Raw genomic sequence first — 57,671 nt, 5'->3', positions numbered from 1 at the left:
CGCGCGAGGGCCGCCAGGCGTTCGTCGATCTCATAGGCATAGACCCGGCCGCCGGGTCCGACGAGATGCGCCAGGATCGCGCAGTAATAGCCGCTGCCCGCACCGATCTGGACGACGGTCTCACGTTCCCTGACAGCACAGCCGCTGAGCCAATAAGCATGCGCACTGGGCATGCCGATATTGAGGCCGCGCTCCGGATCGAGTGCAAGAAGCGCGTTCTGATAGAGGAAGGCAGGATCATCATCGGGCGTCACCACATAAGGATGGCCGCCGAGCGTGATCGACCACGGCCCGGGCCCGGCGAAAGGCTCGCGCCTGACGGTCCGAAAGGCCTGCTCGAGCCGGGAATCCGCAGCCTTCGCCGCAGCGCAGATCAGTTGCGCATAGAATACGCGATATTTTGCCGAACGATCTTCCATGTCGCCTCCGGGGAGAAGGCGACGATAGCACGAGGATTGCGATCGTCGAATGACCGCCGATCCAGCGACTTCCCGCTAATTTGCCGGCTTTCCCATGGCGCGCGCGGCAAGGGCGGCGAGCTTCGGATGACGGCGCAGACCCTGCGCGGCATGGTCGCGCAAGGCATAAGGTGCCCCGCGCCAGGATAGCGCAACGCTGATGTCGGTCAGCGGCACCTTCTCGGCACCGAAGCGGCGCTTGTAGTCGTGATTGCCGATGCTGAGATCGAATCGGCGCACGTCCTGCGCATGCAGCGCGGCCATGGTGCGCTCTGTGACGAGCAGGCCGGGCGAGCAGCTCGACCATGGATCGCCGGCGTGGCTGATGCGCAGGAGGGAAATAGGTCGCGCCATCCCTGACTCCGAGCGTGGTGGCGACGACGCCCTCGTCGCAGACCAGTGCCGAGATGACGGCATAGCCTTCCGCAACGCCCTGGCGAGCGACCTCGCGGTAGAACTTCGCATGGGTCTCGTCGTTGAGGACGAAGCGCGAGCCGAGCTTGCGCATGCGCGCCTGCTGCTGAGCGTCCATCACGTCCAGCAGCTCATGCGCACGCGCGACATCCGTGGCGATCTCGAACCGCGCGCCCGCGTGCCGGCTGAAGACGCGCCAGCAGCGCGGCATCTGCATGCGCTTGATCGAGGCCTGGTAGGCCTCATAATCGTCGCCGGTCAGCACGAGATTGCCGTTGAGCGAGCTCGAGCCGATCCGGCCGAGCGACACCAGCGGGTTCGGCCTGCCACCGACATGGACCGGCATCTTCTTCAGGCGCAGCAGGTCGAAGCCGTCGGGCAGCGCGCGCAAGGCCTCGACCAGCGCCTGGCCAACCGCATCCATCGCCGCCGCATCCAGCGCGGCATCGGACGCAACGATCGGCGCGTTGTTGTCGGTGACGCCGAAATCGGCAAATTCGACGACGCGGATGCCACGCCTGATATGGCTGACCATCGGCACCACCGCGATGTCCCTGCCCGTCGCCGCATCGGAGATCAATGCGATCAGCGGCAGGGCGCTGCCGAACGCCGCGTACCAGGCGCCGAGCCAGTAACCATGCTGAAACGCGGTGCGGTGGCCTGCGCTCAGGCGCGATGCGGCCTGCCGCCAGTCACGCACGAAATCGACCGCGATTCCCGACGCGCTTGACGCCTGACCGTTGACTTGCTCGACGCCGAGAAACGTCATCCGTGGGACATGCGATTACTGAATGTTTCCAGATGGATTGTGTTTTGCCGCAGACTACAAGCGACGTCGCTGCTTATCGTTAAGCCTGTCCCACCACGGGCTGCGACAAGCTGTCAGAGTTCGGGTTTCACCTGGTCGACGCATTGGAACCTCGCCAGGAAATGCAGGCCGGCGACCGCAAGCGCGAACATGAACCAGATCGGATTCTGCCGCTCGAGCAGGAAGGTCTCGGTGGTTCCGTAATAGAGGCCGAACAGCCACATGGTCAGGAACAGCTTTGCCAGGGCGCCACTGCGGTTGTAGGCCTGGGCCGACTGGAAATTGCCGAGCGGCGCGAGCACGAAGACGAGGATCACGAGCAGCAGTCCCGGCAGACCGATGGTGACCGCGAGGTCGAGATAGCTGTTGTGGCTGTGCGCCGCGCTCGTCGCCCATTCGGCGCCCTGGGCGGTCTGCCGTTCGGTGACGTCGTCCCAGAAAGCCGCATAGCCGTGGCCGATGACCGGCTTTTCGGCGACGGCCGCGAGCGCGAACTCCCAGATGTCGGAACGGCCGGTGAAGGTCGGATCCAGCGGAAGCTGCCGCGTCATGGCGCCGAGCGCGGGGCTCAGGACGCTGCCGACCGTCAAAAAGTTCATCACGATCAGCGGCACGAAGCAGATGATCCGCTTCAGCCACAGGCTCCGCGTCACATAGACCAGCGATGCGAGGCCATAGATCGCAAGGCACAGCACCGAGGAGGTCTTGCCGCCGGTGAAGATCAGGAAAATGCCGGCGAGCGCTGCGACCGCCGGCCCCATCACGAACGAGCCGACGGCGGTGAGATAAATGCCGACATAGACCAGGATGGTCATCACCGGCGAAGCAACGTTCTTGTGGCCGAAGCTGCCGCGCCAGTCGCCGGCAAGCTGCGGCTCGGTGAGGTCGAGCGCGGTATGAATCGAATATTGCGGCGCGAGGACAACGCCGAGATAGCACAGCACGAGCAGCACGAGCGCGGCGCCGCCGAGGCACAGATTGAAGCTGCGCTGGGTCGGCGGCAGCAACGGCAGGAGCACCGCGAGCGAGGTCACGCTGACGGCGAGCACGAAGCGCTGGATCGACAGGCCGCGGCTCTCGGAGAAGACGACGTTGACGAGCAGCCAGCCGACCAGACAGAGATGCAGCGGCGTGACCAGGCTCTTCAGCGAAGGCCCGTCCGTGGCGGCGACGAACAGCACCGCCACCGCCGCCAGGAGACCCCACGTGATATAGGCGAGCGCCATGCGTCCGCCGACCACGGTGGTGGCAGCCTCGCTGCGCAAATCGGGAAACGGATCGAGCGTCACCAGCACGAGGAGCAGCGCGGCGACCGCGACGAGACATCGCGCCGCCTGCACGGCGTTGAGCCCGGCAAGCCCATCGCGAAAGGCGTGACCGAGCGATCGAGCTTCGACGTCGGTCATGTCAGCGGCGCTGCGATCCATGGCTCAAGGCAGGTCGATGAAGCCGGGAAAATTCAGGTTCTCGCCGATGCCTGTTAAGCATTCGTCAACCACTAGGCCTGAGGTCTGCGGCACCGTCTGCTGCCGCACGATGCTCTGCGCGATCTCGTAATATTGCAGCGCGCGTTGCTCCAGTGTCAGATTGTCGAGCACGAAGCCGCGCGGATCGAACCTGTCCGTCTCGCACCCCGCCCAGAAATCGCCCCAGCCCGCCTCGAACCCTGCGACGTCGGTGAATCTCAGGCCGCAACGCGAGTCCCAATACGGCACCGAGGACACCGGTCCGAACTGGACGCGGTGCGGATAATAATCGGGATCCCGCCATGGGCCGCCGGGATCCCAGGCGAATACCGGCACGCCGCAGGAGAGTGCCTGCTGATAGGCGATGCCCTGGCTCTCGTTCTGGCACAGGAAGATCATCGCGCGCGAACGCGCCAGCGCGGCCTGATAGTCCTCTTCCTTGTAGCTGCCGTAACGCAGCTCGGTGAAGGAGCGGCCTTCCCTGGCGAGGCGGGCGCGAACCGGCTCAATCAGCTCCGGCGCATAGCGCTCGCGGTCCCAATGGACCTTGTCGTAGATGAGCACGTCGACGGTCTTGTCCGCGGCGGGCGACGGTGCCCAGAGATCGGTATCGATGCCGACCGGCCAGGCCTCCGTGTCCGGCCAATACGGCCGATACATGTCGACGTACCACGGGCCGGGCACCACCACCTTCTTCACCGGCAGGCGCTTGAACAGATCGGGGTCGTCGAGCGGATGATTGTGCGCGGCGACGCCGAGCAGGATCGGATTCTTCCACGTGAACTTGTCGAGCAGGAAGGTGCGGCCGATGATGCAGGCAAGCTCGCTCGGATGCTGCGCGATGTAGCCGTAGTCGTTGACGCGGTAGCGGATGCCGAGACGGTCGAGCCCCGCGCAGAGATTGAGGAACACGCGAAGCTGGCCGCTCATGCGCGGCTCGCCGAGCAGCATGCGGCGCGCCATGCGCCGCAGATGCCGGTCGCCGGGAAACCAGCGATCGTCCTTGTCCTCGTAGAACAGATTGAGGACCATGGCCTCGGGGTCGTCGTCGAATGTCTTTGCGGGCACTGGATCCATCCGCGAGCCGTCAGATGCGCATTCTCGCATGGGACCGGCTGCCGCACTCTTCCAAATTTGCCACAGGCTTAATGCCATCGGCTTAACGCTAATTGACGAAACCGCGGGCGCACAGATCCTTGCGACAACGATTTGGCCGTAATGCGAGTATCGTTCGCGGGCGCGCCGATGTTGCAATCGCAATGCTGGTTCGGCAGATGCGCCCTGGTTAACAGATCCTTAAAGGCGAGCCGTGGCTCCGATCACCGCCGAAGACGTTCTCGATCTGCCGGCCTCCTCGCGCATCGCCCCGGCGATGCGTCTGCCGCTGCCGGCGAGCCCGACCGCTCCGGTGTCCGTCGTCATTCCCGCCAAGAACGTTGCGGCCTACATCGACGAAACCCTGGCCAGCGCGCTGGCGCAGAGCGAGATCGGCGAGGTGATCGTCGTGGACGACGGCTCGTCTGACGAGACGGTCGCGATCGTTCGCGCCAAGCGCGACCCGCGGCTGCGCCTGATGATCAACGATTCCGCCGGCGTATCGGCCGCGCGCAATCTCGGCGCGCGATATGCGAGCGGCGAGTGGCTGCTCTTCCTCGATGCCGACGACCGCCTGCGCCCCGGCGCGGCGGCGGCCCTGCTGACGGCGGCGCGCGGAGCGCCGCGCGCCGTTCTCGTTTACGGCGACTACAACACCATCGACAGCGAGGGACGGCAGATCGGCCGGCGCGAACTGCTGAAGGGCCGCCGCAAGCCTTCCGGCGACGTGCTGGCGCGGATTGCGGCCGGCAACTTCATCGTCAATGGCGGCATCGCGCTCGCGCGCGCGGAGGCTTTCCGCGCCATCGGCGGCTTCGACACCTCCCTCAGATATTGCGAGGACTGGCATTGCTGGTGCCGCCTCGCCGCGATCGGCGAATTCGAGTTCGCGCCCAAGCTTCTGCTCGACTATCGCGTGCACACCGCCAACACCATGAACGCGGCGGTACGGACGCCGCAGGATTTCTTCCCGGCGATCGCGCGCGTGTTCGACGACGGCCTGATCCTGGCGCGACTGCCCGAGGGCACTGCGGCCGGCTTGCGCCGGGCCGCCGAGATCCATCTTGTCACTTATGCGGCGATGCAGGCGGTCCGCTTCGGCCGCTACCGCCAGGCTTTCGGCTATCTCGGGATGATCGGCCGGCGCTCGCTCAGGGCGCTGCCGCGCGCAATGGCGAGGACCGCCCTCGCGCGCTTCGGCATCTAACCCGGCACACCACGTCAGGATACGATCTTCGAGGCCTCATAGGGTTTCGGCTCGATGCCGAATGCCGCGAGCAGGGAGCCGAACGCGACCAGCGTCGGATGCATCGCGACGACGACCTTCGACGTCGCGAGCAGACGCGCGGAACGAAGCAGCGACAGCGGCAAGCGCGCCAGCATCTGCGCAAATACCCGAACTCGTGCTCTCGCGCTCCGCGCAGCCTTGGACTGCACACGATAGTTGATCACGCCGATGCGCAGGCTGCGCCTGGCGATCCAGCCGAAGCGGGTGCGGCTCTGCGGCACCGTTTCGATGATGACCGCTTCCGCGCTCCAGTGGAATGTCATGCCGGCATCGCGGCAGCGCACGAAGAAATCGCAGTCGCCGCCGCCGAGGAAATTGAAGCGCAGATCGAAGGCCGGACGTTCGAACCGCTCGAACGCCGCGCGCGTGATCAGGCAATTGCCGCAGCCATAGATCAGCGGCACCGCGCCGGTGTAATCGTAGGCGGGACAGAAGGCGGGGTGGCCAGCGAGCCACGGTTTGCTGTCGTCGTCGAACACCGGCAGCACCGGCCCGCCGACCACGTCGGCGCCGGTCGCCTCCACGGTGCGGACCATCAGCTCGAGCCAATCGGGCGAAGCGACCTCGTCGTCGTCGATCATCAGGAAGCGGGTCGCCGCGGGAAACAGCGCTTGCGCCGTCTCGAACGCGGCGTTGATCGCCTGGCAATTGCCCTGCCGCTTCTCGACGAGGCAGATGCCTTGCAGCCTGCCGCTGGCGAGATACTCCGCGGCGACCGGCGCGCTCTCGCGCCGCGCGGCATCGTTCTCGACCATGACGACGGCAAAGGAGCGCGGCGTGCGCTGGTTCACGAGCGAGTCCAGCGTCAGCCGCAAATGCTGCGGACGGCGGAAGCATGGAATGCAGACGACGATGCCGACCGACAGGTCGATGACGCGCGAGCTCGCCGCGATCTCCCGGTTGGGATCGCGCACGGCGTCCTGGATACGCGTGGCGGACAGGTCTGTCGGGATCAAGGTCATGAGCTTCTAGATGTCCGAGATAGATTGAAAAAGCCCTGCTTCGATCGCACGGGATCGGCGCCGTCCCGCGGCGGCACATCGCCGCGGCACGGATGCGTCCCAAAACGACCGGTCGGCGCACCGCGCAAGCCGGCTCCGAGCCGCCGACCTTCCCGCAACACTGCACTTAACCGCTTTCGCCTGTTTCTCTCGCGCAATCACGCGCGCGTGCTACTGCAATTCGCGGTCCATCGCCGCGAAGACGGCCCGACATGAACGATGCCGTAGTTAACGGCCATGCGCATTAACCCGAACGTAAGCACCGCGACGGGTGAAGCGGCGCGGCATCGGATTTGCTCTTCGGGCTCGCGAGTTTTTTCCTGTAAATTTGAATAGAACAAGCGCGGTCAGAAAAAAATGAACAAGCCAGCCACGATCGGTTTCACGGCAGTCACGCCCCTGCCCATCGCCGCTGTACAGGCGCCGGCGCTGCACGACCTCGTGCCCGGCGAAGCCCGCGACAGCCTGCTCGCCGTGCAGGACGCGCTGCGCCGCGAGCTGCCGCAGGGCCCGCTCGCGATCTATGAAGCGGGCGGCGGCTCGTGCAGCGTGGTGCCCCCGGAGTTGCTGAGCCGCAGCAAGATCACCGTGGTCGATATCGACGAGGACCAGGTCCGCAACAACACCTACGCGGATGAAGCCATTCTCGGCGACGTGCAGACCTACAGCTTCGGCAAAGAGACCTTCGACCTCGTGATCTGCTACAACGTGATCGAGCATCTGCCCCATGTCGATGCTGCGCTCCTGAACTTCCGCGACGCGCTCAAGCGCGGCGGCATGATCCTGATCGGCGCCCCTAATCCGCGCTCGCTCTCCGGCGTCGTGACCAAATATTCCCCACACTGGTTTCACGTCTGGTTCTACCGGAATATCCGCGGCATCAAGGATGCCGGCCTGCCCGGCGAGCCGCCGTTTCCGACCTTCTTCCATCCGCTGGTGACGCTGCCGCGGCTCGAGGCCTTTGCCGCCGCCAATGGGCTCGAGATGATCTATCGCCGTGAGGTCGAGAGCCCGCGCTATCCCGAGATGCGCCGGCGCAAGCCGCTGTTCGCAACCCTGGTCGATGCCGGCGCTGCCGTGCTGAATGCCGTGCTCCCGCGCGGGACCGATGTCCGCCGCGGCGACTATCACGTCATCCTGCGGAAGAGGTGACAATCATGCGCGCGCAGCCCCTGGCGGGAGAAGCGAAGCTTCGCGGCCGCGTCAGGCGCGGTAACGAACCGTTAATCTCCGACGGACCGCGTTACGGTCACGCGTCGAAGAGCGGCATGCGCTTAAACGCTTTGTTTGCCATTTCGGTGAATAGTCCCTCAATGAGTATGGTTAATTTTCCCTGTTGCGTTGATTGGGCACCTATATCCCGGGTGCGTGGCGTAAAGCGAAGAGTAACCCCTCAGCCCGCGGCCGTTGGAATGAAAGCTGGGGATCATGCTTGACTATAACCAGCCGATAGATCGCGCCAGGCCGGAGGCGCCGCAGCAGAAGCCGCAGGCCGGCTTCAGCGTGCTGGAGCTTTCCCATCTGCTCTGGCGCCGCAAGGTCACGATTGCCGCGGCCGCCCTGCTCGGCGCAACGCTTGCCGTCGGCTTCGGCAAGAGCATGACACCCCGTTACACCGCCACTGCCCAGCTCTATGTCGATCCGCGCGAGCTTCAGCTGGTCGATCGCGAGCTCACGCCGCGGGCGCAGGATGTCTCCGGCATGTCCATGGTGGTGGAGAGCCAGGCGCGCCTGATCACGTCCAACAGCGTGCTGCTCCAGGTGATCCAGCAGGCCGGCCTCGACAAGGATCCGGAATTCGGCGGCAGTGACGGCAAGAGCCTGATGTCGTCGCTGCTCGGCCTGATCGGCCTTCAGCCCCGCGCGCCCTCAGCCGCGGACAGCAGGGAAGTGCAGCTCGGCGCGCTCGAGGCGCTGAACAAGCACATCACCATCCGCAAGACCGAGAAGAGCTTCATCGTCGATATCGAAGTCTGGTCGATCGATCCGGCCAAGGCGGCGATGCTCGCCAACACGCTGACCAACGCCTATCTCACCGAATCCCGCAACTCGCAGGCTTCGGCCGCGCGGCGCGCCACGAACGATCTCTCCAGCCGCCTGAAGGAGCTGCGCGAGCGGCTGCGCAACGCCGAGACCGTGCTCGCCACCTACAAAGCCCAGAACAATTTCGTCGGCACTCAGGACACGCTGATCAGCGACCAGCAGCTTTCCGCCAGCAACCAGCGCCTCGCCGCCGCCCGCGCCGCGACGATGGACGCGCAGGCGCGGCTCGACCAGATCGAGGCGAGCCGGCGCACGGCGGCGGATGCCGGCGCGATCCCCGAGGCGCTGCAATCGCCGACCATCGCGAACCTGCGCGCGCAATATGCCGACGCCCGCAAGAAATATGCGGAGCAGGCTGGCGAGCTCGGCCCGCGCCATCCGGCGCTGCGCCAGACCGAGAAGCAGGTCGAGGATCTCAAGCGTACGATCAACGAGGAGATCGACCGCTTCGCCCAGTCCGCCAAGAACGATCTAACCCGCGCCCGCGACTTCGAGGCCTCGCTCAACAGGGCGCTGGAAGCGCAGAAGCGGCAGAGCGTCCAGCTCAGCCAGGCCGCCGTGCGCCTGCGCGAGCTCGAGCGCGAGGCTGATGCCAGCCGCGACGTCTATCAGTCCTTCCTCAAGCGTTCGCGCGAGACGGAGGAGCAGGAGAGCCTGAACACGTCGGCCGCCCGCGTCATCGGCGAGGCCACGGTGCCGCAGCGGCGCTCGTTCCCGCCGGGAATGACGCTGTTCGCGATGATCGGCTTCATCTTCGGCGCGCTCGCCGCATCAGGCTGGTTCGTCGCCGCCGAATGTCTGCTCGCCGGCGCGGTTGCACCTGCGCCTGCACCCGCCCGTCCCCAGCGCACGCCGGCGCCGGACACCGCACGCGCACCGCAAGCTTCACGAACGCCGGAACCTGCTCCGCCGCAGCCGGTCGCACGCGCTCCCGACGTCGCGCAGGCCTTGCCCGAACTTGCCGCGCCGCCGCTGCAACCTGCGCTGGCCGAAAAGCCTGTGATCGAAAAGCCACTGATCGCACGGCTCCAGGAGGCCGACGTCATTCACACGCTCGGCGCCATCCTCGCCACCGGCGGCAGCGTCGATCTCACCCGGCTGGGCTGGCCGACGCTGCGCCCCGGCTTTCCGCTGACGAGCCTGCTCAACGCCTGGCGCGACATGCGCGCTGCCGCTGGCCGCCGCGCCGGCGGCAAGGCGATGCCGGTCATCGCGCTGGTCGGCGCCGGCGAGACCACCGGGCGCAGCGTGACCGCATTGAATTTCGCCCTCGCGGCCGCGCGCGACGGCGTGCGCGTGCTGATGATCGATGCCGATCATCTAGCGCATTCGCTCTCGAACAAGGTCAACCGCAACGGCAAGAGCGAGCCGAGCCGGCTCGGCTGGCTCTCCAATGGCAGCAAGGCGGCGCGCGAGATCAAGACGGTCAACGGCATCTCGGTTCTGCCCGCCGCCGAGGGCAATGCCGGCAAGGCGGCTGAGGCCATCCGCAAGGCGATCGCGCGGGCGCGCTCCGCCGGCGGCTATGATCTCGTGATCCTCGACGGCCCCGGGACGCCACTCGCCGCCGGCAGCCGCAAGCTGCTCGACGACACCGATGCGCTGGTGGCGGTGCTGCCGACCAGCCTCGACATCAACGACGGCCTGGAAGAGATCCTGAGCACCCTTGGCCGCGCCGAGCGCAAGCTCGTCGGCGTCGTGCTCGACGAGCTCACCCCTGCGACCCAGGCGCGCCAGCGAGGCAGACAATATGCTTGAGCGCCGCGTCAACCACGACGGAAGGGCAGCCACAGCCGACGTGCCGCGGATCACCGTCGGCGGCCTGCGCATGGCCGCGCTCGACCTGGAAGCGACCGCCGATTTCATGATCGAGGCCACCGATCCGGACAAGCGCATCGGCCGCCCGCTGTTCCTGACCTCGGCCAATGGCGAAGTGCTGGCGCGCTGCTCGACCGAGCCGCAGACCGAGCGCCTGTTCCGCGCCGCCGACATGATCAATGCCGACGGACAGCCGCTGGTGGCGGCCTCGAAGCTGCAATCCTGGTTTCCACTGCCCGAGCGCGTCGCGACCACGGACCTATTCCATGTCGTCGCCCGCAAGGCGGAAGCTGTGGGCCGCACCTTCTACATGTTCGGCGCCAGCGAGGCCGAGAACCTTGCCGCCGTCGAGAACGTCCAGAAGATGTATCCGGACCTCAAGATCGTCGGTCGCAGCCACGGCTATCTGCGCGGTGAAGCGCTGCGCGCGAAGGTCGATGAGATCAACGCGCTCGCGCCGGATTACCTGTGGGTCGCGCTGGGGGTGCCCAACGAGCAGGCATTCGTCGAGGAATTCACGCCGCATCTCACCAATGTTGGCGTTATCAAGACATCCGGCGGCCTGTTCAACTTCCTGTCGGGCAGCCGGGCGCGTGCGCCGCTCTGGATGCAGAAGATCGGGCTCGAATGGGCCTGGCGGACCTGGCTCGAGCCGCGCCGCCTGTTCTGGCGCTATTTGACCACCAACCCCCGCGCACTCTATCTTCTCTTCAGCCGCAACCGGCCGTTCAATCGCTGAGAGAAGAGTAGAGTACGACATGACCGACCGACCGACCGTCCTTGTCACAGGAGGCGCGGGCTATATTGGCTCCCACGCCTGCCGCGCTCTGGCCGCCGCCGGCTATCAGCCCGTCGTTTATGACAATCTCTCGACAGGTCATCGCAGCTTCGTCGCCGGGCCGCTGGTGACGGGGGATCTGCTCGACGGCGCGGCGCTGGCACGCGCTTTTGCCGATCACAAGGTCACGGCCGTGATGCATTTCGCCGCCGCCAGCCTCGTCGGTGAGTCCATGACCGATCCGCAGAAATACTACATCAACAACGTCCAGGGCACGCTGTCGCTGCTCCAGGCGATGCGTAACGCGGGCTGTCATCGCATTGTGTTCTCCTCGACCGGCGCCGTCTACGGCAATGCCGATTCCAAGGAGCTGCCGGAAGACTTTCCCTGCGCGCCGATCAATCCCTACGGCGCATCGAAGTGGATGATCGAGCGCATGCTCGCCGACTATCGCGCGGCCTACGGCTTCGGTGCGTTCTGCCTGCGCTATTTCAATGCCAGCGGCGCCGATCCGGCCGGCGGCATCGGCGAGCTGCGCGACAACGAGACCCACCTCATTCCGCGCGCCATGATGGCGCTCCAGGGCCATGTCGAGTTCGCCGTGTTCGGCGACGACTACGACACGCCCGACGGTACCGCGATCCGCGACTACATCCATGTCACCGATCTTGCCGCAGCGCATGTCGCCGCGCTGAAGCTGCTGGAACAGGGGCATGCCGGCGGCAGCTTCAATCTCGGCACCGGCGCCGGCTTCTCGGTGCGCGAGATCCTCGACGCCATCAAGCGGGAGACCGGACGCGAGGTGCCGCACACCGTCAAGCCGCGCCGTGCCGGCGATCCCACTTACCTGGTCGCCGACCCCTCCGCCGCGCGAAAAGTGCTGAATTTCGTGCCGCGTCACTCCGACCTGCCGACGGTGATCCGCACCGCCTGGGCCTGGCACCAGAAGGCGCATCCGCTCAAGGTCCGTTAAGCAACCGTAACAGCCGTAGCTTGCCTGGCGCACCTCCAGGGGGCTAGGATGCCTGTTCATTGCCGCCGTTGGCGTATTGCCGGCGGCCGCCATTCAGGCGTGGCCGACGATGATGTCGGCATGCATGGCTCACCTCATGTGCGCGAGCCGATTTTTCCGAAGGCCAAGGTCGCGATCAAATCCGTACGTCGGCCTGTCATCGGATGCAGATTCTGGGAGTATCGACCGCATGCATCAGGCTGCACGCCTGGAGTTCGGGCGCGTGATGAATGAGTTCGTCCGCTGGCATGTCGTGCCCGGGGACGAGCGCTCGCCCGCGCCCGCCTGGTGGTGGGGCCCTGCCATGGCCGTGGTCGACGACGAGGAGCCGATGAACGGAACATGGTGCGCCGCGCTCGGCTTGAACGAGGGCGCGAGCTTCGCCGACGGCGGGCGTACGATTCTCGCGCTGTTCGTCGAGCAGACGTCGTTGACGGGACCGCAGGATTTTCCAAGCAAGGCGGAAGCCGGCGAGCACGACACCCGCGAGCTGCACCCGCAGCCGTTAGATGACAGCGCGTTTCAGCCCTGAGGCCGCGGCTTCGCCGGAGACCGGCTCGGGCTGGAGCGGCGGCGCGACCGGCAGCACCATCGGCCGCAGCAGCTCGGCCATCTGCCGCGCCGGCAATGGCTTGGAGATCAGATAACCCTGCATCTCGTCGCAGCCATGGGTGCGCAGGAATGCCTCCTGCTCGGCGTTCTCGACGCCTTCGGCGACGACGGTCATGCCGAGCGCCTTGCCCATGCTGATGATCGCCTGCGCGATCGCCTGGTCTTCCGAATCCTGCGGCAGGTCGCGCACGAAGGAGCGATCGATCTTGATGGTGTCGATCGGGAAGTGCTTCATCAGCGACATCGAGGAATAGCCGGTGCCGAAATCGTCGATGGCTAGGCGAATGCCGCGGCTCTGGATGGCATCGAGCACCTTCAGCGCGCGTCCGACATTGCGCATCATCATGCTCTCGGTGACCTCGAGCTGGAGCAGCACCGGCGACATGCCCGAGGCCGCCAGCGCCTCGTCGACGTCCTGCAACAGATGCTCGTCGGCGAACTGCCGCGGCGACAGGTTGACCGCCATTGACAGCGGCAACAGGCCGCGGCGCTGCCAAGCCATCGCCTGCGCGCAAGCCTCGCTCAGCACCCAGCGGCCGATCGGCACGATCAGGCCGGTCTCCTCCGCAAGCGGAATGAACTGGGCCGGCGAGACGCTGCCGAGATCGGGATGGGTCCAGCGCAGCAGCGCTTCGACACCCGTGATCTGGCCGGTCTCCATGTCGACCTTGGGCTGATAGTTCAGCGAGAACTGCTCGCGCTCCAGCGCGCGGCGCAGCGCGCTCTCCAGCGACAGCCGCTCGATCGACTGCGTCTTCACTTCCTTGGAGAAGAAGCGATAGCCGTTCTTGCCGTCTTCCTTAGCGAGGTACATCGCCATGTCGGCATTCTTGGTCAGCGTCTGCGCATCCGAGCCGTTGGCCGGATACATCGCGATGCCGATCGACGCCGTGGTGTGGCATTCGTGGCCGGCGAGCTCCATGGGCTCGGCCAGCGCGGTCAGCAGCCCGGTCGCGATGCGCTGAACGTCGTCGATTTCGCCGCACTGGTCGAGGATCACCACGAACTCGTCGCCGCCGAGGCGCGCGACGACGTCGCTGGCCCGCAACGCGCCGCGCAGCCGGTTCGCGACTTCCAGCAGCAGCAGGTCGCCGGCCTCGTGACCCAGCGAATCGTTGATGACCTTGAAACGGTCGAGATCGATGAACAGCACCGCGAAGCGCTGATCGTGGCGCTGCGCCTCGTCGATCGCCGCCCGCAACAGCCCGTTGAAAGTCTCGCGGTTCGGCAAGTCGGTCAGGCTGTCATGCGAGGCGAGATACTCGATGCGCTCGTCCGCCTGGTTCTTCTCGTCGGCGCGGTCGAAATTCTCCATCGCAAAGGAGACATTGTCGGCGAGGCGCTGCAGCAGCTCCACGAATTCGGACGTGAAGGTCGCCGGTTCGGTCGACATGTAGATCATGACGCCGACGGCCTGATCGTGTGCGATCAGCGGGAACGCCGCACCCGACCGCGCGCCATCGCCGCGGACGATGGCATGGAAGGCGCGGACGCGATCGTCGTTGAGATAGTCGTTGCTGATGCAAGGCTGGCGCGTGCGGAACGCCGTGCCGCTCATGCCGCGCCCTTCGGGACGCTCGGGATCGATGGAGAGGCGCACGTTGCGCGTGGTGTTAGCGGACGGTCCGGCCGCGGCCACGATCTCGAGCTGATCGCTGTCGGGCCTCGCCAGCGCGATCGTGGTCGAGGTGAACTTGGCGCCGTTCGATGCGGCGACGCAGACAAGGTCGAACAGCTCGGCGCGCGACTTCGCCCGCATGATCGCCTCGTTGGTTGCGCTCAGCGCCGCGAACATGCGCGTCAGGCGCTCCTTCTGCGCCTCGGTGCGCGCCTTTTCCTCGGCGCGCTCGAAATTGTCGAGCGCGAACGACACGTTCTCGGCAAGCCGCCCCAGCAGCTGGACCAGATCCGGCGTGAACGCGCCTTCGTCCGGCGAGAGGAACAGCAACACGCCGACCGCCTCATGTCCATTGCTCAGCAGCGGAAAGCAGGCGCCCGATCTGGTGCCCTGGATGCGGGCGATCTGGTGCCAGTGCCTGGTGCGGACGTCTGTGAGGAGCTCGTTGGCAACGCAAGGCGCGCGCGTGCGGAAGCAGGTGCCGGTCAGTCCGCGGCCCTCTGGGTCGTCGGCCGACGTCGAGAACCGCCATTGCTTGACCTGATAGCAGCTCTCGCCTTTGGTCATGGCGATGTCGAGATAATGTCCGGTCGCGTCCACCGTGGCGATGGTCGCGGAGGAGAAGGTGCCGCCGAGCACCGCCGCTTCGCAGACGACTTCGAACAATTCGGCGCGGGTCTTGACCCGCATGATGGCTTCGTTCGTTCCGCTCAGCGCCTCGAGCATGCCTCGCAGACGATTGCGCTGCATCTCGGCCCTGGCCTTCTCGTCGGCGCGGTCGAAATTCTCCAGCGCGAAGGAGACGTTGGCCTGGAGCTTGCGCAGCAGCTCGACCAGTTCTTCCGTGAAGGTGTCGCGCTCCGGAGAGTTGAACAGGAATATGCCTTCGACCGTGTCGCCGTTGAACAGCGGCAATGCCGCGGAGGACGCGATGCCGCTGCGGCGGGCGATGGCCTGCCACGGCGCTATGCGGTCGTCCGCGAGCACGTCGTTGCTGACGGCAGGCTGGCGCGTGCGGAACGCGGTCCCGGTCAGCCCACGCCCCTCCGGCACCTGGTCGGAGGTGGAAAACCTGAAGTTACGAACCTGATCGGCATTCGGGCCATAGCTGGCGACGACGCGCAGCAGCTCGGCGCGATGGTCGACCAGCGCGATGCTGACCGAGGTGAACTTGACTCCCTTGGCGGTTGCCTCGCAGACAAGCTCGAACAGCTCCGCGCGCGAGCGCGCGCGCAGGATCGCCTCGTTGGTGGCACTGAGCGCCGCATACATGCGCGCCAGGCGCTCCTCTTCCGCGGCGATCCTGGCCTTCTCGGCCTCGCGGCCGAAATTCTCGATCGCGAAGGAGACGTTCTCGGCCATTCGCAGCAGCAGCAGCGGGGCGACGACGCAGGCTGCGACGCCGGTGTTGACATTGGCCTGCTCCCAAGGCGAGCCCCTGGTGCGACTGGCGAGATCGTCCTCGACGATGGCTTTCTGCGTGCGGAACACCTCGCCGGAGAGACCCTTGCCGTAGAGATTGTCCGGATCGATCGAATAGCGCGCCTGGGTGACCAGATGCAGGTTCTCTCCGGTGGAGGCGACCGGGACCATCCAGTGCGAATCGGGCTCGCGCAGCAACACGATGGTTGCCAGCGACTTGCCGCTGTGCACGGCGGCATCGCAGACGAGCTGATAGAGCTCGATGTCGGTCTTGGCGCGCAGGATGGCTTCATTGGTCGCGCTGATCGCGCCGAACATGCGGTTGAGTCGCCGCATCGCCCTCTCGCCGGACTGCCGCGCAGCCTCACGCGCGAAATTGTCCAGCGCATAGGAAATGTTCGCCGACATGCGCTCGAACAGCGAGACCATCTGCTCGTTGAGCGAGTTGGCCTCGCTGCGGGTCACATAGAGCACGCCGACGCTCTTGCCGTTACAGAGCAGCGGCAGCGCGGCAGCCGCGCCAATATGGGCGCTGGCCGCGCCCGCGCGCCAGGCCAGCGACCGCGAATCGTTGAGATAGTCGTTGCTGATGCACAGCTTCTGATCGCGAAATGCCTCGCCGCCGACGCCCAATCCTTCGGGCGTGCCGGCTTCCGTGGTGATCAGGAGCGAGCGCAGCCGTGCAATATCGTCGCCGCAACCGGCGGCGAAACGCAGCCGCTGACCACCCGCATCCACCAGGAAAACTGCGACGGCCAGAAAGTCCCCGCTCGAAAATCCCGCGTCGCAGACCTTCTGGTACAGCTCGTCCGGCGATTTCGCGTAGAGGATCGCTTCATTGATGGCGCTCAACGCCGCAAAGGTGCGCGCGAGTGTCGTAGGCACGTTCTTAGCTCCCGGGCATTTCTGCCTATTTCTCCCGGCGCCTTTATGAATGGCGATCGCCTAAGTGGTCGTTATTGCCTGCGGCAAACCATCGATCAAAGTGAACGAGCTGCGAACGCGTGGCGCTAAACTCACGAAAATACCGCCGCACGGGACGACCCTTCGACCGAAGGCGCGTTCTCTTGACGAATTTGCAGCCCTGTATTGGTTTACGGGAGATTGATATTGCTCCCGCGCTTTGAGACGATGGCGTCCAACAACCAGGCCCGTTAAGGGCACGAAAGCCGGGGGAACGCCATGCCGATCGTCAGGGCCGATCGCCTCACGCGCATCAGCGCCGCGCTGCTCCGGGCCGCCGGCGCGTCCGAGGAAGAGGCCGACGCGGTCGCCACCGGCTGCGTCAACGCCAATCTCGCCGGCCACGATTCCCACGGCGTGATTGCGGTTCCCACCTATATCGACCGCATCAAGGCTGGCCACATCGTTCCCGGCGCGCGATGGACCATCGTCCAGGAATCGCCGACCACGACCGTCATCGATGGAAATTGGGGCTTCGGCTTCCACGTCAACGCCAAGGCGATGGCGCTGACGATCGAGAAGGCGAAGTCGGCGAATGTCGCCGCCTGCACCGTGTTCCGGCAGAGCCATGTCGGCCGCCTCGCCGCCTATCCGCTGATGGCGATGCGCGAGGGCATGATTGGGATCGCGACGGCCGACTCCGGCCGCTCGCCGAAGCACGTCGCGCCATTCGGCGGCAAGGAGGCGCGGCTCGGCACCAATCCAATCTCGATCGCGGTGCCGTCCGATCTTGCGGCGCCGTTCTATCTGGACATGGCGACCTCCGCGGTTGCGGCCGGTAAGATCCAGCTCGCGGTCGCGCGCGGCGAGGAGATCCCCACGGGATGGATCATCGATGCGGAGGGGCGGCACACCACCGACCCCACGCAATATCGCAAGGGCGGCGCGCTGCTGCCGCTCGGCGGCACCGAGGGCTACAAAGGCAGCGGCCTTGCCGCGATGGTCGAGGTGCTCTGCGGCCTGCTCACCGGTCTCGGTTTTGGCGTCGAGCCGACGGGGCGGCACAATGACGGATGCTTCATGGCGGTGTTCAACGTCGCTGCGTTCCGCCCCTTAGCGAGGTTCAAGCGCGAGGTCGCTGAATTCGCGCAATACCTGAAATCGACGCCGCCCTCCGAGGGCAGCCAGGGCGTCTACTATCCGGGCGAGATCGAGGACATCCGCGAGCAGCAGCGCCTGCGCGAGGGCATCGAGGTCGAGGACGCCACCTGGGATAAAATGCGCGCCCTGGCGCGCGAGTACCGGCTCGACACGGTGCTCGATCTGGCCTGAGCGAATTTGGAGAACAGCAGCATGAATCGGCAGATGGTCCTGGTCGGCTTCCTTCAGGCGCAAAACTGCACGAATTTGCCGAGCTCCTGGCGCCACCCCGACTCCCGCGATGATTCCATGTCGGCGGACTATTACCAGGAGATCGCCAGGATCCTCGAAGCCGGCAAGTTCCACATGGCGTTCTTCGACGATCGCCTCGCGATGCCGGACCGCTACGGCAACGACCACGCCCACACCGTCGAATACGGCATCCGCTGCGTGAAGATGGATCCGCTGATCGTGCTGACCACGATGGGCATGGTCACCGACAGGCTGGGCCTCGGCGCGACCTGCTCGACCACTTACTACGCGCCATTCGACGTCGCGCGCCGCTTTGCAACGCTGGATCTGATGTCCGGCGGGCGCGCCGGCTGGAACGTCGTTACCTCGCTCAATGACGGCGAAGCCCTCAACATGGGGCGCGATTCCCACCCCGAACATGATTCCCGCTACGACAAGGCCGACGAGTTCATGGAGGTCGTGCTCGGCCATTGGGACACCTGGGAAGACGGCGCGATCATCATGGACAAGAAGACCGGCCGCTTTGCTGATCCGAGCAAGGTGAAGCGGCTCGATCACAACGGGCCGGCCTTCAAATCGCGCGGCCCGTTCACTGTGCCGCGCTCGCAGCAGGGCCACCCCGTCATCATCCAGGCCGGCGCGTCCGGCCGCGGCCAGCGCTTTGCGGGGCGATGGGGCGAGGTGATCTTCACCGCCGCGCGCAACCTCGCCGCCGCGAAGGACGGCTATGCCGCCGTACGCAACGAGGCTGCGAAAGCCGGGCGCGATCCCGACCAGATGTTCCTCTGCAATCTGACGACGCCGGTCTGCGCCGCGACCAAGGCCGAGGCCGAGGACAAGATGGCGCTGATCGACAAGCTGCCGCTCCAGATCGACGCGCTGTCGCTACTTGCCGAAGCGCTCAATTACGATTTCGCCTCCAAGGATCTCGACGAGCCGCTGACGACGGAGGACTTGAAGAGCATGCAGGGCATTCTCGGCATCCGCGACGGCGTGCTGAAGAATTCAGGCAAGAGCAATCCGAGCGCGCGCGACTTCGTCACCTTCTCCGGTCGCGGCCAGGTGCAGGACGCCATCGTCGGCGGCCCGAAGGAGATCGCGGATAGACTGGAGGAGATGTTCGTCGAGCGCGGCTGCGACGGTTTTGTCATCGCCGCGACCTATGTGCCCGGCTCCTACGCCGATTTCGTGCAGCATATCGTGCCGGAATTGCAGCGGCGCGGCCTGTTCCAGAAGGAGTATCGCGGCAAGACGCTGCGGGAGAATCTCGGCTTGAGGCGGCCTTCCGCCGGCGCCTGGAAGGTGCAGCCGCGCGATGCCGCGGAATAACGGCGAGGACCGGATATGCGCTGGCTGAAATTCACCGCCTCCGGCAGAACCTCCTGGGGCCTTGTCGAAGGCGACCAGGTGATCGCGGTCGACGGCGATCCCTTTGGCGAATGGCAGCGCAGCTCGCGCGTGCATCCGCTGTCGCAGGTCAAAATCGAGCTGCCGCTGATTCCGCGCACCTTCTACTGCGTCGGGCTGAACTATCTGAAGCACCTGAAGGAAGCCGCCGATAAACGCGGCGAGGTGCCGGCCGTGCCTGACCGGCCCGAGATCGGCTATCGCGCGCAGAACGCGCTGATTGCGCATGACGAGGACGTCGTCATCCCGTCCTTCGCGAGCGAGAAGGTCCACTACGAGGGCGAGCTTGTCGTCGTCATCGGCAAGAAGGTGAAGCATCTCACCGAACAGAACGCGATGGATTGCGTGTTCGGCTACACCATCGGCAACGACGTCAGCGAGCGCTCCTGGCAGAAGGCCGACCGCAGCCTGTGGCGCGCGAAGAACGCCGACACGTTCAAGCCAATGGGCCCATGGATCGAGACCGAGGCCGATCTCGCGAAGATGGAAACGGTCGTTCGGGTCAATGGCCAGGAGACCAACCGCTTCGCGACCCGCGACATGATCTTCGGCGTGGTGCCGTTCCTGGTCGAGCTGACGAAGTATTTTACGCTGTGGCCCGGCGATGTGATCTGGATGGGCACGGATGGCGCGTCGCCCGATATCAAGCACGGCGATGTCGTCGAGATCGAGATCACCGGCATCGGCGTATTGCGCAATCGGTTTGTGCGGGAGGGACGGTAGATCAGCCTGTGGCCGCCGAGCGGCCCTTCACATGGTCGATGAAGGCCCGCAATTTCGGCATGATCTGCCGATGACCGGGATAATAGAGGAACACACCCGGTGTCATCGGCGAAAATCGCTCCAGCACATGGACGAGCTTTCCTGCCGTCACGGCGGCGGTGGCGAGCGGCGCAGGCACCTGCGCAAGACCCACGCCTTCGATGGCGGCTCCGAGCATCGTGGGAAAGTCGTTGGCGATGAAAGGTCCCGAAACGACGATCTCGATGGAACGGCCGTTGTCGTCGAGCGACCATGATGCAAGCGCGCCGTTTGATCGCCGCAATCGCAAACATGCATGCTCGCGCAGATCGTCCGGGCGCTCGGGCCGGCCGCGGCGGGCGAGGTAAGCCGGGCTGCCGACGATGATGAGAGGCAACGGCTTGGTCAGGCGCACCGCGACCATATCGGGAGCGATGAACTGGCCCAGCCTGATGCCGGCATCGAAACCTTCGGCTGCGAGGTCGACCAGCTCCTCGCTTGCGGCAAGCTCCACCTCGATCTCGGGAAACGCCTGGCAGAACGAGGCGACCAGCGGCTCCAGCAGGATCGGCACGACCGAGCGCGGCACAGTCAGACGCAGGAGCCCGGCCGGTCGCTGCCCGAGCTCACGCGCGGCCCCGCTTGCCGCAATGAGCTCCTCGAAGGCAGGCCTTGCACGCGCGAGGAACCTTTCGCCGGCCTCGGTCAGACCGACGCTGCGCGTGGTGCGGATGAAGAGCGCGGCGCCGATGCGCGCCTCCAGAGCACGCACCGCCTGACTGATGGCCGACGGCGTGACCCCGAGCTCGGCGGCCGCCCGGCGGAAGCTGCGGTGCTGGGCGACGCTCAGGAACGCCTCGACGCCGTCGAGCGCGCCCTGCCTGACTGTGAAGTTCTGCTTCATAGCCCATCAACATTATCGCGAATAGTGCCGCGCGGAAAGCGGACTTACATCCGAATTGCTGACGAGCCGTATCGCCGTGAGCGCCGGCACCAGCGACATCACGGCGACCGCCGTGACTGGAGACATGAAGCCGATGAAGACAATCCACAACCTCGTGTTGGCGCTCGCCCTCACACTGACAGGTGCAACTCTCATGGTCGATTCAGCCCAAGCCCAAACACAAGCACCAGCCACCTCGCCGACAACCGGGGTCATGGTCATCCTGACCGTCAAGGCGGGCATCACCCGCGAACAGGTGATGGCTGTCATGCCCGATGAAGTCAGGCAGACCGTTCAGCTCTACCTCAACGGGATGGTTCGAGAATGGTATTCGCGGTCCGACGGACGCGGCGCCGTCTTCCTGCTGAACGTCAAGGACGCCGCCGAGGGGCACGCGATCATGGACGGCCTGCCGCTCGCCAAGCAGGAGCTTGTGGACCACGAATACATCGCGGTCGGCCCGCTGATGCCGCTCCGTCTGCTCATGACGAAGCCCTGAGCGGCCTACCAAATAATCGCAAGGGAATCTGAACGTGCCACCTGACTTCAACCTGCCGTTCGTGCTCAGCGTCGCCGGCGCCTTCCTGACAAGCGGGGTGGTGGCCACCATCTACGTCTGGCCGGCACTCCGCACCATGCCGCGCTTTGACGCCTTGAGGCTTCTCGCAGCCTTCAACGCGTTCAGGTTCCTGGGCATGAACTTCATGGTCACCGGGTTCGTCTCATCGGAGCTGAGCCCGGATTTCGCCGGCCAGGTCGGCTGGGGCGATCTCATCGCCGCCACCCTCGCGCTTGTTTCGATGGCGGCACTCTCCTGGCGATGGTCGATCGCCGTTCCGATGGTCTGGATATTCAACGTCTGGGGCACGCTTGATCTTCTGAACGCCTACTACATGGGCGCGACGAAAATCCAGACTCCCGGCCTCTTCGGTGCCGGCATTTACATTCCGGCACTTTATGTGCCGCTGCTGCTCGTCAGCCACGTTCTCGTCTTCATGATTCTGCTGAGGGCTGGATCCGACGCAAAAACGGCGTGACACGATCAACGGTGCGAGGGTGGGCAAAGGCGCTCTTGCGCCGTGCCCACCAGCTTTCCGCCACCGTGAACGAATGGTGGTTTGCCCTACGGTACCGTGCCAGCGTCATCAGAACGGCAGCGCAACGCCGGTCTTGATCTCCTTCAGCACCACGTTGCTGCGGACGTAGCGGATGCCGGGGATGCGGAACATGAACTCGTCGAGGAAACGGTTGTAGGCCGCCATGTCCTGCACGACGACACGCAAATGATAGTCGGCATCGCCCGTGGTCGCAAAACACTCCAGCACCTCGCGACGTTTCGTGACGCGGGCCACAAATTCGTCGACGAATTTGGCGTCGTGCCGCTCCAATGAGACGTGGAGGATGGCCGACATCGCAAAGCCCGCCTGCTCGCGCGCGACCAGTGCCGCATAACCCTGGATGACACCGCTCTCCTCCAGCGCCCGCACCCGGCGCCAGCAGGCCGAGGTCGACATGCCGACCTCATCGGCCAGCTGCTGGTTGGTGGCGCGGCCATCCTTCTGAAGATGGGCGAGTATTCGCGTGTCCTGTTCTTCGATCATGAGGACCCCTCAGATCGGCAACATCTACCAAATTTGACTGCCTGACGCAAAATTTTACCGGATTCGCGATCAATTCGGGGAAAATAGGTAAGACCTACCACCCGCCCGGGCCTAACCTTCGCTGATCGGCAGGGATGCCGCGCGAGGTCCGCCATGGACACCATTCCGTCACTCGACACCTATGAGCTCTCCGATCGTTACGACCGCGAGGAGGGCCGCGTCTTCCTCACGGGCACGCAGGCCATCGTCCGCATCGCGCTCGACCAGATCAGGCGCGACCGCGCGGCGGGGTTGAACACCGCGGGCTTCATCTCCGGCTATCGCGGCTCGCCGCTCGGCGGCATCGATCTCGAGCTTTGGCGCATCCAGGAACGACTGAAGCGCGACACAATCGAATTCCTCCCCGCCGTGAACGAGGACCTCGCCGCAACCGCGGTGCTCGGCTCGCAGCAGGTCGAGACGCAAGCCGACCGCGAGGTCGATGGCGTGTTCGGGCTCTGGTACGGCAAGGGTCCCGGCGTCGATCGGTCCGGCGATGCGCTCAAGCACGGCAACGCCTACGGCTCCTCGCCACATGGCGGCGTGCTGGTGGTGGCCGGCGACGACCATGGCTGCGTCTCGTCGTCGATGCCGCACCAATCCGACGTCGCCTTCATGAGCTGGTTCATGCCGACGCTGCATCCGGCCAGCGTCGGCGAATACCTCGAATTCGGCGAATATGGCTACGCGCTGAGCCGCTTCTCCGGCATGTGGGTCGGCTTCAAGGCGATCTCGGAGATCGTGGAATCAGGCGCCTCCGTCTTGCTGCGCCCGCCGCGCCTCTTCCACACGCCCGACTTCACGCCGCCGCCGGGCGGCCTGCACTATCGCTGGCCCGATCTGCCGGGCCCGCAGATCGAGGAACGGCTGGAAGCGAAGAAGCACGCGGTCTACGCCTTCGCCAAGGCCAATCCGGTCGATCGCCATATCTACGACATTCCCAATGCCAGCTACGGCATCGTCACCACGGGCAAGGCGCATCTCGATCTGATGGAGGCGCTGCGGCTGATGGGGCTCGATGAGGCGGCCTGCCGCAGCATCGGCATTGACATCTACAAGGTTGGCATGATCTGGCCACTGGCGCTGCATGACGCGATGGAGTTCGTGAAAGGCAAGCGCGAAATCCTCGTGGTCGAGGAAAAGCGCGGCATCATCGAGAGCCAATTCAAGGAATATTTCTACGACTATCCGGGCAGCAAGCCCGAGCGCATGGTCGGCAAGCACGACGAGCGTGGGGCGCGGCTGATCTCCTGGATCGGCGAGTTGTCGCCGCGCGCGCTGGCCGGCGTGCTCGCGCGCCGGCTCGATCCGATGTTTCCCGGGCTCAATCTCGCCGCGCGGGCCGCCGCCTTGATGCCGGAGGCCGCGCGCACGATCAACGTCGCCGGCGCCACGCGCACGCCGTATTTCTGCTCGGGATGTCCGCACAACATTTCGACCAAGGTCCCCGAAGGCTCGAAGGCGCTGGCCGGCATCGGCTGCCATTTCATGGCGAGCTGGATGGACCGCGAGACCTCGTCGCTGATTCAGATGGGCGGCGAAGGCGTGAACTGGGCGGCATCGTCGCGATTTACCGGCAACAAGCACGTCTTCCAGAATCTCGGCGAAGGCACCTATTATCACTCGGGCTCGATGGCGATCCGCCAGGCGATCGCGGCCAAGGCAAACATCACCTACAAGATCCTGTTCAATGACGCCGTGGCGATGACCGGCGGCCAGCCGGTCGATGGCCCCGTCAGCGTGCACGCCATCGCGCACAGCGTCCGCGCCGAGGGCGTCGCCCGCATCGCGCTGGTCTCGGACTATCCCACGCAGTTTGCTCCGGCAGACCTGCCCGGCGGGGTCACCATCCATCCGCGCGAGGAGATGGACGCGGTCCAGCGCGAACTGCGCGAAATCCCGGGAGTCTCGGTCCTGATCTACCAGCAGACCTGCGCCACCGAGAAGCGGCGGCGCCGCAAGCGCGGGCAGCTCGCCGACCCCAAGCGCTTTGCCTACATCAACGACCTCGTCTGCGAGGGCTGCGGTGATTGCTCGGTCGAGTCCAATTGCCTCAGCGTCGAGCCAAAGGACACGCCGTTCGGCCGCAAGCGCCGGATCAACCTGTCGGCCTGCAACAAGGATTTCTCCTGCCTCAACGGCTTCTGCCCGAGCTTTGTGACCGTCGAAGGCGCGATGCGCCGGAAGAAGAGCGCAAGCGAGATCGATGCAGTCGGCCATGCCGCCACGCTTCCCCTGCCCGCGCCTGCCACGCTGGACCGGCCCTACGATCTGCTCGTGACCGGCGTCGGCGGTACCGGTGTGATCACGGTCGGCGCGCTGATCGGCATGGCCGCGCATCTGGAACGAGGCGGCGTCTCGGTGCTCGACTTCACCGGCTTTGCGCAAAAATTCGGTCCGGTGTTGAGCTATGTCCGGCTTGCCGCGACACCGGATGCGCTGCATCAGGTTCGCATCGACCAGGGCGCGGCCGATGCGCTGATCGGCTGCGACCTCGTCGTCAGCTCCTCGCCCAAGGCGTCCGGCACCTATCGCCGCGGTACCCGCGCGGTGGTCAACATCGCGGAGATGCCGACCGGCGACGTCGTTCGTTTCCGCGACGCTGATCTGGCTTCGCCTGCCCGCCTGCGCGCAATCGGTCATGTCATTGGCGAGAACAATCTCGACACCGTCAATGCCAATGCGCTGGCCGAACGGCTGCTCGGCGACACCGTCTACGCCAACATCATCATGCTCGGCTTTGCCTGGCAGCACGGGCTGGTGCCGGTCTCGCTATCCGCGCTGCTGCGCGCGATCGAGCTCAACGGCGTCGCGGTCGAGCGCAATAGGCAGGCCTTTGCCTGGGGTCGCATCGCCGCCGCCGATCCGGACTTCTTGCCGCAGACGAGCGCGACGCCGCAAGCCGAGACGCTGGACCAGATCATCGATCGTCGCGCCGATTTCCTCGCCGACTATCAGGACGGGACCTATGCGGCGCACTATCGGACAATCGTCGCAAAGGTCCGCAACGCCGAAGCGTCCCTGAATAGCACGGCACTGACCAAGGCGGTTGCCCGCGCCCTGTTCAAGCTGATGGCCTACAAGGATGAGTACGAGGTCGCGCGCCTGCATATGCAGAGCGGCTTCCTCGACGAGTTGAAGCGCGAGTTCGAGGACGGTTTTAGCGTCCAGTATCACCTCGCTCCGCCGTTCCTGTCCTCCAAGCACGACGCCCGCGGTCGTCCGCGCAAGCGCGCCTTCGGCCAGTGGATCCAGACGCCGCTCGCCGTGCTGGCGCGGTTGAAGCGGTTGCGCGGAACGCTGTTCGATCCGTTCGGCTACACCGCCGAGCGGCGCATGGAGCGCGAGCTGATCGGCTGGTATGAAGGCCTGATCGAACGCATGCTCGGCAGTCTCGACGCCGCGCGCCTGTCCGACCTCGTGGTGATCGCAAAAGCGCCGATGGAGATCCGTGGCTACGGCCCGGTGAAGGACGCAGCGATCGCGAAAGTGAGGCCCGAGGTCGAGCGGCTCGCTGCGAATTTGACGACACCGGCAACGCAAAAGATGCGCGCCCAAGGTTGACAAGGGAGATGGTGGGCACGGCGCTTTGCACCTTTGCCTACCCCACGGCACTGATGGCCGCATCTCACGCATAGGGATTGACCAGCTTCTGCTGCTCGGCGCTGTGGTGCACGAGCAGGTCGATGAAGGTCCTGACTTTCGCCGACAGATGATGCCGGTGCGGATAGACCGCGTTCATCGACAGCTCGACCGGCCGATATTCCGGCAGCAGCCGGACGAGCCGGCCGGAATCGAGATCGTCCTGGACGAGAAACCCCGCCATCAGGCAGACGGCAGCCCCCTCCAGCGCCACCCTGCGCAGCGCTTCTCCGCTGTTGGTGACGAAGCGGCCCGAGATGCGCACTGAAGCCGGCGCGCCCTTGCGATCGAAGAAGCGCCACTCGTCGCCGAACGGATAGTTCAGGTGACGGGCGCAATTGTGCGCGGTGAGCTCGTCGAGCCGCTGCACCCGGCCGTGCTTGTCGAGATAGTCGTGGGAGCAGCACAGGACGTGACGCCAGGTGGCAAGGCTCCGCACGATCAGGCTTGAATCCGGCGGCGGGGTCATACGCACGGCGACGTCGTAGCCTTCCTCGATGAGATCGACGTCGGCCTCGCCCATGCGCAGATCGATCTTGAGCTCCGGATAGCTCGACAGCAGCTTCGCGACCACGGGCGCAACGAACGGCACCATGTGGGTGGCAACGTGGATGCGCAGCGTGCCGCGCGGCACCGACTGCAATTCGCTCGCAATGTCGTCGGCCTGCTCGATATCGGCGAGGATCTGGACACAGCGGTCGTAATAGGCCTTGCCGATCTCGGTGAGGTTGACCTTGCGCGTGGTGCGGTGAAGCAGCCTCACACCGAGCCGGTCTTCCAGGGCCTGAACGTGATTGCTCACCATCGTGGTCGACATGTTGAGCTTACGGGCGGCTGCGGAGAAGCCGCCGGTCTCGACCACCCGGCTGAACACTTCGAGGCTCGTCAATCGATCCATGGCCGCCGATTATCCCGTTTCGATCGATAATCGGAAGGAATTCACTCCGATTATCTTGGACACACGCTCTCATCCCGCTCGCAGCTTCGTTCGGGGCCGCACAGCAATCCCTCTGGGCGGTCGCCGGCCTGCTTCGATAGCCAGGACCCGGGGATTATCCACGTCTGATGGATAATCCTTCCAGAATTTCGCAGATTATCTTCAAAGCCGGTAGGAACGATAGTCTCACGTAGTCGATAGGAGACTGCCATGTCCGAGATGCCCCGCACGGATAATTTCAAGCAAGCGACTGAAATCGTTCAGGATTACGCGAAGACGCCGGCGGCTGCTCCGGCCCGTAACATGGTCCGGCGCGCGGCATTGGCTGTCGCGCTCCTCGCAGGCACGGCGACGATTGCCTATTACGGCCACGACTACTGGACCAACGGCCGCTACCTCGAATCCACCGACGACGCCTATGTGAAGGCCGACTCCACGATCATCGCGCCGAAGGTCTCCGGCTACATCGCCAAGGTGCTGGTCGGCGACAATGAGCGGGTCAAGGCCGGCCAATTGCTGGCGAAAATCGACGACCGCGACTTCAAGGCGGCGCTGAATCAGGCGAGAGCCGACGTCGCCGCCGGCGAAGCCTCCGTGCGCAACATCGATGCGCAGCTCGAACTCCAGCAGCCGATCATCGACCAGAGCACCGCCGATGTCGCCGCCGCCGACGCCAATCTGAGATTCGCGCAGGAGGAGCGCGCACGCTACGACGACCTGATGAAGTCGGGCTCCGGCACGATCCAGCGCGCACAGCAGACCGATGCGGCGCTGCGCGCCAGCAACGCGCAATTGCAGCATGCCAAATCAGGTCTCGTCGCCGCGCAGCGCAAGGTCGACGTCCTCACCACCCAGCGCGCCCAGGCCGCCGCGCAGCTCGACCGCGCCCGCGCGGTCGCGGAGCAGGCCGCATTGAATCTGTCCTATACCGAGATCACCGCGCCGGTCGACGGTACCGTCGGGGCGCGAAGCTTGCGCGTCGGCCAGTTTGTGCAGGCCGGCACGCAATTGATGGCGGTGGTGCCGCTCGATGCGGTCTATGTGGTCGCGAACTTCAAGGAGACGCAGCTCACGCATGTGCGCCCCGGCCAGCCGGTCGAGCTCCGCGTCGACAGCTTCCGCAGCCAGACCCTGCACGGGCATGTCGACAGCCTGTCGCCGGCGAGCGGTCTCGAATTCGCGCTGCTGCCGCCTGATAACGCCACCGGCAATTTCACCAAGATCGTGCAGCGCGTTCCCGTGAAGATCGTGCTTGACGACCACCGCCTGACCGGACTGCTCCGGCCCGGCATGTCGGCGGTGCCGACCGTCGATACGAAGCAGACGGTGCTGGCCGAACGCGACACGGCCAAGCGCCTCGCCGAGAACGCGCCCCGCCCGAACGGCAGCTGAGGTCGGTTGACCGGCAGGATTATCAATTCCTGCCGGACGATGCTTCCTCAACTTCCTCGATGATCGAAACCCATCGCCTGATGCATCCTGTCTCCATACCCGAGACGAGGCTTCCATGAGCACGCTCCACCCCGCTCTCAACACCGCTTCCGCCACCAGCATCCGCACTCCGGCCGCACCTGCCGCGCCGGTCATTTCCGCCAAAACCTGGATCGCGGTGATCGGCGCCACGCTCGGCGCCTTCATGGCGGTGCTGAACATCCAGATCGTCAACGCTTCGCTGGCCGACATCCAGGGCGCGATCGGCGCCGGCATCGACGACGGCGGCTGGATCTCGACCTCCTATCTGATCGCCGAGATCGTGGTGATCCCGCTGTCGGGATGGCTTGCGCAAGTATTCTCGATCCGGATCTACCTGCTCACCAACGCGGTCCTGTTCCTGGCCCTGTCGGCGGCTTGCGCCCTGGCGCAGGACCTGCCGCAGATGATCGTGCTGCGCGCGGTGCAGGGCTTTACCGGCGGCGTGCTGATCCCAATGGCGTTCACGCTGATCATCACGCTGCTGCCGCGCGCAAAACAACCCGTGGGACTTGCCATGTTCGCGCTGTCGGCGACGTTCGCCCCCGCGATCGGCCCGACCATCGGCGGCTATCTCACCGAGAATTTCGGCTGGCAGTACATCTTCTACGTCAACCTCGTGCCCGGCGCGATCATGGTCGGCATGCTCTGGTACGCGCTCGAGGCCAAGCCCATGAAGCTGGCGCTGCTCCGCGAGGGCGACTGGGCCGGCATCGTGACCATGGCAATCGGCCTGTCCGCGCTTCAGACCGTACTGGAGGAAGGCAACAAGGACGACTGGTTCGGCTCGCCCTTCATCGTCAAGCTCAGCGTGATCGCGGCCGTGGCGCTGACCGCTTTCCTGATCATCGAGCTGACGGTGAAGAAGCCGCTGCTCAATCTGCGCCCTGCTGGCTCGCCGCAATTTCGGCTTCGGCATGCTGGCGAACTTTCTGCTCGGCATCGCGCTCTACGGCTCGGTGTTCATCCTGCCGCAATATCTGTCGCGCATCCAGGGCTACAACGCCGAGCAGATCGGCATGGTGCTGGCCTGGACCGGATTGCCGCAGCTCCTGCTGATTCCACTGGTGCCGCGTCTGATGCAGAAGTTCGACGCGCGCATCATCATCGGCATCGGCTTCGTGCTGTTCGCAGCGTCGAACTTCATGAACATCTATATGACCAACGACTATGCGGCCGACCAGCTGTTGTGGCCTAATGTCGTTCGTGCCATCGGCCAGGCACTGGTGATGGCGCCGCTGTCGGCGGTGGCGACTGCAGGCATCGAGGCGGAGAACGCCGGCTCGGCCTCCGGCCTGTTCAACATGATGCGCAATCTCGGCGGCGCCGTCGGCATCGCACTGCTCCAGACCGTGTTGACCAAACGCGAGCAATATCACTCCAACGTGCTGATGCAGTCGGTCTCGGTGTTCGAGCAGGCGACGCGGACGCGGCTGGAGCAGCTCACGCAGTATTTCATCAATCACGGCGTGCTCGACCATGCGGACGCCGCGCATCGCGCCTATGTCGCGATCGGCCATACCGTGCGGAAGCAGGCCTATATCCTCGCCTTCAGCGACACCTTCTATCTGCTCGGCATGGCGCTGATCGTCGCGCTGGCCGCCGTCCTGTTCCTGAAGAGGGCCGGCCAGACCTCGGCCGGCGGAGCCCACTGACCCCAGCCAGAAGGAGAACGACCATGAAACCGCGCATGAACTTCCACCAAGCCGCCCCCGACACGATGAAGGCGTTGATGGCGCTGGAGGAGCAGATCCAGTCGACGGGTCTGGAGAAATCGCTGATCGAGCTCGTCAAGATCCGGGCCTCGCAGATCAACGGCTGCGCGTTCTGCATCAACATGCACACCGAGGACGCCCGCAAGCGCGGCGAGACCGAGCAGCGCATCTATCTGCTCAACGCCTGGCGGGAGTCCCCGCTCTACAGCGACCGCGAACGCGCGGCGTTGGCCTGGACTGAAGCCGTGACGCTGATCTCGGAGACGCACGCGCCCGATGAGGTTTACGAGCAGGTCCGTGCGCAATTCTCCGACGCGGAGACGGTGAACCTGACCATGCTGATCGGCGCCATCAATGCCTGGAACAGGATCGCAATCTCGTTCCGCGCGGTTCACCCGGTCAAGGTGAAAGCGTCGGTGGCGTGAGGCGCGACACGCTCATCGAAGTAGGTCTCGTAGGGTGGACAAAGCGAAGCGTGCCCACCTTCAGTCAACGAGAGAAAAAGACGTGGGCACGGCGCAGTGCGCCTTTGCCCACCCTACGATAGCGGAGTGTGCGGCTTAAACCGCCGTCGCCCTGGCGAACTCCACGTAGATCTCGCGCAGGCGCGTGGCCATCGGGCCGGGCTTGCCGTCGCCAACCTTCTTGCCGTCGATCGCGACCACCGGCTGCACGAACAGCGATGCCGAGGTCGCAAACGCCTCCTTCGCGGCCAGCGCCTCTTCCACGGTGAAGGAACGCTCCTCGACGCGGAGCTGGCGCTCCTCGGCGAGTGCGACGACCGCCTTGCGGGTGCAGCCCGGCAGGATGGTGTTGGAGTTCTTGCGGGTGACGATGACGTCGTCCTTGGTGAGGATGAACGCCGACGACGAGCCGCCTTCGGTGACGTAGCCGTCTTGCAGCATCCAGGCTTCGCCGGCGCCGGCTTCGGCCGCGGCCTGCTTCGCCAGCACCTGCGCCAGCAGCGCCACGCTCTTGATGTCGCGGCGCTCCCAGCGGATGTCGGGCACCGTGATCACGCTGATGCCGGTCTTGGCCGAGGCGGCGTTGATGATGTCCTTCTCGGAGGTGAACATCACCAGGCTCGACTTGACGTCGCCCTTCGGGAAGGCGAAATCGCGCCCCTTGTCGGCGCCGCGCGTGACCTGGAGGTAGACGAGCCCGTTCTCGACCTTGTTGCGCGCGATCAATTCCTTCTGCAGTTCGGTGATGCGCTCGACGGTCTCCGGAAGCTTCAGCTTGATCTCGCCGACCGAGCGCTCCAGCCGCGCCAGATGCGAGGCGTTGTCGACCAGCTTGCCATCGAGCACGGCCGAGACTTCGTAGATGCCATCGGCAAACAGGAAGCCGCGATCGAGGATCGAGACCTTGGCGTCCGCGAGCGGGACGAATGAACCGTTGACGTAGGCGATCGAGTCCAAGGCGGGTCTCCTGGCGGGAAAGGGGGATTAGGGCTGCTATACGAAATTTGCGGGCGCCGATAAACCTCACACCGGTCATTCCGGGGCAATGCGAAGCATTGAACCCGGAATCTCGAGATTCCGGATTCGCGCTACGCGCGCTCCGGAATGACGACAGTGCCTAATGCGAGAGAATCTTCGACAAGAACTTCTGCGCGCGGTCGCTGCGCGGCTTGCCGAAGAAATCGTCCTTCGGGGCGTCCTCGACGATCTCGCCTCGGTCCATGAAGATCACGCGGTTGGCGACCTTGCGGGCAAAGCCCATCTCGTGGGTCACGACCATCATGGTCATGCCTTCGCGGGCGAGGTCGACCATGACGTCGAGCACCTCGCTGACCATCTCGGGATCGAGCGCCGAGGTCGGCTCGTCGAACAGCATCACGATCGGGTCCATGGCGAGCGCACGCGCAATCGCGACGCGCTGCTGCTGGCCGCCGGAGAGCTGCGCCGGAAACTTCTGCGCCTGCTCCTTCAACCCGACGCGCTCCAGCAGTTGCATACCCTTCTTCACCGCCTTGTCGTGCGAGCGGCCGAGCACCTTCTCCTGCGCGAGGCAGAGATTGTCGATGATCTTCAGGTGCGGGAACAATTCGAAATGCTGGAACACCATGCCGACGCGCGAGCGCAGCTTCGGCAAATTGGTCTTGGGATCATTGACCTTGGTGCCGTCAACCAGGATGTCGCCGCTCTGGAACGGCTCCAGCGCATTGACGCATTTGATCAGCGTCGACTTGCCCGAGCCGGAGGGGCCGCAGACCACCACGACCTCGCCCTTCGTGACATTGGTAGTGCAGTCGGTCAGCACCTGGAAGGTCGGGCTGTACCATTTGTTGACATGGCTGATTTCGATCATGGTCGACACGCTCTAGCGAATGATGGCGATGCGCGCCTGGAGGCGGCGAACGCCGAAGGACGCGATACAGGAGATGGTGAAGTAGACGACGGCTGCAAACAGATACATTTCGACCAGACGGCCGTCGCGCTGTGCGACCTTGCTCGCCGCACCCAGGAAGTCGGTGATCGAGAGAACGTAGACCAGCGAGGTGTCCTGGAACAGCACGATGGTCTGCGTGATCAGGACCGGCAGCATGTTGCGGAACGCCTGCGGCAGCACGACGTAGCGCATGGTCTGGGTGTAGGTCAGCCCGAGCGCACTGGCGGCCGCCGGCTGTCCGCGCGAGATTGACTGGATGCCGGCGCGCATGATCTCGGAGAAGTACGCCGCCTCGAACATGATGAAGGTGATCAGCGAGGATGCGAATGCGCCGACGCTGATCGGGCGCGAGGCGCCGGTCAGCCACTGACCGATATAAGGCACCAGGAAGTAGAACCAGAAGATCACCAGCACCAGCGGCAGCGAACGCATGAAGTCGACATAGATGCCGGCGATGCGGCCGAGCAGCTTGAGCCCGGACAGGCGCATCAGGGCGAGCGCCGTGCCGAACACCAGGCCGCCGAGCGCGGCAAGCGCGGTCAGCGTCAGCGTGAAGGTCATGCCCTCGTAGAACAGATAGGGCAGCGCGCGGCGGATGACGTCGAAATCGAAATTGCCGAGCATCGCTTATTTCCCCGTGATGTAGCCGGGGATTGCGACCCAGCGCTCGAGGAAGCGCATCGCGGTCACGACGACGGCGTTGACGAGGAGATAGAGGATGGTCGCGGCGGTGAAGGCCTCGAACACCTGGAACGAGAATTCCTGCATCGAGCGCGCCTGTCCGGTCAGTTCGAGCAGGCCGATGGTGATCGCGACCGCCGTGTTCTTGATGGTGTTGAGGAACTCGGAGGTCAGTGGCGGCAGGATGATGCGGAACGCCATCGGCAGCAGCACGTAGCGATAGCCCTGCACGGTGGTGAGGCCGAGCGCAGTCGCCGCCATCTTCTGCCCGCGCGGCAGCGAGGAGATACCGGCCTGCAATTGCACGGCGACGCGCGCCGACATGAACAGACCAATGCCGATCGCCGCCGTCCAGAACGGCGCGTTCGGCAGTTGCTTCAGCCACAGGCCCGCGCCTTTCGGCAGGATTTCCGGCAGCACGAAGTACCACAGGAACAGCTGCACCAGCAGCGGCATGTTGCGGAAGAATTCGACGTAGCAGAAGCCGAACCAGTAGGCGCCCTTGGAGGGCAGCGTGCGCATGACGCCGACGATCGAGCCGGTGATCAGCGCGATGATCCAGGCCAGCACCGCGGTCTTGAGGGTCAGCACCAGTCCGGACAGCAGCATGTCGAGATAGGTGCCGGTCCCCATCGGGTTCGGCTGGAAGAAGATTCCCCAGTTCCAGTTGTAGTTCACGTGTCCCCCGCGCGAACGCGCCTGTCGGAAATGTCCCGGCGCCTATGCAAATGTCCGGCCACATCCCTCCAGAATGGCCGGCATGTCTTCCCTCTCCCCGTTTGCGGGGAGAGGGAAACAGCATCTTACTTGTAGTCGTCCGGGTTCGGCGAGTCCGAGGGCTTCGCGAACTCGTGCTTCAGCTCTTCCGACATCGGCGTGTTGAGGTTCAGGCCCTTCGGCGGGATCTTCTGCATGAACCACTTGTCGTAGATCTTGGCGCCCTCGCCGGACGTGTAGAGCGCAGCCGTCGCCGCATCGACCACCTTCTTGAACGGCGCGTCATCCTTGCGCAGCATGATACCGTAGGGCTCGGGCTTGGAGAACGCGTCCTTGGAGATCGCGTAGTCATCCGGGTTCTTGGAGCCGGCGACGAGGCTCGCGAGCAGGATGTCGTCCATCACGAAGGCGACCGCGCGGTCTGTCTCGACCATCAGGAAGGCTTCGGCGTGGTCCTTGGCCGGAATGATGTTGGCGCCGAGGCCCTTGGCGACGTTCGCTTCGGTCAGCTGCTTGATGTTGGTGGTGCCGGCGGTCGAGACCACGGTCTTGCCCTTGAGGTCGTCGATCGACTTCAGCCCACTCGACTTCTTGAAGACGTAGCGGCTGGCGGTCAGGAAGTGCGTGTTGGTAAACGAAACCTGCTTCTGGCGCTCGGCGTTGTTCGTGGTCGAACCGCATTCGAGATCGATGGTGCCGTTGGCCATCAGCGGAATACGCGTCGCCGACGTGACCGGGTTGAGCTTGACCTCGAGCTTGTCGAGCTTGAGCTCCTTCTTCACGGCATCGACGATCTTGTAGCAGATGTCCATCGCGAACCCGACGGGCTTCTGGTTGTCGTCGAGATAGGAGAACGGGATCGAGGAGTCGCGGAAGCCCAGCGTGATGGTGCCGGTGTCCTTGATGTTCTTCAGCGTGCCGGTCAGCTCCTGGGCCCCGGCCTGGCTGACGGCGAAGGTCGCGGCGAGCGCGAGCCCGATGCTACGGAAATGTTTCACTTTTTTCTTCCCCTTTCAGGATGATGCGGGCGGGATGCAAGCACAAAATGGGCCGGAATAGAATGTGACTTTTGGCTGGACCGGAGGCTCAGGTTAACGGGCGCGGCAATTCCCCGAGATCCCAGAACAGCCCGGCCATCACCGTCAAGGCCTCCTCGGTCAATGGCAGCAGGATGTGCTCATTGGGCGCATGCTGGGAGCAGCCGGGGTAGGAGTGCGGCACCCAGATCGTCGGCAGTCCCAGAATCTCGGAAAACACGTCATTGGGCAGCGACCCGCCGAAATTCGGCAGCACCGCCGGCGGCTTGCCGGTGGTCTCTTTCACCGAATCCGACGCCCATTTGATCCAGGGGCTGTCGAAATCGGTGCGCGAGGCGGCAAAGCTCTGCGCCGCTCGCACTTCGACCATCGGAAAGCCGTTCTGAACCAGATGCGCGCGGATGGCCTCGATCAGGCCGTCGACCTTGGTGCCGACCACGAAACGCAGTTGCAGCACGGCATTGGCATGGCCGGGAACGGCGTTGGCCGGCTTCTCGATATTGCCTGAGGACATCGCCAGCACTTCCAGCGTGTTCCAGGCGTAGAGCCGCTCGGCAGCTGACAGGCCCTCCTCGCCCCAGTTCTCCGCCAGTGCCGGCTCGTCCGCGGTCGGGGCCACCTGCACATCGGCGAGATAGGAGCGAATCTGGTTGGTGAGCCGCGGCGGCTTCAGCGCCTCGAGCTGGAGACGGCCATGGCCGTCGACCAGCGTCGAAATGGCGTTGACCAGGATGGTCGCAGGGTTGGCGAGCACGCCGCCCCAATTGCCGGAATGATGGCCGCCATCGCGCAGTTTCACGTCGAGATGGATGCGGATGCCGCCGCGGCAGCCCAGGAACAGCGTCGGACGATCGGCGGAGAGGCGCGGCCCGTCGGAGGCCATGAACAGGTCGGCCTTGAGCACGTCGCGATTGAGATCGCAGACCTTGGCGAGATCAGGCGAGCCGATCTCCTCGCCCATCTCGACGATGAACTTGGCATTGAAGCCGAGCTTGCCGCTGCGGGCCTCGCGCACGGCGCGGAGCGCTGCCATGTTGATGCTGTGCTGGCCCTTGTTGTCGGCGGTGCCACGGCCGTAGAGGCGCGTGCCCGCAACCGTCGTGCGCCAGGGATCGCGGCCATCGCGCCACTCGCCTTCCATGCCGTCGACGACGTCGCCATGGCCATAGACCAGCACGGTCGGCACTGAGGCGCTCTCGTGATGCTCGGCGAACAGGAACGGCGCCTTGCCGCTTGGGGATTCGACGATCCGGCTGTTGAAATCGAGCGCAGCGAAGGAGGGCATCATCTCCTGTTCCAGATAGGCACGCAGCTCGGGGCCGCGCGACGGATTCTGGCTTTCGGTCCGATAAGCGACGCGGCGGTCGAGCTCGGCGAGGAATGCGCCGGACTGGAAATCCTCACGGGCGCGGGCGATGGCGTCGGCTCTGGTCATGACTTTTTTCGAGGCTTTGGGACGAAGGATCCTATCCGGCACAGGATGCCCTTCGAAAGTGGCGGGGACTTGGGCAGTTCGCTTGTAGTTCTCTTGTACTGCTCTTCGGACTTCGTTTTTGCTCGCTTGAGATTGGCTTGCCGGCCGCTGATTTTGGCCTTGCCAAGGGCAAGCGATATGCAAGAACGTCGCCAGATTGGGGCGCACGTCTAGCATTCGAAGAGCGCTCAGTACAGGGCGCCAGAGGACCAGGATGGCCAAAGAGATCAGGCTCAATGCCTTTGCGATGAATTGCGTCGCACATCAGTCACCGGGCCTGTGGACCCATCCGCGCGACCGCACCGCCGAGTATAACCGCCTGCCCTACTGGATCGACCTCGCCAAAACGCTGGAACGCGGCCGTTTTGACGGGCTGTTCCTGGCCGACGTGCTCGGGGTCTACGATGTCTATGGCAACAGCCCTGACGCGGCGTTGCGCAATGCAGCACAGACGCCGTCGAACGAACCGCTGCTCCTGCTCTCGGCGATGGCGGCGGTGACTAAAAATCTCGGTTTCGGCGTCACCAGCAATCTGTCCTTCGAGCCGCCCTACCCGTTCGCACGGCGGATGTCGACGCTCGACCATCTCACCGAGGGACGGATCGGCTGGAACGTCGTCACCGGCTATCTCGACAGCGCCGCACGCGGCGCCGGCAAGGACAAGCAGACCGGCCACGACGACCGCTACGACATCGCCGACGAATATATGGAGGTCGTCTACAAGCTCTGGGAAGGCAGCTGGGAGGACGACGCCGTGCTCCGCGACCGCAAGCGCGGCATCTTCACCGATCCCAGCAAGGTCCATCGCATCAACCACGAGAGCGCGAACTACCGCATCAACAACACCATCCATCTCAGCGAGCCGTCGCCGCAGCGCACGCCCGTGCTGTACCAGGCCGGCACCTCGCCGCGCGGGCGGCAATTCGCGGCCAAGCACGCCGAATGCGTGTTCATGTCGGGACCGTCGGCCAAGGTGATCGCGCCGCGCGTGTCCGCGATCCGCCAGGAGGCCGCCGCGCTCGGCCGTAGTCCGGCGGAGATCCTGATGTTCTCGATGATGACGATCATCCTCGGACGAACGGAGGCCGAAGCAAAGGAGAAATACGCCGATTACCGCCGCCACATCAGCCCCGAAGGCGCGCTGGCGCTGATGTCGGGGTGGACCGGCGTCGACTTCTCCGGCTACGACCTCGACCAGCAGGTACGCCATGTCCAGAACGATGCCGGCCGCAGTGCGATGGACAACGTCACCCGCGCCGATCCCGATCGCGTCTGGACGGTGCGCGACGTCATCGACCATGTCGGCATCGGCGGTGCCGGCCCGGTCGTGGTCGGCACGCCGGAGAGCGTCGCCGACAAGATCGAGGATTGGTTCGAGAAGACCGATGTCGACGGCCTCAACGTTGCCTTTGCGATCTCGCCCGGTGATTTCGAGGAGATCGCCGACATGCTGGTGCCGGAGCTGACCCGGCGCGGCCGGTACAAGAGCGAATATGCGAAAGGCACGCTGCGGGAGAAGCTGTTTGGCAGCGGACGTGCAAGGCTCGACTCACCGCATCCGGCGGCAGGGTATCGGGTGGGGAGGAAGGGGTAGGCGGAAATTTGCGCCACACCCGCGCTGTCGTCCCCGCTTTCCGCCAGGACGAGCTGGAGAGGGAGAGTGCCTCCTCCTGGTCATTGCGAGCGCAGCGAAGCAATCCAGAATCCCTCCGCGGATAAAGCCTGGATTGCTTCGCTGCGCTCGCAATGACGGTGGAAGCAGTGTGTCCTACACCTTCCCGTCCACCATCACCTCGATCAGCTTTGTCCCTGGCCGGCCGAACGCCGACGCCAGCGTCGGCTTCAGCTCGCTGACATCGCTGATCCTGATCGCCTCGCAGCCCAGCGCTTTCGCGACGCCGGCGAAATCCACGGGCGGATCGACAAAATCCATGCCGACGTAATTGTCATCGCCATGGAAGGCGAGCAGGCGCTGCTTGATGATGCGGTAGCCGCCATTGTTGGCGATGACAACGTTGAGCGGCAGCTTGTGATGCGCCGCCGTCCACAGCGACTGGATCGAATACATCGCACTGCCGTCGCCCGAGAAGCACACCACGGGACGATCCGGATTGGCAAGGCTGGCGCCGACCGAGGCCGGCAGGCCCCAGCCGATGCCGCCGGAGGCAAGGCCGTGATAGCCGTAACGATCACGATGCGGACGTAGCGCCGTGACTTGACGGCTGGAGGTGAGGCCTTCGTCGACGAGGATCGCGTGATCGGGCATGGCCTCGACCATTTGCAGCACGAGATAATCCGGATCGATGGGGTTGCGGCCCGCGCTCTTGCCGATCTGCTCGACCAAAGCGGCGCGGCGCGCGCTCCAGTTCTTTGGTGCCAGCTCAGTGAGACGCTCCCTGGCGCGGCTTGCGAGTGCCGCACCGCCCATTTCCTTCAGCATCGGGATCAGCGCGCGCAGCGTTTCCTTGACGTCCGCCTTCAGCGCGATCTCGGCGCCGTAGTTCTTGGCGATCTCCCAATCGACGAGACCAATCTGGACGATGCCAAGGCCATCAGGCAGCGCATCGACCTCGCTATAGACAGACATCCGCAACGGATCGCCGCCGAGCGCAATCAGCAGATCGTAGGGCGCCAGCGTATCGCGCGCGACCTTCTGCACGCGCGCCAGCGTGCCGACGAAGCTCGGGCTTTCGGAAACGAAGTGTGAACCATAGGGCGTCGAGGATTGATAGGCGGCTGCGCCGAGCAGCTCGGCGAGTTCGGCCGCTTCCTTCAGCGCATCGCTCTTGACCACCTCATCCATGGTGACGACCACAGGCCGATCGGCCTTCAGCAGGCGCGCGGCAAATGCTCTCAGCGCTTCATCCGACGGCTTTACGCGCGCGTCGATGCGGGTGGAGCGGCCGAGATCGATGCCCGCTTCGCAGTTGAGGATGTCGCCGGGGAGCGAGATGAACACCGGACCTGTGGGCGGCGTCATCGCGACCTTGGCGGCGCGGCGCACGATGCGCGGCAGATCCTCCAGCCGCGTCACCTCGACTGCCCATTTCACCAGCGGCTCGGCCATGCGCACCAAGGGGCCATACAGCACCGGCTCCATCAGCCCGTGGCCCTGCTCCTGCTGGCCGGCGGTGAGGATCATCGGCGTGCCCGTGAACTGGGCGTTGTAGAGCGAGCCCATCGCGTTGCCGAGACCGGGCGCGACATGGACGTTGCAGGCGACCAGCTTTCCCGAGGCGCGGCTATAGCCATCTGCGATCGCCACCACCAGGCTCTCCTGCATCGCCATCACGTAGGTGAGATCGGGATGGTCCTTCAGCGCATGCATGATCGGCAGCTCGGTGGTCCCGGGATTGCCGAACAGATGCGTGATGCCCTCGTCCTTGAGCAGCGCGAGAAAGGCGGAGCGGCCGGTGATCTTGTTCTTCATGTTTCCTCCAGGAGCGGGCGTTGCCGCAAGGACGGACACATGATGGCCGAAGTTTTGGCAGGCGCGCAAGGAAGCGCAGTCATGGCTGCGTTGCGCGCGATGGTCTCGTGTCCCGGACGCGGCGCCGCGCATAGCATTGTGACGCGGAGCCGGGACCCAGCTTCGTGACGAGTTCACCGATGCATGGGCCCCGGCTCAGCAGCGCACCACCGAAGGGGTGCTGCGCTGCGTCTTGGCAGGAGAGCGGGGCGAGCGGCGCGCTACATCTCCTCGCGCCCCAGCTCGAACGGATCTTCGCCGCCCGCGCGCTTCTTCCTTTTCGAGCGCTGCCAGACCACGCCGGGAAAGCCCTTCAGCGGCACCAAGGGCTCGCCGGTATAGGCCCATTCCTGCAGCTCCTCGATCGCGATGTGATAGAGCGGCTGGCGGCCGGTGCGTTCTTTGAACAGCGCGCGCGGGATGTTGACCATGTGCGGGCCGCGCGGGCGCTCATAGGCAATCGGCGTGCCGCAATGCGAGCAGAAGCTGCGCGCGGTCTTTGTCGCCTTGTCCTCGTAACGGGTCAGCGCGGTCTTGCCCGAGGTGATGCGGAAGCGCTTCTTCCAACTGCCGACATAGGTGGCATAGGCCGCGCCATGGGCGCGGCGGCTGGCGGCGGAATGATCATGCCAGGCCCAGCGCGCGGGAACGTCGATCTCGAAGGTGACCTTGCCGCAGAGGCACTGGCCCGTGGCGGTTCCTGCGGCGACTGCGGCTTTAGCCATGATTGCTTTCTCCGTCGTCATTGCGCGCGCAGCGAAGCAATCGAGGCTGCCTCCGCGGAACGATTCTGGATTGCTTCGCTGCGCCCGCAATGACGGAATCTGTGGTGCGGTCGGAGCAACACAATAGCCGCGCAGCCCGGATGAGCGAAGCGACAGCCGGGGAAATTCTTGCTCAGACGAAGGTCGGGGATATCGCTTTGCTCATCCGGGCTGCGGCAACGTCACGCCGGCGTCAGCTCGTCATACACTGGATAATCCGTGTACCCCTTCTCCTCGCCGCCATAGAACGTCGCGCGGTTGTACGGCGTGATCGGATAACCGTGCGCGAGGCGCCGCGGCAGATCGGGGTTGGAGATGAAGATGCGGCCGAAGGCAATGATGTCCGCATGACCCTCCGCAATTGCCGCATTCGCGCTCTCGCCGGTGAAGCCGCCGGCGGTCATCAGCACGCCGCTGTAATGCGGGCGGAACAGCACCATCGCAGAGGGCACGTTCTCCCAGTGGACGTCGGCACGACCGGCGCCGCTGGAGCGCGGCTCGATGAAGTGCAGATAGGCAAGGCCGAGCTTGTCGAGCGCCTTCACCACATGGGTGTAGAGGGGCATCGGATCGGGCTCGCCGGAATCATTGGCGATGCCGTGGGGCGACAGCCGCACGCCGACGCGGCCCGCGCCCCAGACATCGATCGCAGCCTGCGTGACCTCGAGCAGCAACCGCGCGCGGTTCTCGATCGAGCCGCCATATCGGTCGGTGCGCTGGTTGCTGCGCGACTGCAGGAACTGCTCGAGCAGATAGCCGTTGGCGCCGTGGATTTCGACGCCGTCGAAGCCGGCGGCGAGCGCATTCTTGGCGCCCTGCCGGAAGGCCTCGACGATGCCCTTGACCTCATGGGTCTCCAGCGCGCGCGGCGTTTCGTAATCGGCGATCTTGCCGTCGGCGGTCATCGCCTTCATGCCTTCGGCCTTGATCGCAACCGCCGAGGCCGACACCGGCAGCTCACCGCCATGATAGGAGGAATGCGAGACGCGGCCGACATGCCAGAGCTGAAGGAAGATGATGCCGCCCTTGGCGTGCACCGCGTCCACCACCTTGCGCCAGCCGGCGATTTGCGCGTCCGAATAGATGCCGGGTGTCGCCGGATTGCCGCGGCCGTGCGAGAGCACTGGCGAAGCTTCCGCGATGATCAGCCCGCCCTTCGTTGCGCGCTGGCCGTAGTATTCGGCGTTGAGCGGTCGGGGCGAAAAGCTCTCACGCTCGGCGCGCATGCGCGTCAACGGTGCCATCGCGACGCGATGCGCAAGCTTGTACGGACCGACCTGCAACGGCCTAAACAACGCCTCGAATTTCATGCTGGCCCCAATGGCTATGGAAGGATGCGGATCATATAGCGAGGGGCGGCCACCGGAAAAGGCGCCGCCCCTCACAAAAGCAGATATTTCCTCGCGCGGAACGCGGGGAGAACAGGTCTTACGCCGTCTTGATCCAGACGGCCTTCACGTTGAGATATTCCTCGACGTGCTGCTTGCCGGACTCGCGGCCGTAGCCGCTCATCTTGTAGCCGCCGAACGGCACGGCCGGATCCATCGCCTGGTAGCAGTTCACCCACACCGAGCCGGCGCGCAGGCGCTTCGCCACCGCATGCGCCTTGCTGACGTCGCGCGTCCACAGCCCGGAGCCGAGGCCGAAGGTGGTGTTGTTGGCGCGCTTGACCAGCTCGTCCATGTCCTTGAACGCGATCGCGGAGATGACGGGGCCGAAGATCTCCTCCTGTGCGATGCGCATGTTGTCCTGCACGCCGGCGAACACGGTCGGCGAGACGAAGAAGCCCTTCGACAGCGCACCTTCGGTGACGCGGCCGCCGCCGGCGAGCGCCTTTGCACCTTCCTTCTGGCCGATGTCGAGATAGCCGGTGACGCGCTCGAGCTGCTGCTCGGAAACCAGCGGACCGATCTGCACGTTGGGATCGAGGCCATTGCCGACCTGCAGGTTCTTGCCGAACTCGGCGACGCGGCCGACGAACTCTTCGTAGATCGACTCCTCGACGAACAGGCGCGTGCCGGCGCTGCAGATCTGCCCCGAATTGGCGAACACCGCCATCGCGGCGCCGGGAACTGCGGCATCGAGATCGGCATCGGCGAAGACGATGTCCGGCGACTTGCCGCCGAGCTCGAGCGAGACGCGCTTGAGGTTGCCTGCGGAGGCGCGAATGATCGACTGGCCGGTGACGTGCGACCCGGTGAAGGCGACCTTGTCGACGTCGGGATGCGAGGCGAGGGCGGCGCCCGCGGTCTCGCCATAGCCGGGCACGACATTGACGACCCCGGGCGGAATGCCGGCTTCCATGGCGAGCTCGGCGATGCGCAGCGAGGTCAGCGGCGCTTCTTCCGCGGGCTTGAGCACCACCGTGCAGCCGGTCGCGATGGCAGGCCCGATCTTCCAGATCGTCGCCGTGAGCGGACCGTTCCAGGGAATGATGGCGCCGACGACGCCGATCGGCTCCTTCAGCGTATAGGAGAAGATTTCGCCGGGCAGCGAGTTCTCGATGGTCTCGCCGTGGATCGCGGTAGTCTGGCCGGCATAATAGCGCAGCATGCCGACGGCGCGCAGGCGATAGGCGCGGGTGCGGCTGACCGGGGCGCCCATGTCGAGCGTGTCGAGCTGCGACAATTCGTCAAAGTTCTTCTCGACGAGGTCGGCGAGCTTGAGCAGCAGGTTCTGCCGCTCGAACGGCTTGACCTTGCTCCAGGGACCTTCGAAGGCACGGCGGGCGGCCGCAACCGCACGGTCGATGTCTTCCTTGTCGCCTTCCGCAACGGTTGCGAGCAGCTCGCCGGTGGCGGGATTGTGCGTCTCGAAGCGCTTGCCGGAGGCCGCATCGACCCATTTGCCGTCGATCAGCATCTGCTTGTAGGAGCCGTTGGCGAACGGATGGCGCGTGATCGGGATAGCGTGCGACACAGCCATGGCTGCACTCCCTGTCAGGTGATTGATTGGTTCGATCTGGGCGGGATCGTTAGGTTGGGAAGAATACAGCGGTGCCGGAGGGGCGTAAAGGCAGCGCGAAACGAAGCCCTGCCATGCCGACTTATGCAGGGTCGCGCGAGTGCCGGCGACATCGTTGAGAACCGCGCGCCCTTGTCGCGATGGCATCGGGACTATGCGGATGCGTTCGCGAAGTTCGTGAAGGGGAATAGGCAGGCATCGCTCTCTCACTCCCTCGCCTCGCTCTTGCGGGGAGAGAGTGAGGTGAGGGGCGGCAGGCTCAGTCTGATTAATTGAAGAGAAGCTCGTGGTGGCGACCGTTGGTCCGAGAAGCGTTTATCGCGGCGTCCCTGTGCCATGCCCCTCACCCGGATCGCGTCGGACGATGCTTCGCATCGCCGAGGGCGATCCAAGCTCTCCCCGCAGAAGGGCGGGGAGAGGTTGAAAAATCTACAGCGTCTCTTGCTTGTGCCCGCAATTCTTGCAGGCGAACTTGACGCGGCTCTGGCCCTTTTCCGCCTGGACCCGGTTCGGCGCGCCGCACTTGCCGCAGACGGCCTCGATGCGGGTCGTGCCCTGCTTGACGACGATGGCCTTCTTTTCCATCGATTCGCGGATCAGGCGCTCGGCCTCCTCACGCAGGGATTGTTTCGACAAAGCTCATCTCCGCCTCTGGAAAGCGCGAGAGCCATATCGCACCTGCGTTGGAATCTCAATCGGCAATGGCGAGATCACTGCGCACTCAAGAGAGTCATTCCGGGGCGACGCGCAGCATCGAACCTGGAATCTCGAGATGCTCTGGTGCGCAACCGCGCACCATAGTTCGCGCTCCGCGCGCCCCGAATTGACGCGAGTGTGTCAGACCTCGACGATCACATAACTGTCTTCGACATGCACCGGGAACGTCTCGGCCACATACGGGCCCTTCTGCAACTCCTCGCCGCGCTCCACCGCGACCGGATATGACCGGATCTTGACGCGCTTCGGATCGAACCAGGACTGGCCGTTGCGCATGTCGAACTCCCAGCCATGCCAGGGACAGCGCAGCATCTCGCCGACGCGGGAGCGTTCATAGACGCCCGGCTCGGGCGAGGTCAGCCGTGCCACGCAGGCTGCCTTCTCCAACGGAGCGCCCTCGTGGGGGCATCGGTTCAGAAGCGCGAAGAACTCGCCATTGACGTGGAACACGACGATGTCACGCCCGGCTATATCGACGACCTTGTTGCCGCCGGGCGGGATCTCCGAGGTGGTGGCGACGATATGACGAGCCATGTTGATCAGAATTTGTAGACCGCGCGGGCATTGGTGCTGAATATCTTCTTGCGCTCGGCCTCGGTCAGCGGCGTCTTGAAGGCGAAGCGCGGATCGTCGAAATCCCAGTGCGGATAGTCCGACGAGAATAGCAGGCGATCGACGCCGACCCATTCGATCAACGCGCGCAGATGCCGCGCCTCGTCCGGCTCGTCGATCGGCTGCGTCGTGAACCAGAAATGCTCCCTGACATATTCCGAGGGTTTGCGCCTGAGATGCGGCACCTCGCTGCGGAAGCGTTCGAAATGCTGATCCATGCGCCACACGGCCGACGGGATCCAGCCGAAGCCGCCCTCGATGAAGACGATCTTCAGCTTTGGGAACCGCTCCGGCACGCCCTCGATGACGAGGCTCGCAAGCTGCGCCGCGATGGTGTGCGCGTTGGACTGGTGCTCCTCGACGTAATAGGACGGCCAGCCGCCGCCGGTCGGCGGATGCCCGCCATAGCCGCCGACATGGATGCCGAGTGGCAGGTCGAGCTCCTGTGCGCGCTCGTAGATCGGCCAGTAGCGACGCCGCCCGAGCGGTTCGTTGGCACGCGGCGAGACGTTGATCTGGATGTATTCGCCGGCTTTCGCGCAGCGCTCGATCTCGGCGATGGCGAGATCCACACCATCCTGCCCGACCAGGATCGAGGCCTTCAGGCGGGGATCGCGATGTGACCAGAACGCCAGCTGCCAGTCGTTGATGGCGCGCTGGATCGCGGCGCCGAATTCCAGGTTCTGCTGAGAGAAGATAAAGAGATCGAGCACCTGCAGAATCCCAAACTCGACGTCGAGCGGATCGAGATGCTGCTTCTGCATGAAGGCGAGATCGGAGCCGGGCGGCCCGCCGGTGGGCGGCCAGGCATCGCGCCGCGCGATCAGCGGCGAGGAGCGCGGGTACGGCGTGGTGAACAGGTACGGCGTACGCAGATGGCTGCCATATTCCCGCAAATGCTGCTGCCAGCGCTTTGGCAGGAATTCGTTGAGATCGTCGAGCGAATGCAGGCTCGGATGCACGTCGCAATCGACGATGCGCAAGCGTGTCGCGGTAGGCTTCTCGTCGTCACGCAGCGGACGGTCGATGACTTCACTCATGCGAACCTCCTGAAGACCCTTATGGCAGTTGTTTCACCTCTGCCCGTCGGGGAGAGGTGAAGCAGCTGCGATGCGACTTCGAAGTCGGATACCATCAACATGGTTCAAGCATTCAGTTTGAGCCGCGGAAACGTCTCCAGCGGATTGTCGACGCACATCTTTGCGATGATGCTCTTCGGCAGATTCGGCGGGATCGGATCGTCCCCGTCGAACTGCCAGTGCGGATAGTCGGACGCGAACAGGAACATCTTTTCGGAGCCGATCTGATCGATGATCTCCTCGACGCTTCTGGCATCGGCGGGGGCATCGAACGGCTGCATGGTGACGCGGAAATTGTCGCGGATGATCGCGGCCGGCTCGCGCTCGACCCAGGGCACCTCGACCCGCACGCCGCGCCAGGTCTTGTTGGCACGCCACATGAAAGCCGGCAGCCAGCTCACGCCCGACTCCATCAGCACGACCTTCAGGTTCGGGAACTTGCCGAACACGCCCTCATAGATCAGGCTCAATATCTGTGCCTGAAACGCCTGCGCCTCGACGAAGTAATATTCGTAGCGGTGCGATGGCCAGCCGGCCGAGCTCGGCGCCTGCCGATATTGCGTGCCGGCGTGGATCGCGAGCGGCAGCTGGTATTTCTCGGCGAGCTGGTAGACCGGCCAGAAATGGCGTCGTCCCAGCAGCGTCTCGCCCTGCGCCAGCACCAGGATGGAGACGAAGCGGTTGTCGCCGGCGCGGCGCTCGATCTCCTCGATGGCGAGATCCGGCGCCTGCATCGGCACCACGATGGAGGCGCGCAGGCGCGGATCGCGCGACAGCCATTCGGCGGCGATCCAGTCGTTGATCGCCTTGCAGAAGTCGGCCGCCATATAGGCGTCGAACACGGCCTGCGCACCGTAGAGAACGTTGAGAATGGCGTGGCTGGCGCCGAGCTGCTCGAAGGCGCCCTTCTGCACCATGGCGAGATCGGAGCCGGGCTTGGCGCCATTGGCCGGCCGCCAATCCGCGCGGCCCGAAAGCGGCATGCTCGGCGGATAGGAGGTGAGATCGAGCCCGTCGATGGCGCGGCTCACCACCTGCTCTTTCCAGTGATCGCTGAGATAAGGAAGCAGCGTGGTGCGTGTGCCACCAACAGCCGGGTGGATGTCGCAGTCGATCCGCGTCGCCGCCATGGAGCTTCCTCGGAGTTCCTCGCAGAGTCTTATTGGCGGCGTTATTCGCGCCGCCTGAAGAGACTGCGCCGGCCGGCGCCGCCACGCAAGGGCGCGCGCCCGCGCGATCCGTCATGGCTCGGTTGCATTTCGCAGGCGCGATATGCGGATCAGGCGCGCGGTGGACGCTCCGGCGCCCACCGCCCCAATGTTGCAAGCCGTTGTGCAGTCCGGGCGTTCTCGTCTCAGGCCTTGGATACCTCCATCAGCAGCCGCTCGGCCTTGGCATCCTCGATGCGGTTCACCAGCCGGCTGCTCTCATGATTGTCGCGCACGGTCTTGGTCAGGGTGACGCAGGTCTGGATCAGCATCACGATGCCCATCGTGAGATAGCCCTTCATCCAGAGGTCGATCGGCAGGAAGAAGATGCCGAGCGCGACGAGGAAGGCGGAAGCTGCGAAGGACACGTAAGTGAAAGTCACCCAAGCGCTGCTGTGGGGCTGGCCGTTCTGGTTCATGATAGTCTCCTGTTGGTTCGAATGATGATGGGATTTGAGAGATCGGGTTTGAGATCAGCCAGCCGGGCTGCGCTTGGACTTCAACCGCGCCAGCACGTCGTCCGCGGTCGTCTTGAGTCCGGGGCCAAAGCCCTGCTCGGCAAGCTTCTCGGCGGTGGCGAGCGGACCGGTGGCCGCATCGAGCTCGACCAGCGCATCATCTGCCGCCTGGGCCTCCATCTGGCGCTCGCGCAGGCGCCGCAAGGTGCCCTCCGCCTCTGGCAGCGTGGATTCGTAAGGGCGGGCTGCCTCGATACCGCTGCGGCGAAGCGAGCGCACCGCTTCCGAAGCGCGGGCGACGCGACGGCCGCGATCGAGGTCGGTGATGCGGGCCTGCGCATTCGCCACGTGCCGCTTCAGGCGCGCAATCTCGGTCGCGAACAGTGCGCGCGCCGTCATCGCCGCATCGCGGTCGGCCTCGAGCCCTGCGATGGCTTCGGCCGCTTCCTTGGCGAGATCCTCGCGACCGCCATCGAGTGCCGCAACCGCGCGCGTCTCGAGATCGGCGATACGAGCGATCGTCGCCTCGAGCTTGCGGCCTTCCTGCTGGTCCTGGGCGATCGCCAGCGCCAGCGTCCGCTTGCTGCGCTCGACGGCGCGCGGCCGCATCACGCATCTGCTGGTCGAGGATCAGAAGGGCCGTCCGGTCCTCCAGTTCCTCGCCCGCGGCGGCCACGCTGCCGCGGAAAAGTGTCACTACGGTCTTGAACATTGGCTGCTCCCTGTTATGAGCGCTGCTCACAGATGCCTTGTAGCACATCTTGAGCATTGCTCAAGAATGATTTGAGCAGCGCTCACGCTTGTGGTTAACGAATGTCTAAAGCCGTGGAACGTCGAGAAAAACTTCGGGCCGACCTGATCCTGGCGGCGGAACGGATGATCGCAAGCCGCGGATTAGGCGGCCTGAAAACCCGCGATCTCGCCCGCGAGATCGGCTGCGCCAATGGCGCCGTCTACAATCTCGTGGCCGATGTGGACGAGCTGATCCTGCGCGTCGGCTCGCGCACGCTGCTTCGCCTCGACGAAGCACTCAGCGCGGCGGAGAGCGCAGGCGAGCGGTCGCCGCAGGAGACCCTGGTTCGCATCGCAATCGCCTATTGCGATTTTGCCGCCGAAAATCTCGAACTCTGGCGCGCGCTGTTCGAGCACCGCATGCAGGCCGGTAAGGAAGTCCCCGACTGGTCGATCGACGACCAGATGCAGCTGTTCCGCCACATCTACCAGCCGCTGGCTGTCTTGTTTCCAAAGCGCAGCCCTGAGGAACTCGGCATCACAGCCCGCAGTCTGTTCTCTGCCGTGCACGGCATGGTGGCGCTGGGGCTGGAACAGAAGCTGGTCGCCGTTCCGCTGCCGGCGCTGCGCAAGGAGATCGCGGGCCTCGTGCGTGCGATGATCGACGGACTGATTGCCCATGCGGCGTAGAGAGTGCGCGGCAAAGCGATCGGCTGACTAAAATTTCGCCTGTCGCATCGCGGTCGCCGCGCTTAGCCTTCGTGGCGAAAACGTCCCCTTCATCTCGCTCCGGAGCGTCCCATGCCCCTCCTCATCCGCGGCGGCACCGTCGTCAATCACGATCATTCGCGCCGCGCCGATGTGCTGATCGATGGCGAGACGATCGCAGCGATGGGCGCGTCGCTCGAGCCGCCCACCGGCGCCGAAATCATCGACGCCGGCGGCGCCTACGTCATGCCGGGCGGCATCGATCCGCACACCCATCTCGAAATGCCGTTCATGGGCACGGTGACAGCCGACGATTTCGAGTCGGGAACGAAGGCGGCGCTCGCCGGCGGCACCACGATGGTGGTGGACTTCTGCCTGCCCGATCCCGGCCAGTCGATGCTCGCGGCCTATCAGGAGTGGCGGCACAAATCCGAGAAGGCGGCGACCGACTACGGCTTCCACATGGCGGTGACGTCATGGTCGAAGCAGATCTATGACGAGATGGAGACCGTGGTCAAAACCTACGGCATCAACACCTTCAAGCATTTCATGGCCTACAAGGGCGCGCTGATGGTAAACGACGACGAGCTCTACAACTCGTTCGCGCGCTGCGCCCATCTCGGCGCCATGCCCGTAGTCCATGCGGAGAACGGCAATGTCGTCGCGTTGATGCAGGACGCGCTGATCGCGCGCGGCGTCACCGGCCCCGAAGGCCACGCTTACTCTCGGCCGCCGGAGGTCGAGGGTGAAGCCACCAACCGCGCCATCATGATCGCTGATATGACCGGCACGCCAGTCTACATCGTGCACACCAGCTGCCGCGAGGCGCATGAGGCGATCGCGCGGGCGCGCGCGGCGGGCAAGCGCGTCTATGGCGAGCCGCTGATCCAGCATCTGCTGCTGGACGCCGATGAATACCAGAACAAGGACTGGGACCATTCGGCGCAGCGCGTGATGTCGCCGCCGTTCCGCGACAAGCAGCACCAGGAAAGTCTGTGGGCCGGGCTGCAATCAGGCTCGCTCCAAGTGGTCGCGACCGACCATTGCGCCTTCACCACCGAGCAGAAGCGGTTCGGGCGCGGCGATTTCAGGAAGATCCCGAACGGCACCGGCGGCCTCGAAGACCGATTGGCGCTGCTCTGGACCGCGGGCGTCGCCACGGGACGGCTGACCAAGGAGGAGTTCGTCGCGGTCACCTCGGCCAACATAGCCCGCATCCTCAACATCTATCCCCGCAAGGGCGCGGTCGCGGTCGGCTCGGATGCCGATCTCGTGGTGTGGGATCCGAAGGCGAGCAAGACCATCAGCGCGAAGCGGCAGATGAGCCGGATCGACTACAACGTGTTCGAGGGATTTTCCTGTACCGGCGGCGCCACGGTGACGCTGTCGCGCGGCCGTATCGTCTGGAAGCATGGCGATCTGCGCGCCGAGGCGGGCGATGGCCACTATGTGGAGCGGCCCGCCTTCTCGCCTGTGCATGTCGCCAATTCGACCTGGAAGGAATTGACCGCTCCGCGCGCGGTCGCACGCGGAGCGGTGACGCCGTAGCGCATTCGTCGCCTCTACACGAACGAAGATAGTCGAAAACGGCCTAGGAACGAACGTTTCGGGGGTTTGTTGTCGCGCGTAGTTTCCCTCAGAGCGCGAGCCATCCCATGTATCACCACGTCAAGAAGCTGATGTTCACCGTGCGCGTCGACGAACCCGATCCGCGCTTCGGCAATATGCTGCTCGAGCAATTCGGCGGCGCCAATGGGGAACTCGCAGCCGCGATGCAATACTCGATTCAAGGGCTGAACTGCGAGGATCCCGACCGCAAGGACCTGCTGATGGATATCGGCACCGAGGAGCTCAGTCATCTTGAAGTCGTCGGCTGCCTCGCGCGGATGCATCTGGCGCCCTCGCGCAACGACCGCCAGGCGGCAGAAGCCGATCCGCTCATCGCCATTGCCGGCGGCGGCGGCGTCAATCTGTTCAATTCGCAGGGCAATCCCTGGACCGCCGACTACCTCAAGATCACCGGCGAGCTTGACGTCGACCTTCGCAGCAACATTGCCGCCGAAGCCCGCGCGAAGATCGTCTACGAGCGCCTGATCAATTTCTGCGACGACGCCGGCAGCAAGGACGCGCTGCAATTCCTGATGACGCGCGAGATCACGCATATGAAGGCGTTTGCGCGAGCGCTCGAAAGCCTGTCGAAGCCGGCCTTCAGCATCGGCAGGATCGCTCCGACGCCCGGGCTCGTGAACCAGTACTTCAACGACTCCACCGGCAGCGGCGACCATGGCGAGATCGACACGAGAGGTCCCTGGAACGAGGGAGAAGATTGGGTGTTCACGGAATCGCCTGCGCTCCAGTCCACGGACGCGGGTGCAGCCACGCCGATCGTCGCGGAGAGCTCGCCGCCTGTCGACGAAGCGGGGCTGACCGATCTCCTGCTGCATGAGCTGCGCGACATTCTCCACGCCGAGAAGCAGTTGACCAAGGCGCTTCCCAAAATGGCGCAGGCCGCGCGGTTCGACCAGTTGCGGGAGCTGTTCGAGCAGCATCTCGGCGAAACCGAGAATCAGATCGAGCGCATCAATGAATGTTTCGAGCTGCTCGGCGAGAGCGCCCGGGCAAAACCCTGCAAGGGCATGATGGGCCTGGTCGAGGAGGGCCAGGAGGTCATGAAGGAGGGCGAAAAGAAGCAGGATGCAGCCGCCGACCTCGCGCTGATCGGAGCGGCTCAACGCGTCGAACATTACGAGATGGCGGGCTACACCACCGCACGCAATCTGGCACAGCAACTCCGGCATAGCGCGATCGTCGCCCTGCTGTCCAAATCGCTTGCCGAGGAAGAGAATGCCGACCTCCTGCTCAATCAGGTCGCGCGCTCGCTGATGTCGGTCGCGAAGATGCCTGCCGCGCTGGAGCAGGCTGAATAGCGAGCAGCCGGCGCCCCGGACGCAGCAGACGTCCCGCCTAGCACCATCGCGGGGCGGAACGCAGCAGGTGCGCCGCGATCATTCGTGCCGATGGCACACATCTTGCCTCTCTATGCCGAACAATTCCCGGGCAGGAGGCACCCATGAGCGTTTCACCTTTCGGTATCAGCCGCCGCAGCGTGGTGCTCGGCGGTATCAGTGCCGCCGGAATGGCGTCCCTTGCCCCTCCGGCCGCCTGGGCACAGGGACGCAGCGAAACGCTTCTGGTGGTGCAGGAACTCGGGCCGAACTCGCTCGACATGCAGGGCGTCGGCTCCAACCAGACCGTGAACGGTCTGTCGTGGAATTGCTACGACCGCCTGCTGACTTACGCCTCAAAGACGCTGCCCGACGGCACGACCTCATACGACCGCGAGAAGCTCGCACCTGAGCTTGCGGAAAGCTGGGAGGTCGCGGCCGATGGCATGTCCTGCACCTTCAAGCTTCGCAAGAACGCGAAATTCCACGACGGCACACTGGTCACGGCCAAGGACGTCAAATGGTCGTTCGACCGCGCGGTGAAGGTCGGCGGGTTTCCGACCTTCCAGATGTCCGCGGGATCGCTGGAGAAGCCCGAGCAGTTCGTGGCGGTCGACGACCACACCTTCCGCATCGACTATGTGCGCAAGGACAAGATGCTGCTGTTCAACGTCGCCGTCGTCGTGCCCTTCATCATCAACTCGGAGCTCGCAAAGAAGAACGCAACCGCTGAGGACCCCTGGGCACTGGCCTGGCTGAAGAACAACGAGGCCGGCGGGGGTGCCTACAGGATCGAGAGCTGGAAACCCGGCAGCGAGACCGTTCTGGCGCGCTTCGACGACTGGAAGAGCGGACTACTGCCGAAGGTGAAACGCGTGATCGCGCGCGACGTGCCCTCCGCCGGCACCCGCCGCGCCATGCTGGAGCGCGGCGATGCCGATATTTCCAGCGGCTTTGCGCCGCGCGACTTCGAGCAGATCATCAGGGAGGGCAAGGTCAAGGTCTCGGGCGTGCCGATCCCGAATGCGCTGTGGTACGTCGCGCTGAACACGGCAAAACCGCCATTCGACAATGTGAAGCTGCGCCAGGCCGTCGCCTGGGCGATGCCCTATGAGCAGATCCAGAGCAGCGCGTTCTTCGGCCGCGCCGTTCCCATGTACGGTGGGGTTGCCGAAGTCTCAAGACCGGTCTGGCCACAGCCGTTTCCCTATGTCACCGATCTCGACAAGGCCAAGGCGCTGATGAGGGAAGCGGGCTTCGAGTCGGGCCTGGAGACGACCTTGTCGCTCGACACAGGCACTGCGACCGTCGGTGAGCCGACCGCCATCCTGATCCAGGAGAACCTCGCCAAGGTCGGCATCAAGGCATCGATCGAGAAGATTCCGGGCGCCAACTGGCGCACGACGCTCAACAAGAAGGAGCTGCCGCTCGCGCTCAACCGCTTCAGCGGCTGGCTGGATTATCCCGAATATTACTTCTACTGGAATTTCCACGGCAGCAATTCGATCTTCAACATCTCCTCCTACCGGAACAAGGAGATGGACGCGCTGATCGACAAGGCTCGCTTCACCACAGATGCGGCGGAGTACGACAAGGCGGTGAAGGATTTCATCACACTTTGCATGCGCGATGTTCCGGTCGTCCCGCTCAATCAGCCGATCCATGACGTCGCCATGCAGAAGGGAGTCACTGGATACGAATTCTGGTTTCACCGCGAGCCGGATTACCGCCAGTTTGCGAAATCATAGCTTGGCGCGCCGAAAGTTCGACGTGTTCTCATCGTCATGGCCGGGCTCGTCCCAGCCATGCACGCCTTGCCTCTTTGCACCGAGAATATAGACCGCGCGCGGTGATGGCGAGCCATGGCGGCTCGATCAGGCTCAAGCCGTCCGACGAGGGCACCGCCTTCGAGCTGCAATTCCCTTTAGCTAGATCGCGAACACCCAGGCCGCGACGATGGTGCCGATGGTGACGAGACCGGCGATGGTCCAGCCGGCGGCATATTCCAGCTCAGGATGACCGGTGGCCCGCATGATCTCTGCTGGATCGGCGGTATGCTTCTCTGCCATGACAGCCTCGCACGTTACTTCCCGCGTCAATAGATAAGTCGCATCAGCCGCCATTAGGTTCCATCACGGAAATGCGAGAAATGACGCAGCTTGGTTTGTTCGCCGATCCGGACAGCGGTCCCGCCGGGCTTCGCTATGCGGACAATTTTATCGACGCCGCCGCCGAGCAGGATCTGATCGGCCGCATCGCGGCATTGCCGTTGCAGCGCTTCCAGTTCGGCGCGTTCGAGGGCAACCGCCGGGTGGCCTCATTCGGCTACCGCTACGACTACACGCTGCAACGGCTCGCCGAGGCCGATCCGATCCCGGACTGGGTGCTGCCTGTCGCGCGCCGGGTCGAGGCGTGGGCCGGCCTTACCGCGGACAGCGTGCGACAGGTGCTGTGCACCGAATACGAGGCCGGCGTCGGCATCGGTTGGCATCGCGACAAGCCCCACTTCGACAAGGTGCTCGGCCTGTCGCTCGGCTCTCCCTGCAAATTCCGCTTCCGCCGTCGCAGCGGCGACAAATGGCAGCGCCACACGCTCGAGGCCGTTCCGCGCTCGCTCTACATGATGGACGGCGAGGCGCGCTCGCAATGGGAGCACAGCATCCCGCCGGTTGAGGCACGCCGCTATTCCATCACCTTCCGGACCATGAAGCGGGCCTGACGGGTCGGCCCCAACCAAAACTGCGAAAACAACCCCATGCACAGTAGAAGGCCTCAGCCGGCTCGGGGCGGGTCACGCGCGGCAAATGTCTGACACGTCGGCGCAAAACGGCCGCGCCGCGCAAATCATCGCGCGGCTGGCATCTTGCCTTCCAAATCCGGTTGCATGCTAGACTGGATGCCATCCAGGGCAGGAGGGAAGCATGGCCGACAACAAGGCGAAGCGGGGCGGAGCCGATCGGGCGCTGATTGCCCTCACCGAGACATACGAAGTCGCCTACTGGTCGAAGAAGTTCAAGGTCAGCCCGGCCAAGCTGAATACGCCGTCAAGAAGGTCGGCCATTCCGCGAGGAAGGTCGAGGAGTACATCAAGCTCCAGAAGCACCGCGCCGCCGACAAGAGCCGGATCGCGCTCAGCGAACCCTACGAGGTCCGCTACTGGTCGAAGAAGTTCAAGATCACCCCGGCCAAGCTGAGGCTCGTGGTCGGGGCAGCCGGCCATTCCTCCAAGAAGGTCGAGGCCTATCTCGCGGCGCAGAAGGCGGCGAACAAGAAAACGGCCAGGAAAACGACGAAGAAGACCACGAAGAAGGCCACCACACGCAAGAAAGCCGCCTGAAACGGCAGGCCGGTGGAGGCAACATGACATCCGGTCGACTGATCCTCGCCTGCGGCCTCATCGCTGCCTGCGCACAAAATGCCGCGGGCGCCTCCGAGCCTGCAAAAGTGTCGGGCGCGACGGCGCTGGCGCTCGCGGGCGTGATCGCGCCGCTGTCGCCGGACCTGACGGGGCCCGAGAAGAAGGCGATGGCGATGCTGTTCGCCGCCAACGCCGACGTTCCCTACAAGAAGCCGATCATGGTGACGGCGGACAAGATCATCTGCCGCACCGGCAATGTCGATATCACCGTTCGCAATTGCGAGGTCACGTTCGGCAAGAAGACAAAGACCGTGAACGGCTCTACCGCAAACGAGATTTTCGCGACGGCAGCGCTGGCGGGCATTCCGCCTGATGGCGCGGCCGGATCGAATTTCGAGAGCCTGACCAAGCTGAGCTGCACGATCGACCCCAACGCGATCAGGCGGAAGGACGGCAGCGGGGCGGATTGCACATTCCAGCCCGGGAATTGAGCGTCTCCCGAGAACCAGCCACGGCGCCGTGAAATCGCCTCAAGCCCAGCTAACTAATAAGGCGAATTGAAAAGACAGGCCCGATCGGCGACCCATGATGAGGCGCGCAAGGCCGACACCAATATGAAGAATCATCTCGCACTTTTCCTGCTTCTGACTGTCACGACCGCATCCGCGCATGGCCCGATGCCGGAGCGGCCGCTTCCCCGGTCCGATCTCGTCCTGACGGGCCTCACCGATTCCGACACCACCGCCGGCGGCACCGCACGGCTGTGCGAGCAGGTCACCTTCTCGCGCGGCCTGCGCTATGGCGAGAGCGAAGCCAATGTGCTCGACGTCGCCGCCAGCGCGACCAAGGCGACGACGCCGCGGCCGGTGCTGGTGTTCGTGACCGGGGACACCTTCACCGGCGACCGTGGGGCGCCGGACCTGTCGCGCGAGATGCAGGACCAGGCGATGTGCTTTGCCGCGCGCAATGACATGATCGGGGTGCGGGTCAACTACCGCCTCGCCCCGTCGGCGGCCTGGCCGGCGGGGGCGACCGACGTCGCGGCAGCGCTGTCCTGGGTCCACGGCAATATCGACCTCTTCAATGGCGACGCCCGCGAGATCGTCGCGGTCGGCTACGGCGCCGGCGCGTTCCATGTTGCGACGCTGTTGGCGCATCCCGAGCTCCAGGCCGATCGCGCCGAGGTCGCCGCCGTGGTGCTGGTGTCCGGGATCTACCGCGCCGGCAAGGACGCCAGCGACAGTGTGAAGGCCTATCTCGGCCCCGACGCCGCCCAGTACGACAAGCGGTCGGTCTACCCGGGGATCCTCAATGTCGATGTGCCGATCGTGCTGGCCTGGGCCACGGATGATCCTGCCAATCTCGTCTCACAAGGCGAGACGCTGAAAAAGACGCTCTGCGGCGCCGGCCATTGCCCGCGCAGCGCGCTGCTGCGCAGCCGCGACGGCATCGCCGCCGCGTTCGGGCTCGATGGTTCGGGCGACAGCCTCGCCGAGCCGACACTGCTGCTGGTGCATCAGCTGGAGGCACGCGGGCTACCGTAGGGGCGCCTTGCCTCTTGCTCACACCTTTACTGAGCGCCCGGCCCTGCCTTACATCCGCCTTCGCCAAGGCTGCGGCGGACAAGAGGAGGGAGCACACCTCTCGCGTGGTGAGAGGTCGGTCCTTACCCTCCCCTGGAGGGGGAGGGGTCGGCTCACATGGAGCGTAGCGAAATGTGAGACGGGGTGG

46 protein-coding genes and 5 pseudogenes (1 of these 51 running past the window's edge) are annotated in these 57,671 nt (G+C 64.7%); 25 read left to right on the top strand and 26 right to left on the bottom strand.

Features of this window, described 5'->3' with window-relative positions; all coding sequences use genetic code 11:
- From ACVWY3_RS34880 to ACVWY3_RS34865, 4 genes and pseudogenes are all read right to left on the bottom strand, one after another.
- Positions 1 to 419: the start of a protein-L-isoaspartate O-methyltransferase family protein gene (locus ACVWY3_RS34880; RefSeq protein ID WP_456842494.1), read on the bottom strand. Its footprint begins 466 nt before the window's first position; the window shows 419 of its 885 coding nt (coding positions 1–419); its start codon is at positions 417 to 419; the stop codon falls past the left edge of the window.
- Positions 420 to 494: 75 nt separating this feature from the next.
- Positions 495 to 1,641: pseudogene (locus ACVWY3_RS34875) on the bottom strand (GNAT family N-acetyltransferase).
- 113 nt (positions 1,642 to 1,754) lie between these two features.
- Positions 1,755 to 3,107: an O-antigen ligase family protein gene (locus tag ACVWY3_RS34870; protein ID WP_456842493.1), complete on the bottom strand. Its 1,353-nt coding sequence runs from the start codon at positions 3,105 to 3,107 to the stop codon at positions 1,755 to 1,757.
- Positions 3,108 to 3,110: 3 nt separating this feature from the next.
- Positions 3,111 to 4,214, bottom strand: coding sequence for a glycosyltransferase (locus ACVWY3_RS34865; protein WP_456842492.1), 1,104 nt, complete (start codon positions 4,212 to 4,214; stop codon positions 3,111 to 3,113).
- Between the two features lie 304 nt (positions 4,215 to 4,518).
- Between ACVWY3_RS34865 and ACVWY3_RS34860 the strand changes: the two genes are divergently transcribed.
- A complete protein-coding gene (locus tag ACVWY3_RS34860) occupies positions 4,519 to 5,448 on the top strand; it encodes a glycosyltransferase (RefSeq protein WP_456843533.1) in 930 nt (309 codons plus the stop codon).
- 14 nt (positions 5,449 to 5,462) lie between these two features.
- Here ACVWY3_RS34860 and ACVWY3_RS34855 read toward each other — a convergent pair whose 3' ends face one another.
- Complete coding sequence (locus tag ACVWY3_RS34855) at positions 5,463 to 6,491, bottom strand: glycosyltransferase family 2 protein (protein ID WP_456842491.1); 1,029 nt, start codon at positions 6,489 to 6,491, stop codon at positions 5,463 to 5,465.
- 396 nt (positions 6,492 to 6,887) lie between these two features.
- Between ACVWY3_RS34855 and ACVWY3_RS34850 the strand changes: the two genes are divergently transcribed.
- From ACVWY3_RS34850 to ACVWY3_RS34830, 5 genes are all read left to right on the top strand, one after another.
- A complete protein-coding gene (locus ACVWY3_RS34850) occupies positions 6,888 to 7,682 on the top strand; it encodes a methyltransferase (protein WP_456842490.1) in 795 nt (264 codons plus the stop codon).
- Between the two features lie 276 nt (positions 7,683 to 7,958).
- A complete protein-coding gene (locus ACVWY3_RS34845; RefSeq protein ID WP_456842489.1) occupies positions 7,959 to 10,331 on the top strand; it encodes an exopolysaccharide transport family protein in 2,373 nt (790 codons plus the stop codon).
- A complete protein-coding gene (locus ACVWY3_RS34840) occupies positions 10,324 to 11,130 on the top strand; it encodes a WecB/TagA/CpsF family glycosyltransferase (RefSeq protein WP_456842488.1) in 807 nt (268 codons plus the stop codon). Before ACVWY3_RS34845 ends, ACVWY3_RS34840 begins: the two co-directional genes overlap by 8 nt.
- Before the next feature lie 19 nt (positions 11,131 to 11,149).
- A complete protein-coding gene (galE, locus tag ACVWY3_RS34835) occupies positions 11,150 to 12,142 on the top strand; it encodes a UDP-glucose 4-epimerase GalE (protein WP_456842487.1) in 993 nt (330 codons plus the stop codon).
- A 229-nt stretch (positions 12,143 to 12,371) separates the two neighbouring features.
- Complete coding sequence (locus ACVWY3_RS34830; protein ID WP_456842486.1) at positions 12,372 to 12,713, top strand: hypothetical protein; 342 nt, start codon at positions 12,372 to 12,374, stop codon at positions 12,711 to 12,713.
- On the opposite strand, the gene ACVWY3_RS34825 is transcribed toward ACVWY3_RS34830, so the two are convergent.
- Positions 12,687 to 16,718 carry a bifunctional diguanylate cyclase/phosphodiesterase gene (locus ACVWY3_RS34825; protein WP_456842485.1) on the bottom strand — a complete coding sequence of 1,344 codons (4,032 nt, stop codon included), beginning with the start codon at positions 16,716 to 16,718 and terminating at the stop codon, positions 12,687 to 12,689. The genes ACVWY3_RS34830 and ACVWY3_RS34825 overlap by 27 nt on opposite strands.
- Positions 16,719 to 17,015: 297 nt before the next feature.
- On the opposite strand from ACVWY3_RS34825, the gene ACVWY3_RS34820 reads away from it, so the two are divergent.
- The 3 genes from ACVWY3_RS34820 to ACVWY3_RS34810 are packed head-to-tail and all read left to right on the top strand — an operon-like array spanning position 17,016 to position 20,258.
- Positions 17,016 to 18,068, top strand: a complete 1,053-nt coding sequence (locus ACVWY3_RS34820; RefSeq protein WP_456842484.1) for an Ldh family oxidoreductase — start codon at positions 17,016 to 17,018, stop codon at positions 18,066 to 18,068.
- A 21-nt stretch (positions 18,069 to 18,089) separates the two neighbouring features.
- Positions 18,090 to 19,457: an LLM class flavin-dependent oxidoreductase gene (locus ACVWY3_RS34815; RefSeq protein WP_456842483.1), complete on the top strand. Its 1,368-nt coding sequence runs from the start codon at positions 18,090 to 18,092 to the stop codon at positions 19,455 to 19,457.
- 15 nt (positions 19,458 to 19,472) lie between these two features.
- Positions 19,473 to 20,258, top strand: a complete 786-nt coding sequence (locus ACVWY3_RS34810) for a fumarylacetoacetate hydrolase family protein (RefSeq protein ID WP_456842482.1) — start codon at positions 19,473 to 19,475, stop codon at positions 20,256 to 20,258.
- 1 nt (position 20,259) lies between these two features.
- Here ACVWY3_RS34810 and ACVWY3_RS34805 read toward each other — a convergent pair whose 3' ends face one another.
- A complete protein-coding gene (locus ACVWY3_RS34805) occupies positions 20,260 to 21,180 on the bottom strand; it encodes a LysR family transcriptional regulator (protein WP_456842481.1) in 921 nt (306 codons plus the stop codon).
- Positions 21,181 to 21,256: 76 nt separating this feature from the next.
- Here ACVWY3_RS34805 and ACVWY3_RS34800 point away from each other — a divergent pair, with 76 nt between their 5' ends.
- Both ACVWY3_RS34800 and ACVWY3_RS34795 read left to right on the top strand, forming a co-directional pair.
- The gene (locus ACVWY3_RS34800; RefSeq protein WP_456842480.1) at positions 21,257 to 21,718 is read left to right on the top strand and encodes a hypothetical protein; all 462 of its coding nucleotides are present in this window, start codon (positions 21,257 to 21,259) and stop codon (positions 21,716 to 21,718) included.
- A 34-nt stretch (positions 21,719 to 21,752) separates the two neighbouring features.
- Complete coding sequence (locus tag ACVWY3_RS34795) at positions 21,753 to 22,256, top strand: hypothetical protein (protein ID WP_456842479.1); 504 nt, start codon at positions 21,753 to 21,755, stop codon at positions 22,254 to 22,256.
- 108 nt (positions 22,257 to 22,364) lie between these two features.
- Here ACVWY3_RS34795 and ACVWY3_RS34790 read toward each other — a convergent pair whose 3' ends face one another.
- Positions 22,365 to 22,820, bottom strand: a complete 456-nt coding sequence (locus ACVWY3_RS34790) for an Lrp/AsnC family transcriptional regulator (RefSeq protein ID WP_456842478.1) — start codon at positions 22,818 to 22,820, stop codon at positions 22,365 to 22,367.
- Between the two features lie 153 nt (positions 22,821 to 22,973).
- Here ACVWY3_RS34790 and ACVWY3_RS34785 point away from each other — a divergent pair, with 153 nt between their 5' ends.
- Complete coding sequence (locus ACVWY3_RS34785) at positions 22,974 to 26,423, top strand: indolepyruvate ferredoxin oxidoreductase family protein (RefSeq protein WP_456842477.1); 3,450 nt, start codon at positions 22,974 to 22,976, stop codon at positions 26,421 to 26,423.
- A gap of 64 nt (positions 26,424 to 26,487) precedes the next feature.
- Here ACVWY3_RS34785 and ACVWY3_RS34780 read toward each other — a convergent pair whose 3' ends face one another.
- Entirely contained in the window at positions 26,488 to 27,399 is a 912-nt protein-coding gene (locus ACVWY3_RS34780) for a LysR family transcriptional regulator (RefSeq protein WP_456842476.1), read from the bottom strand.
- Positions 27,400 to 27,648: 249 nt separating this feature from the next.
- On the opposite strand from ACVWY3_RS34780, the gene ACVWY3_RS34775 reads away from it, so the two are divergent.
- The 3 genes and pseudogenes from ACVWY3_RS34775 to ACVWY3_RS34765 all read left to right on the top strand — a co-directional run bounded on the left by ACVWY3_RS34775 (position 27,649) and on the right by ACVWY3_RS34765 (position 31,048).
- The gene (locus ACVWY3_RS34775) at positions 27,649 to 28,830 is read left to right on the top strand and encodes an HlyD family secretion protein (protein WP_456842475.1); all 1,182 of its coding nucleotides are present in this window, start codon (positions 27,649 to 27,651) and stop codon (positions 28,828 to 28,830) included.
- Between the two features lie 115 nt (positions 28,831 to 28,945).
- Positions 28,946 to 30,563: pseudogene (locus tag ACVWY3_RS34770) on the top strand (MDR family MFS transporter).
- Between the two features lie 23 nt (positions 30,564 to 30,586).
- The gene (locus ACVWY3_RS34765) at positions 30,587 to 31,048 is read left to right on the top strand and encodes a carboxymuconolactone decarboxylase family protein (protein WP_456842474.1); all 462 of its coding nucleotides are present in this window, start codon (positions 30,587 to 30,589) and stop codon (positions 31,046 to 31,048) included.
- Between the two features lie 135 nt (positions 31,049 to 31,183).
- On the opposite strand, the gene ACVWY3_RS34760 is transcribed toward ACVWY3_RS34765, so the two are convergent.
- The 6 genes from ACVWY3_RS34760 to ACVWY3_RS34735 all read right to left on the bottom strand — a co-directional run bounded on the left by ACVWY3_RS34760 (position 31,184) and on the right by ACVWY3_RS34735 (position 36,887).
- Positions 31,184 to 32,044: a D-amino-acid transaminase gene (locus ACVWY3_RS34760; protein ID WP_456842473.1), complete on the bottom strand. Its 861-nt coding sequence runs from the start codon at positions 32,042 to 32,044 to the stop codon at positions 31,184 to 31,186.
- A gap of 160 nt (positions 32,045 to 32,204) precedes the next feature.
- Positions 32,205 to 32,936, bottom strand: a complete 732-nt coding sequence (locus tag ACVWY3_RS34755) for an amino acid ABC transporter ATP-binding protein (RefSeq protein ID WP_456842472.1) — start codon at positions 32,934 to 32,936, stop codon at positions 32,205 to 32,207.
- A gap of 12 nt (positions 32,937 to 32,948) precedes the next feature.
- The gene (locus ACVWY3_RS34750; RefSeq protein ID WP_456842471.1) at positions 32,949 to 33,641 is read right to left on the bottom strand and encodes an amino acid ABC transporter permease; all 693 of its coding nucleotides are present in this window, start codon (positions 33,639 to 33,641) and stop codon (positions 32,949 to 32,951) included.
- A gap of 3 nt (positions 33,642 to 33,644) precedes the next feature.
- Positions 33,645 to 34,376 carry an amino acid ABC transporter permease gene (locus tag ACVWY3_RS34745; RefSeq protein WP_456842470.1) on the bottom strand — a complete coding sequence of 244 codons (732 nt, stop codon included), beginning with the start codon at positions 34,374 to 34,376 and terminating at the stop codon, positions 33,645 to 33,647.
- 125 nt (positions 34,377 to 34,501) lie between these two features.
- On the bottom strand, positions 34,502 to 35,413 hold the full coding sequence (locus tag ACVWY3_RS34740; protein WP_456842469.1) for an amino acid ABC transporter substrate-binding protein: 912 nt from the start codon (positions 35,411 to 35,413) through the stop codon (positions 34,502 to 34,504).
- A gap of 88 nt (positions 35,414 to 35,501) precedes the next feature.
- On the bottom strand, positions 35,502 to 36,887 hold the full coding sequence (locus ACVWY3_RS34735; RefSeq protein WP_456842468.1) for a M20 family metallopeptidase: 1,386 nt from the start codon (positions 36,885 to 36,887) through the stop codon (positions 35,502 to 35,504).
- 253 nt (positions 36,888 to 37,140) lie between these two features.
- Here ACVWY3_RS34735 and ACVWY3_RS34730 point away from each other — a divergent pair, with 253 nt between their 5' ends.
- Positions 37,141 to 38,520: an LLM class flavin-dependent oxidoreductase gene (locus ACVWY3_RS34730; RefSeq protein ID WP_456842467.1), complete on the top strand. Its 1,380-nt coding sequence runs from the start codon at positions 37,141 to 37,143 to the stop codon at positions 38,518 to 38,520.
- 174 nt (positions 38,521 to 38,694) lie between these two features.
- Here the strand turns inward: ACVWY3_RS34730 and ACVWY3_RS34725 are convergent, their stop codons facing one another.
- The 4 genes from ACVWY3_RS34725 to ACVWY3_RS34710 form a co-directional block, all read right to left on the bottom strand.
- Positions 38,695 to 40,356: a thiamine pyrophosphate-binding protein gene (locus tag ACVWY3_RS34725; protein WP_456842466.1), complete on the bottom strand. Its 1,662-nt coding sequence runs from the start codon at positions 40,354 to 40,356 to the stop codon at positions 38,695 to 38,697.
- 260 nt (positions 40,357 to 40,616) lie between these two features.
- A complete protein-coding gene (locus tag ACVWY3_RS34720) occupies positions 40,617 to 41,120 on the bottom strand; it encodes a GFA family protein (protein WP_456842465.1) in 504 nt (167 codons plus the stop codon).
- Positions 41,121 to 41,341: 221 nt separating this feature from the next.
- On the bottom strand, positions 41,342 to 42,469 hold the full coding sequence (locus ACVWY3_RS34715) for an alkene reductase (RefSeq protein WP_456842464.1): 1,128 nt from the start codon (positions 42,467 to 42,469) through the stop codon (positions 41,342 to 41,344).
- Between the two features lie 118 nt (positions 42,470 to 42,587).
- On the bottom strand, positions 42,588 to 44,084 hold the full coding sequence (locus ACVWY3_RS34710; protein ID WP_456842463.1) for an aldehyde dehydrogenase family protein: 1,497 nt from the start codon (positions 44,082 to 44,084) through the stop codon (positions 42,588 to 42,590).
- 138 nt (positions 44,085 to 44,222) lie between these two features.
- Here ACVWY3_RS34710 and ACVWY3_RS34705 point away from each other — a divergent pair.
- A pseudogene (locus ACVWY3_RS34705) lies at positions 44,223 to 44,309 on the top strand (short-chain dehydrogenase); the annotation flags it as partial.
- A gap of 243 nt (positions 44,310 to 44,552) precedes the next feature.
- Here ACVWY3_RS34705 and ACVWY3_RS34700 read toward each other — a convergent pair.
- The 6 genes and pseudogenes from ACVWY3_RS34700 to ACVWY3_RS34675 form a co-directional block, all read right to left on the bottom strand.
- Positions 44,553 to 44,759 carry a hypothetical protein gene (locus ACVWY3_RS34700; RefSeq protein ID WP_188102378.1) on the bottom strand — a complete coding sequence of 69 codons (207 nt, stop codon included), beginning with the start codon at positions 44,757 to 44,759 and terminating at the stop codon, positions 44,553 to 44,555.
- A gap of 201 nt (positions 44,760 to 44,960) precedes the next feature.
- On the bottom strand, positions 44,961 to 45,374 hold the full coding sequence (locus ACVWY3_RS34695; RefSeq protein ID WP_092215746.1) for a Rieske (2Fe-2S) protein: 414 nt from the start codon (positions 45,372 to 45,374) through the stop codon (positions 44,961 to 44,963).
- 5 nt (positions 45,375 to 45,379) lie between these two features.
- A complete protein-coding gene (locus ACVWY3_RS34690; RefSeq protein WP_456842462.1) occupies positions 45,380 to 46,492 on the bottom strand; it encodes an amidohydrolase family protein in 1,113 nt (370 codons plus the stop codon).
- Positions 46,493 to 46,596: 104 nt separating this feature from the next.
- Positions 46,597 to 47,661 (bottom strand): amidohydrolase family protein, encoded by a 1,065-nt coding sequence (locus ACVWY3_RS34685; protein WP_456842461.1) that lies wholly within the window; start codon positions 47,659 to 47,661, stop codon positions 46,597 to 46,599.
- Between the two features lie 224 nt (positions 47,662 to 47,885).
- The gene (locus tag ACVWY3_RS34680; protein ID WP_456842460.1) at positions 47,886 to 48,158 is read right to left on the bottom strand and encodes a YiaA/YiaB family inner membrane protein; all 273 of its coding nucleotides are present in this window, start codon (positions 48,156 to 48,158) and stop codon (positions 47,886 to 47,888) included.
- Between the two features lie 54 nt (positions 48,159 to 48,212).
- Positions 48,213 to 48,909 (bottom strand): annotated as a pseudogene (locus ACVWY3_RS34675) (PspA/IM30 family protein).
- 101 nt (positions 48,910 to 49,010) lie between these two features.
- On the opposite strand from ACVWY3_RS34675, the gene ACVWY3_RS34670 reads away from it, so the two are divergent.
- The 4 genes from ACVWY3_RS34670 to ACVWY3_RS34655 all read left to right on the top strand — a co-directional run bounded on the left by ACVWY3_RS34670 (position 49,011) and on the right by ACVWY3_RS34655 (position 54,330).
- Complete coding sequence (locus ACVWY3_RS34670; protein ID WP_456842459.1) at positions 49,011 to 49,619, top strand: TetR/AcrR family transcriptional regulator; 609 nt, start codon at positions 49,011 to 49,013, stop codon at positions 49,617 to 49,619.
- A 111-nt stretch (positions 49,620 to 49,730) separates the two neighbouring features.
- Positions 49,731 to 51,185: a dihydropyrimidinase gene (gene hydA / locus ACVWY3_RS34665; RefSeq protein ID WP_456842458.1), complete on the top strand. Its 1,455-nt coding sequence runs from the start codon at positions 49,731 to 49,733 to the stop codon at positions 51,183 to 51,185.
- 107 nt (positions 51,186 to 51,292) lie between these two features.
- A complete protein-coding gene (locus tag ACVWY3_RS34660) occupies positions 51,293 to 52,564 on the top strand; it encodes a DUF892 family protein (RefSeq protein WP_456842457.1) in 1,272 nt (423 codons plus the stop codon).
- Between the two features lie 143 nt (positions 52,565 to 52,707).
- Entirely contained in the window at positions 52,708 to 54,330 is a 1,623-nt protein-coding gene (locus tag ACVWY3_RS34655) for an ABC transporter substrate-binding protein (RefSeq protein ID WP_456842456.1), read from the top strand.
- A 180-nt stretch (positions 54,331 to 54,510) separates the two neighbouring features.
- Here the strand turns inward: ACVWY3_RS34655 and ACVWY3_RS34650 are convergent, their stop codons facing one another.
- Positions 54,511 to 54,651 carry a hypothetical protein gene (locus ACVWY3_RS34650; protein ID WP_007597071.1) on the bottom strand — a complete coding sequence of 47 codons (141 nt, stop codon included), beginning with the start codon at positions 54,649 to 54,651 and terminating at the stop codon, positions 54,511 to 54,513.
- Positions 54,652 to 54,731: 80 nt separating this feature from the next.
- On the opposite strand from ACVWY3_RS34650, the gene ACVWY3_RS34645 reads away from it, so the two are divergent.
- The 4 genes and pseudogenes from ACVWY3_RS34645 to ACVWY3_RS34630 all read left to right on the top strand — a co-directional run bounded on the left by ACVWY3_RS34645 (position 54,732) and on the right by ACVWY3_RS34630 (position 57,484).
- Entirely contained in the window at positions 54,732 to 55,301 is a 570-nt protein-coding gene (locus ACVWY3_RS34645) for an alpha-ketoglutarate-dependent dioxygenase AlkB (RefSeq protein ID WP_456842455.1), read from the top strand.
- Positions 55,302 to 55,503: 202 nt separating this feature from the next.
- Positions 55,504 to 55,919, top strand: a pseudogene (locus ACVWY3_RS34640) (DUF3606 domain-containing protein).
- A gap of 23 nt (positions 55,920 to 55,942) precedes the next feature.
- Positions 55,943 to 56,431 (top strand): hypothetical protein, encoded by a 489-nt coding sequence (locus ACVWY3_RS34635; protein ID WP_456842454.1) that lies wholly within the window; start codon positions 55,943 to 55,945, stop codon positions 56,429 to 56,431.
- 123 nt (positions 56,432 to 56,554) lie between these two features.
- On the top strand, positions 56,555 to 57,484 hold the full coding sequence (locus ACVWY3_RS34630) for an alpha/beta hydrolase (RefSeq protein ID WP_456842453.1): 930 nt from the start codon (positions 56,555 to 56,557) through the stop codon (positions 57,482 to 57,484).
- Positions 57,485 to 57,671: the final 187 nt, after the last annotated feature.

The sequence above is a fragment of the Bradyrhizobium sp. USDA 4486 genome, from assembly GCF_054057995.1.
The sequence above is the reverse complement of the archived record's forward strand: the minus strand, read 5'-3'. Positions and strand labels throughout refer to the sequence as shown.

Coding starts and splice junctions, on each gene's coding strand:
- ACVWY3_RS34870 (WP_456842493.1), bottom strand. CDS start 3,107: ATGGATCGCAGCGCCGCTGACATGACCGACGTCGAAGCTCGATCGCTC.
- ACVWY3_RS34860 (WP_456843533.1), top strand. CDS start 4,519: ATGCGTCTGCCGCTGCCGGCGAGCCCGACCGCTCCGGTGTCCGTCGTC.
- ACVWY3_RS34855 (WP_456842491.1), bottom strand. CDS start 6,491: ATGACCTTGATCCCGACAGACCTGTCCGCCACGCGTATCCAGGACGCC.
- ACVWY3_RS34850 (WP_456842490.1), top strand. CDS start 6,888: ATGAACAAGCCAGCCACGATCGGTTTCACGGCAGTCACGCCCCTGCCC.
- ACVWY3_RS34845 (WP_456842489.1), top strand. CDS start 7,959: ATGCTTGACTATAACCAGCCGATAGATCGCGCCAGGCCGGAGGCGCCG.
- ACVWY3_RS34840 (WP_456842488.1), top strand. CDS start 10,324: ATGCTTGAGCGCCGCGTCAACCACGACGGAAGGGCAGCCACAGCCGAC.
- galE (WP_456842487.1), top strand. CDS start 11,150: ATGACCGACCGACCGACCGTCCTTGTCACAGGAGGCGCGGGCTATATT.
- ACVWY3_RS34830 (WP_456842486.1), top strand. CDS start 12,372: ATGCATCAGGCTGCACGCCTGGAGTTCGGGCGCGTGATGAATGAGTTC.
- ACVWY3_RS34820 (WP_456842484.1), top strand. CDS start 17,016: ATGCCGATCGTCAGGGCCGATCGCCTCACGCGCATCAGCGCCGCGCTG.
- ACVWY3_RS34815 (WP_456842483.1), top strand. CDS start 18,090: ATGAATCGGCAGATGGTCCTGGTCGGCTTCCTTCAGGCGCAAAACTGC.
- ACVWY3_RS34810 (WP_456842482.1), top strand. CDS start 19,473: ATGCGCTGGCTGAAATTCACCGCCTCCGGCAGAACCTCCTGGGGCCTT.
- ACVWY3_RS34805 (WP_456842481.1), bottom strand. CDS start 21,180: ATGAAGCAGAACTTCACAGTCAGGCAGGGCGCGCTCGACGGCGTCGAG.
- ACVWY3_RS34790 (WP_456842478.1), bottom strand. CDS start 22,820: ATGATCGAAGAACAGGACACGCGAATACTCGCCCATCTTCAGAAGGAT.
- ACVWY3_RS34785 (WP_456842477.1), top strand. CDS start 22,974: ATGGACACCATTCCGTCACTCGACACCTATGAGCTCTCCGATCGTTAC.
- ACVWY3_RS34780 (WP_456842476.1), bottom strand. CDS start 27,399: ATGGATCGATTGACGAGCCTCGAAGTGTTCAGCCGGGTGGTCGAGACC.
- ACVWY3_RS34775 (WP_456842475.1), top strand. CDS start 27,649: ATGTCCGAGATGCCCCGCACGGATAATTTCAAGCAAGCGACTGAAATC.
- ACVWY3_RS34765 (WP_456842474.1), top strand. CDS start 30,587: ATGAAACCGCGCATGAACTTCCACCAAGCCGCCCCCGACACGATGAAG.
- ACVWY3_RS34755 (WP_456842472.1), bottom strand. CDS start 32,936: ATGATCGAAATCAGCCATGTCAACAAATGGTACAGCCCGACCTTCCAG.
- ACVWY3_RS34750 (WP_456842471.1), bottom strand. CDS start 33,641: ATGCTCGGCAATTTCGATTTCGACGTCATCCGCCGCGCGCTGCCCTAT.
- ACVWY3_RS34735 (WP_456842468.1), bottom strand. CDS start 36,887: ATGACCAGAGCCGACGCCATCGCCCGCGCCCGTGAGGATTTCCAGTCC.
- ACVWY3_RS34730 (WP_456842467.1), top strand. CDS start 37,141: ATGGCCAAAGAGATCAGGCTCAATGCCTTTGCGATGAATTGCGTCGCA.
- ACVWY3_RS34725 (WP_456842466.1), bottom strand. CDS start 40,356: ATGAAGAACAAGATCACCGGCCGCTCCGCCTTTCTCGCGCTGCTCAAG.
- ACVWY3_RS34720 (WP_456842465.1), bottom strand. CDS start 41,120: ATGGCTAAAGCCGCAGTCGCCGCAGGAACCGCCACGGGCCAGTGCCTC.
- ACVWY3_RS34715 (WP_456842464.1), bottom strand. CDS start 42,469: ATGAAATTCGAGGCGTTGTTTAGGCCGTTGCAGGTCGGTCCGTACAAG.
- ACVWY3_RS34710 (WP_456842463.1), bottom strand. CDS start 44,084: ATGGCTGTGTCGCACGCTATCCCGATCACGCGCCATCCGTTCGCCAAC.
- ACVWY3_RS34695 (WP_092215746.1), bottom strand. CDS start 45,374: ATGGCTCGTCATATCGTCGCCACCACCTCGGAGATCCCGCCCGGCGGC.
- ACVWY3_RS34690 (WP_456842462.1), bottom strand. CDS start 46,492: ATGAGTGAAGTCATCGACCGTCCGCTGCGTGACGACGAGAAGCCTACC.
- ACVWY3_RS34685 (WP_456842461.1), bottom strand. CDS start 47,661: ATGGCGGCGACGCGGATCGACTGCGACATCCACCCGGCTGTTGGTGGC.
- ACVWY3_RS34680 (WP_456842460.1), bottom strand. CDS start 48,158: ATGAACCAGAACGGCCAGCCCCACAGCAGCGCTTGGGTGACTTTCACT.
- ACVWY3_RS34670 (WP_456842459.1), top strand. CDS start 49,011: ATGTCTAAAGCCGTGGAACGTCGAGAAAAACTTCGGGCCGACCTGATC.
- hydA (WP_456842458.1), top strand. CDS start 49,731: ATGCCCCTCCTCATCCGCGGCGGCACCGTCGTCAATCACGATCATTCG.
- ACVWY3_RS34660 (WP_456842457.1), top strand. CDS start 51,293: ATGTATCACCACGTCAAGAAGCTGATGTTCACCGTGCGCGTCGACGAA.
- ACVWY3_RS34655 (WP_456842456.1), top strand. CDS start 52,708: ATGAGCGTTTCACCTTTCGGTATCAGCCGCCGCAGCGTGGTGCTCGGC.
- ACVWY3_RS34650 (WP_007597071.1), bottom strand. CDS start 54,651: ATGGCAGAGAAGCATACCGCCGATCCAGCAGAGATCATGCGGGCCACC.
- ACVWY3_RS34645 (WP_456842455.1), top strand. CDS start 54,732: ATGACGCAGCTTGGTTTGTTCGCCGATCCGGACAGCGGTCCCGCCGGG.
- ACVWY3_RS34635 (WP_456842454.1), top strand. CDS start 55,943: ATGACATCCGGTCGACTGATCCTCGCCTGCGGCCTCATCGCTGCCTGC.
- ACVWY3_RS34630 (WP_456842453.1), top strand. CDS start 56,555: ATGAAGAATCATCTCGCACTTTTCCTGCTTCTGACTGTCACGACCGCA.